At 74.2% G+C, this 57,671-nt stretch carries 46 protein-coding genes, 1 tRNA gene and 2 pseudogenes (1 of these 49 running past the window's edge); 13 read left to right on the top strand and 36 right to left on the bottom strand.

Going from position 1 to position 57,671, the window contains the following annotated elements:
* The 11 genes from polA to ABGB16_RS19610 all read right to left on the bottom strand — a co-directional run.
* Positions 1–1,880: the 5' portion of a DNA polymerase I gene (gene polA / locus ABGB16_RS19660; protein WP_347669541.1), read on the bottom strand. 820 nt of this gene lie to the left of the window's left edge; 1,880 of the gene's 2,700 nt are visible here — the first part of the coding sequence; it begins with the start codon at positions 1,878–1,880; its stop codon lies beyond the left edge, outside the window.
* 80 nt (positions 1,881–1,960) lie between these two features.
* Positions 1,961–2,770, bottom strand: coding sequence for an amino acid ABC transporter ATP-binding protein (locus ABGB16_RS19655; RefSeq protein ID WP_347669540.1), 810 nt, complete (start codon positions 2,768–2,770; stop codon positions 1,961–1,963).
* A complete protein-coding gene (locus ABGB16_RS19650) occupies positions 2,767–3,726 on the bottom strand; it encodes an amino acid ABC transporter permease (RefSeq protein WP_347669539.1) in 960 nt (319 codons plus the stop codon). Before ABGB16_RS19650 ends, ABGB16_RS19655 begins: the two co-directional genes overlap by 4 nt.
* 6 nt (positions 3,727–3,732) lie before the next feature.
* Positions 3,733–4,638 carry an ABC transporter substrate-binding protein gene (locus ABGB16_RS19645; protein ID WP_347669538.1) on the bottom strand — a complete coding sequence of 302 codons (906 nt, stop codon included), beginning with the start codon at positions 4,636–4,638 and terminating at the stop codon, positions 3,733–3,735.
* Between the two features lie 34 nt (positions 4,639–4,672).
* Positions 4,673–5,383 (bottom strand): ABC transporter ATP-binding protein, encoded by a 711-nt coding sequence (locus tag ABGB16_RS19640; RefSeq protein WP_347669537.1) that lies wholly within the window; start codon positions 5,381–5,383, stop codon positions 4,673–4,675.
* Entirely contained in the window at positions 5,373–6,155 is a 783-nt protein-coding gene (locus tag ABGB16_RS19635; protein ID WP_347669552.1) for an ABC transporter ATP-binding protein, read from the bottom strand. Before ABGB16_RS19635 ends, ABGB16_RS19640 begins: the two co-directional genes overlap by 11 nt.
* Before the next feature lie 55 nt (positions 6,156–6,210).
* Positions 6,211–7,320, bottom strand: coding sequence for a branched-chain amino acid ABC transporter permease (locus ABGB16_RS19630; RefSeq protein ID WP_347669536.1), 1,110 nt, complete (start codon positions 7,318–7,320; stop codon positions 6,211–6,213).
* Positions 7,317–8,267: a branched-chain amino acid ABC transporter permease gene (locus ABGB16_RS19625; protein ID WP_347669535.1), complete on the bottom strand. Its 951-nt coding sequence runs from the start codon at positions 8,265–8,267 to the stop codon at positions 7,317–7,319. Before ABGB16_RS19625 ends, ABGB16_RS19630 begins: the two co-directional genes overlap by 4 nt.
* A 105-nt stretch (positions 8,268–8,372) precedes the next feature.
* Entirely contained in the window at positions 8,373–9,530 is a 1,158-nt protein-coding gene (locus ABGB16_RS19620; protein WP_347669534.1) for a branched-chain amino acid ABC transporter substrate-binding protein, read from the bottom strand.
* Between the two features lie 258 nt (positions 9,531–9,788).
* Positions 9,789–11,096 carry a hypothetical protein gene (locus tag ABGB16_RS19615; protein WP_347669533.1) on the bottom strand — a complete coding sequence of 436 codons (1,308 nt, stop codon included), beginning with the start codon at positions 11,094–11,096 and terminating at the stop codon, positions 9,789–9,791.
* A gap of 54 nt (positions 11,097–11,150) precedes the next feature.
* Positions 11,151–11,771 carry a response regulator gene (locus tag ABGB16_RS19610; RefSeq protein WP_347669532.1) on the bottom strand — a complete coding sequence of 207 codons (621 nt, stop codon included), beginning with the start codon at positions 11,769–11,771 and terminating at the stop codon, positions 11,151–11,153.
* Positions 11,772–11,862: 91 nt separating this feature from the next.
* Between ABGB16_RS19610 and ABGB16_RS19605 the strand changes: the two genes are divergently transcribed.
* The 5 genes and pseudogenes from ABGB16_RS19605 to ABGB16_RS19585 all read left to right on the top strand — a co-directional run bounded on the left by ABGB16_RS19605 (position 11,863) and on the right by ABGB16_RS19585 (position 16,117).
* Positions 11,863–11,936: transfer RNA gene (locus ABGB16_RS19605), tRNA-Leu, on the top strand.
* Between the two features lie 33 nt (positions 11,937–11,969).
* The gene (locus ABGB16_RS19600) at positions 11,970–12,719 is read left to right on the top strand and encodes a helix-turn-helix domain-containing protein (protein ID WP_347669531.1); all 750 of its coding nucleotides are present in this window, start codon (positions 11,970–11,972) and stop codon (positions 12,717–12,719) included.
* A 274-nt stretch (positions 12,720–12,993) separates the two neighbouring features.
* Positions 12,994–13,263: pseudogene (locus ABGB16_RS19595) on the top strand (AsnC family transcriptional regulator); the annotation flags it as partial.
* 101 nt (positions 13,264–13,364) lie between these two features.
* Complete coding sequence (locus ABGB16_RS19590) at positions 13,365–14,369, top strand: LLM class flavin-dependent oxidoreductase (RefSeq protein ID WP_347669530.1); 1,005 nt, start codon at positions 13,365–13,367, stop codon at positions 14,367–14,369.
* Between the two features lie 308 nt (positions 14,370–14,677).
* Entirely contained in the window at positions 14,678–16,117 is a 1,440-nt protein-coding gene (locus ABGB16_RS19585) for a pyridoxal-dependent decarboxylase (protein WP_347669529.1), read from the top strand.
* A 177-nt stretch (positions 16,118–16,294) separates the two neighbouring features.
* On the opposite strand, the gene ABGB16_RS19580 is transcribed toward ABGB16_RS19585, so the two are convergent.
* The 7 genes from ABGB16_RS19580 to ABGB16_RS19550 all read right to left on the bottom strand — a co-directional run bounded on the left by ABGB16_RS19580 (position 16,295) and on the right by ABGB16_RS19550 (position 23,409).
* Positions 16,295–17,233, bottom strand: a complete 939-nt coding sequence (locus ABGB16_RS19580) for a sulfite exporter TauE/SafE family protein (protein ID WP_347669528.1) — start codon at positions 17,231–17,233, stop codon at positions 16,295–16,297.
* Between the two features lie 152 nt (positions 17,234–17,385).
* A complete protein-coding gene (locus tag ABGB16_RS19575) occupies positions 17,386–17,856 on the bottom strand; it encodes an Rrf2 family transcriptional regulator (RefSeq protein ID WP_347669527.1) in 471 nt (156 codons plus the stop codon).
* 174 nt (positions 17,857–18,030) lie between these two features.
* Entirely contained in the window at positions 18,031–18,912 is an 882-nt protein-coding gene (locus ABGB16_RS19570; protein WP_347669526.1) for an acyl-CoA thioesterase II, read from the bottom strand.
* The gene (gene pyk / locus ABGB16_RS19565; RefSeq protein WP_347669525.1) at positions 18,909–20,357 is read right to left on the bottom strand and encodes a pyruvate kinase; all 1,449 of its coding nucleotides are present in this window, start codon (positions 20,355–20,357) and stop codon (positions 18,909–18,911) included. Before pyk ends, ABGB16_RS19570 begins: the two co-directional genes overlap by 4 nt.
* A gap of 447 nt (positions 20,358–20,804) precedes the next feature.
* Positions 20,805–21,572 carry an alpha/beta fold hydrolase gene (locus ABGB16_RS19560; protein ID WP_347669524.1) on the bottom strand — a complete coding sequence of 256 codons (768 nt, stop codon included), beginning with the start codon at positions 21,570–21,572 and terminating at the stop codon, positions 20,805–20,807.
* 298 nt (positions 21,573–21,870) lie between these two features.
* A complete protein-coding gene (locus tag ABGB16_RS19555) occupies positions 21,871–22,275 on the bottom strand; it encodes a hypothetical protein (protein WP_347669523.1) in 405 nt (134 codons plus the stop codon).
* Positions 22,276–22,500: 225 nt separating this feature from the next.
* Complete coding sequence (locus tag ABGB16_RS19550) at positions 22,501–23,409, bottom strand: LysR substrate-binding domain-containing protein (RefSeq protein WP_347669522.1); 909 nt, start codon at positions 23,407–23,409, stop codon at positions 22,501–22,503.
* Positions 23,410–23,661: 252 nt separating this feature from the next.
* On the opposite strand from ABGB16_RS19550, the gene ABGB16_RS19545 reads away from it, so the two are divergent.
* A complete protein-coding gene (locus ABGB16_RS19545; RefSeq protein WP_347669521.1) occupies positions 23,662–24,624 on the top strand; it encodes an FAD-dependent oxidoreductase in 963 nt (320 codons plus the stop codon).
* 63 nt (positions 24,625–24,687) lie between these two features.
* On the opposite strand, the gene ABGB16_RS19540 is transcribed toward ABGB16_RS19545, so the two are convergent.
* The 4 genes from ABGB16_RS19540 to ABGB16_RS19525 all read right to left on the bottom strand — a co-directional run bounded on the left by ABGB16_RS19540 (position 24,688) and on the right by ABGB16_RS19525 (position 29,377).
* Entirely contained in the window at positions 24,688–25,623 is a 936-nt protein-coding gene (locus tag ABGB16_RS19540) for a hypothetical protein (protein ID WP_347669520.1), read from the bottom strand.
* A 3-nt stretch (positions 25,624–25,626) separates the two neighbouring features.
* Complete coding sequence (locus tag ABGB16_RS19535) at positions 25,627–25,866, bottom strand: hypothetical protein (protein ID WP_347669519.1); 240 nt, start codon at positions 25,864–25,866, stop codon at positions 25,627–25,629.
* A gap of 16 nt (positions 25,867–25,882) precedes the next feature.
* Positions 25,883–28,147, bottom strand: a complete 2,265-nt coding sequence (locus tag ABGB16_RS19530; protein ID WP_347669518.1) for an FtsK/SpoIIIE domain-containing protein — start codon at positions 28,145–28,147, stop codon at positions 25,883–25,885.
* Positions 28,148–28,366: 219 nt separating this feature from the next.
* Positions 28,367–29,377 (bottom strand): RNA-guided endonuclease TnpB family protein, encoded by a 1,011-nt coding sequence (locus ABGB16_RS19525; protein ID WP_347669551.1) that lies wholly within the window; start codon positions 29,375–29,377, stop codon positions 28,367–28,369.
* A gap of 85 nt (positions 29,378–29,462) precedes the next feature.
* Between ABGB16_RS19525 and ABGB16_RS19520 the strand changes: the two genes are divergently transcribed.
* Positions 29,463–30,875, top strand: a complete 1,413-nt coding sequence (locus tag ABGB16_RS19520) for an alkaline phosphatase PhoX (protein WP_347669517.1) — start codon at positions 29,463–29,465, stop codon at positions 30,873–30,875.
* Between the two features lie 98 nt (positions 30,876–30,973).
* Here ABGB16_RS19520 and ABGB16_RS19515 read toward each other — a convergent pair whose 3' ends face one another.
* The 3 genes from ABGB16_RS19515 to gltB form a co-directional block, all read right to left on the bottom strand.
* Positions 30,974–32,521, bottom strand: a complete 1,548-nt coding sequence (locus tag ABGB16_RS19515) for an MFS transporter (RefSeq protein WP_347669516.1) — start codon at positions 32,519–32,521, stop codon at positions 30,974–30,976.
* A 96-nt stretch (positions 32,522–32,617) separates the two neighbouring features.
* Positions 32,618–34,144 (bottom strand): glutamate synthase subunit beta, encoded by a 1,527-nt coding sequence (locus ABGB16_RS19510; protein ID WP_347669515.1) that lies wholly within the window; start codon positions 34,142–34,144, stop codon positions 32,618–32,620.
* Positions 34,137–38,837: a glutamate synthase large subunit gene (gene gltB / locus ABGB16_RS19505; RefSeq protein WP_347669514.1), complete on the bottom strand. Its 4,701-nt coding sequence runs from the start codon at positions 38,835–38,837 to the stop codon at positions 34,137–34,139. The genes ABGB16_RS19510 and gltB overlap by 8 nt, the downstream gene beginning before the upstream one ends.
* Before the next feature lie 146 nt (positions 38,838–38,983).
* Here gltB and ABGB16_RS19500 point away from each other — a divergent pair, with 146 nt between their 5' ends.
* Positions 38,984–39,838, top strand: coding sequence for a GNAT family N-acetyltransferase (locus ABGB16_RS19500; RefSeq protein WP_347669513.1), 855 nt, complete (start codon positions 38,984–38,986; stop codon positions 39,836–39,838).
* A gap of 295 nt (positions 39,839–40,133) precedes the next feature.
* Here the strand turns inward: ABGB16_RS19500 and ABGB16_RS19495 are convergent, their stop codons facing one another.
* The 5 genes from ABGB16_RS19495 to trpC all read right to left on the bottom strand — a co-directional run bounded on the left by ABGB16_RS19495 (position 40,134) and on the right by trpC (position 45,855).
* A complete protein-coding gene (locus tag ABGB16_RS19495; RefSeq protein WP_347669512.1) occupies positions 40,134–41,321 on the bottom strand; it encodes an FAD-dependent monooxygenase in 1,188 nt (395 codons plus the stop codon).
* 16 nt (positions 41,322–41,337) lie between these two features.
* The gene (gene lgt / locus ABGB16_RS19490) at positions 41,338–42,474 is read right to left on the bottom strand and encodes a prolipoprotein diacylglyceryl transferase (protein ID WP_347669511.1); all 1,137 of its coding nucleotides are present in this window, start codon (positions 42,472–42,474) and stop codon (positions 41,338–41,340) included.
* Positions 42,475–42,968: 494 nt separating this feature from the next.
* Positions 42,969–43,772, bottom strand: coding sequence for a tryptophan synthase subunit alpha (trpA, locus tag ABGB16_RS19485; protein WP_347669510.1), 804 nt, complete (start codon positions 43,770–43,772; stop codon positions 42,969–42,971).
* Positions 43,769–45,010 carry a tryptophan synthase subunit beta gene (gene trpB / locus ABGB16_RS19480; protein WP_347669509.1) on the bottom strand — a complete coding sequence of 414 codons (1,242 nt, stop codon included), beginning with the start codon at positions 45,008–45,010 and terminating at the stop codon, positions 43,769–43,771. The genes trpA and trpB overlap by 4 nt, the downstream gene beginning before the upstream one ends.
* A 41-nt stretch (positions 45,011–45,051) precedes the next feature.
* Entirely contained in the window at positions 45,052–45,855 is an 804-nt protein-coding gene (trpC, locus tag ABGB16_RS19475; protein ID WP_347669550.1) for an indole-3-glycerol phosphate synthase TrpC, read from the bottom strand.
* 480 nt (positions 45,856–46,335) lie between these two features.
* On the opposite strand from trpC, the gene ABGB16_RS19470 reads away from it, so the two are divergent.
* Positions 46,336–46,605: a hypothetical protein gene (locus tag ABGB16_RS19470; RefSeq protein WP_347669508.1), complete on the top strand. Its 270-nt coding sequence runs from the start codon at positions 46,336–46,338 to the stop codon at positions 46,603–46,605.
* A 180-nt stretch (positions 46,606–46,785) separates the two neighbouring features.
* On the opposite strand, the gene ABGB16_RS19465 is transcribed toward ABGB16_RS19470, so the two are convergent.
* The 4 genes and pseudogenes from ABGB16_RS19465 to ABGB16_RS19450 form a co-directional block, all read right to left on the bottom strand.
* Positions 46,786–47,379 carry a Trp biosynthesis-associated membrane protein gene (locus ABGB16_RS19465; protein ID WP_347669507.1) on the bottom strand — a complete coding sequence of 198 codons (594 nt, stop codon included), beginning with the start codon at positions 47,377–47,379 and terminating at the stop codon, positions 46,786–46,788.
* A gap of 235 nt (positions 47,380–47,614) precedes the next feature.
* Complete coding sequence (locus ABGB16_RS19460) at positions 47,615–49,168, bottom strand: anthranilate synthase component I (RefSeq protein ID WP_347669506.1); 1,554 nt, start codon at positions 49,166–49,168, stop codon at positions 47,615–47,617.
* Positions 49,165–49,599: a phosphoribosyl-AMP cyclohydrolase gene (gene hisI, locus ABGB16_RS19455; protein ID WP_347669549.1), complete on the bottom strand. Its 435-nt coding sequence runs from the start codon at positions 49,597–49,599 to the stop codon at positions 49,165–49,167. The genes ABGB16_RS19460 and hisI overlap by 4 nt, the downstream gene beginning before the upstream one ends.
* Before the next feature lie 201 nt (positions 49,600–49,800).
* Positions 49,801–50,124 (bottom strand): annotated as a pseudogene (locus ABGB16_RS19450) (phosphoribosyl-AMP cyclohydrolase); the annotation flags it as partial.
* Positions 50,125–50,739: 615 nt separating this feature from the next.
* Here ABGB16_RS19450 and ABGB16_RS19445 point away from each other — a divergent pair.
* The 3 genes from ABGB16_RS19445 to ABGB16_RS19435 all read left to right on the top strand — a co-directional run bounded on the left by ABGB16_RS19445 (position 50,740) and on the right by ABGB16_RS19435 (position 52,984).
* A complete protein-coding gene (locus ABGB16_RS19445) occupies positions 50,740–51,528 on the top strand; it encodes an ABC transporter ATP-binding protein (protein ID WP_347669505.1) in 789 nt (262 codons plus the stop codon).
* Complete coding sequence (locus ABGB16_RS19440; RefSeq protein ID WP_347669504.1) at positions 51,525–52,280, top strand: ABC transporter permease; 756 nt, start codon at positions 51,525–51,527, stop codon at positions 52,278–52,280. The genes ABGB16_RS19445 and ABGB16_RS19440 overlap by 4 nt, the downstream gene beginning before the upstream one ends.
* A gap of 89 nt (positions 52,281–52,369) precedes the next feature.
* Positions 52,370–52,984: a TetR family transcriptional regulator gene (locus ABGB16_RS19435; protein WP_347669548.1), complete on the top strand. Its 615-nt coding sequence runs from the start codon at positions 52,370–52,372 to the stop codon at positions 52,982–52,984.
* Between the two features lie 90 nt (positions 52,985–53,074).
* Here ABGB16_RS19435 and ABGB16_RS19430 read toward each other — a convergent pair whose 3' ends face one another.
* Together ABGB16_RS19430 and ABGB16_RS19425 are read right to left on the bottom strand one after the other, a co-directional pair.
* A complete protein-coding gene (locus ABGB16_RS19430) occupies positions 53,075–54,856 on the bottom strand; it encodes an ABC transporter ATP-binding protein (RefSeq protein ID WP_347669547.1) in 1,782 nt (593 codons plus the stop codon).
* Between the two features lie 2 nt (positions 54,857–54,858).
* Positions 54,859–56,733 carry an ABC transporter ATP-binding protein gene (locus ABGB16_RS19425; RefSeq protein WP_347669503.1) on the bottom strand — a complete coding sequence of 625 codons (1,875 nt, stop codon included), beginning with the start codon at positions 56,731–56,733 and terminating at the stop codon, positions 54,859–54,861.
* Between the two features lie 182 nt (positions 56,734–56,915).
* Between ABGB16_RS19425 and ABGB16_RS19420 the strand changes: the two genes are divergently transcribed.
* Positions 56,916–57,545 carry a TIGR03085 family metal-binding protein gene (locus tag ABGB16_RS19420; protein ID WP_347669502.1) on the top strand — a complete coding sequence of 210 codons (630 nt, stop codon included), beginning with the start codon at positions 56,916–56,918 and terminating at the stop codon, positions 57,543–57,545.
* The last annotated feature ends 126 nt before the right edge of the window (positions 57,546–57,671 follow it).

Raw genomic sequence — 57,671 nt, 5'->3', positions numbered from 1 at the left:
GTGGTGTGGATGCGCCCGTCCTCGGAGACCGACTTGAGCAGGCCGTCGACGGTCGACTTGAGCTTGGCCACGTCCCGGTGCCGCAGCAGGTGCTCCAGGACCGGGTGCGGGTTCTGCGCGTACAGCCACTGCACCGCGTCCGCGTCGGTGGTGTAGCCGGTCTTGATCTTCTTGGTCTTGGGCAGGCCCAGCTCGCCGAAGAGGATCTCCTGGAGCTGCTTGGGTGATCCCAGGTTGAACTCGCGCCCCACGGCGGCGTACGCGCCCTGCGCGGCGGCCTTCACCTCGGCGGCGAAGTGCGCCTCCAGCTCCGACAGGTACTGCGTGTCGGCGGCGATGCCGATGCCCTCCATGCCGGCGAGGACCCGCATCAGGGGCAGCTCCACCCCGGCCATCAGCCGCGCGGACTGCTCACCGTCGCGGGACAGCTCGGCGTCGATCGCGTCGGCCAGGTCGAGGGTGGCCCGGGCCTGGAGCATCAGGTTCTGCTCGACCTCGCCGTCGTCGCCCAGCCCCTCGAAGGTGAGCTGGCCGGTGTCCGGGGTGTCGACCCGCAACTCCCGGTGCAGGTAGCGCAGCGCGAGGTCGGTCAGGTCGTACGATCGCTGGTCGGGACGGGCCAGGTACGCGGCGATCTGGGTGTCGCGGGCGATCCCGTCCAGCGACCAGCCGTGCGTGGCGAACGCGAGCACGGCGGGCTTGCTGTCGTGCAGCACCTTGGGGCGCCCGGCGTCGGCCAACCAGGCGGCCAGGGCCGACTCGTCGGCCGGGTCGAGGCGGGCCGGGTCGAACCAGACCGCCGCGCCCCCGGCGGTGGCGAGCGCCATGCCGAGCACCGAGGCGGTGTGCCGCCGGTTGGGGCCGGTGTCGAGCTTGACCGCCACCCCGACGGGGGTGCCGGCCGAGGCGTGCGCCGCCAGCCACCCGGCCAGCGCGCCGGGCTCGGTGAGCACCTCGCCCGTCAGGTCGAACCCGGCCTCGGCCTCCGGCTCCACGGCCTCCAGGTACTGGTAGAGGCGGTCGCGCAGGATGCGGAACTCCAGCGTGTCGAAGACCTGGTGCACGGCCTCCCGGTCCCACCCGGCCCAGCGGGCGTCCTCGGGGCGGATCGGCAGCTCCAGGTCGGAGACCAGGCAGTTGATCTCGTAGTTGCGGATCACGTCGGCCAACCGCTCGCGCAGGTTGTCGCCGGCCTTGCCCTTGATCTCGTCGGCGCGGGCCACGACGCCCTCGACCCCGCCGTACATGTTGATCCACTTGGCGGCGGTCTTCGGCCCGACGCCGGGGACGCCGGGCAGGTTGTCGCTGGTCTCGCCGACCAGGGCGGCGAGATCGCGGTAGCGCTGCGGGCCGACGCCGTACTTCGCCTCGACGGCGGCGGCGTCCATCCGGGCCAGGTCGGAGACGCCCTTGCGCGGGTAGAGCACGGTGATCGAGTCGTCGACGAGCTGGAACGCGTCCCGGTCGCCGGTGGTGATGAGCACCGACATGCCCTGGTCACGGGCCTGACAGGCGAGGGTGGCGATGAGGTCGTCGGCCTCGTAGCCCTCCTGCTCCACCACCGGGATGCGCAGCGCGGCCAGGACCTCCTTGACCAGGCTGACCTGGCCCTTGAAGTCCGTCGGGGTCTCGCTGCGGCCCGCCTTGTACTCGGCGTACTTCTCCGTGCGGAAGGAGCGGCGGGACACGTCGAAGGCGACGACGATGTGGGTCGGCTGCTCGTCGCGCAGCACGTTGATCAGCATGGAGGTGAAGCCGTAGACGGCGTTCGTCGGCTGCCCTGTCGTGGTGGAGAAGTTCTCCACCGGCAGGGCGAAGAACGCCCGGTATGCCAGGGAGTGTCCGTCGACGAGGAGCAGGCGCGGCGTCGTAGCTGTCACGCAGCGACTCTAGCCCGCCGCTCTGACACTCCCGTACAGCGGCACGTCCCGGCGCGGGCGTGCCCGCGCCGGGACCCGGCCTACAGCACCTTGGCCAGGAACGCCCTGGTCCGCTCGTGCTTCGGGTCGGCGATCACCTCGCGCGGGTTGCCCGACTCGACCACCACGCCGCCGTCCATGAAGACCAGCGAGTCGCCGACCTCCCGGGCGAAGCCGATCTCGTGGGTCACCACGATCATCGTCATGCCGTCGCGGGCCAGGTCCTTCATCACGTCCAGGACCTCGCCCACCAGCTCCGGGTCGAGCGCGCTGGTCGGCTCGTCGAACAGCATCAGCTTCGGCTGCATCGCCAGCGCCCGGGCGATCGCCACCCGCTGCTGCTGGCCGCCGGAGAGCTGACCCGGGTACGCCCCGAGCTTGTCGCCCAGCCCCACCCGGTCCAGCAGCGCCGCGGCCCGCTCCCGGGCGGCGGCCTTCTTCTCCCGCCCCAGCAGCACCGGCGCCTCGATGACGTTCTGCAGCACCGTCATGTGCGGGAACAGGTTGAACCGCTGGAACACCATGCCGATCGCCCGGCGCTGCGCGGCCACCTCCTTCTCCCGCAGCTCGTGCAGCTTCCCGCCGCGCTGCTGGTAGCCGATCAGCTCGCCGTCCACCCAGATCCGGCCGGCGTTGATCTTCTCCAGGTGGTTGATGCAGCGCAGGAAGGTCGACTTGCCCGACCCGGAGGGGCCCAGCAGGCAGCACACCTCGCCCGCGCGGACCTCCAGGTCGATGCCCTTGAGCACGTCGAGCGGCCCGAACGACTTGTGCACCTGCTCGGCGCGGACCATGACGCCCGACTCGGCGGCCGGGGCGCCCGCCTGCGCGGGAACCTTCAGCTCGGTCATCGGGCCGCACCCCCGCCGAGGGCACGCAGCCGCGCCCGGGCCTGGCCGGTGGCGCCGTAGCCCCGGCCGAAGTGCCGCTCCAGGAAGTACTGCCCGACCAGCAGGACGCTGGTCAGCGCCAGGTACCACAGGCAGGCGGCGACGTACATCGGGAAGATCTGGAAGGTCCGCTTCCCCACCGCGTCGAGCTGGAAGAACAGCTCGACGCTGACCGGCACGTACAGCAGCAGCGAGGTGTCCTTGAGCATGGCGATGGTCTCGTTGCCGGTCGGCGGGATGATCACCCGCATGGCCTGCGGCAGCACCACCCGGCGCAGCAGTTGGCCCCGGCTCATGCCCAGCGCCTGCGCGGCCTCGGTCTGCCCGGGGTCCACCGACTGGATGCCGGCCCGGACGATCTCGGCCATGTACGCGGCCTCGGACAGCGCGAGCCCCAGCAGGCCGGCCATGAACCCGGTGAGGATGTCCCGGGAGGAGAACCCGAACAGCCGCAGCTGGAGGTTGTCGATGCCGAACAGCTGGCCGAGCTGGGTGTCGAACGGCACCCCGAACTCGATCCGGCTCCACAGGATGCCGATGTTGCCGAAGACGGCCAGCAGCACCAGCCGGGGCACGGCGCGGAAGAACCAGGTGTAGAGCCAGGCCACCCCGCGCAGGATCGGGTTGTCGGACAGGCGCATCACCGCGACCACCACGCCGAGCGTGACGCCGATCAGCATCGCGCTGACCGTCATCAGCACGGTGCCGCGCAGCAGGCCCTCGATGATCGGCGGACGGAACATCTTGTCCACCATGAACGACCAGTTGAACGCCTGGTTGGTGACCAGCACGTGGACGAACATCGCGGCCAGCACGCCCAGCACGGCCACCGCGACCCAGCGCCCCGGGTGCCGTACGGGCACGGCCTGGATCGGCTCCGGCCGCGCCCGTACGGTAGTCGCTTCCTCGGACTTCATGTCGGGTTACGGGTTGACCGCGGGGTCCGTGATCGCGCCGTCGGCCACCTTCCACTTGTCCAGCACCGTCTTGTACGACCCGTCGGCGATCAGCGCCTTGGTCGCCTCCCGGACGGCCTCGGCGAACGCCGCCTGGTCCTTGGCCACGACGTAGCCGTACGGCGCGGCCTCGTACTGCTTGTCGAGCAGTTCGAGGGCGTCGTTGGACTGGGTCACCGCGTACACGCCGACCGGGTAGTCGGCGAGCATCGCGTCGTCCTTGCCGGAGACCACCGCGGCGGTCGCGGCGTCCTGGCCCGGGAACTGGTCGATGCTGATCGCGGGCTTGCCGGCGTCGGTGCACGCCTTGGACCGCTTCTGGATGTCCTCGACCTGGACGGTGTCCTTCTGCACGGCGATCTTCTTGCCGCAGGCGTTGTCGAGGGTGACGCCGGCCGGGTTGCCCTTCTTGGTCACCCACTGGGTGCCGACCTGGAAGTAGCTGACCATGTTGGCCTGGCCCTTGCGCTCGTCGTTGATCGTGAACGACGAGACGCCGACCTCGTACTTGCCGGTGTTGACGCCGGTGATGATGTCACCGAACGGCGCCGAGACGAACTCCGCCTTCAGGCCGAGCTTCTGGGCGACCGCGGTGAACAGCTCCACGTCGAAGCCGATCGCCGTCTTGCCGTCGGTGTCGAGGAACTCCGCCGGGGCGTACGTGGTGTCGCTGCCGACGATGATCTTGCCGTCGGCCTTGATCGCGGCCGGCACCTTGTCGGCCAGGGACGTGTCCGCCGACGCGCTGACGGCGGGACCCGCGCCGGGCTGCTCGGTGCCCTCCTCCTCGCCGCAGGCGGCGAGAGAGAGCAGCAGCGCGGCCGCGCCCGCGGCGCCGAGCGCCGCCCGCCGGCCACCGTTGAGCTGGAACATGAGGGGAACTCCTAACTGATGGGGAGATCGCCGGTCAGGCGACGCCGAGGTACGCCTCTTTGACGGAGGGGTCGTGCAGCAGCTCCGCGCCCGTGCCGGACTTCACGATCCGGCCGGTCTCCAGCACGTACGCCCGGTGCGCCCGGGCCAGGGCCTGCTGGGCGTTCTGCTCCACCAGCAGGATCGTGGTGCCCTGCTGGTTGATCTCGGTGATGATGCTGAAGATCTGCTGGATCAGCATCGGCGCCAGCCCCATCGAGGGCTCGTCGAGCAGCAGCAGCTTCGGCCGGCTCATCAGCGCCCGGCCCACCGCCAGCATCTGCTGCTCGCCGCCGGACAGCGTGCCGCCGGGCTGCTTGCGCCGCTCGGCCAGCCGGGGGAACAGCTCCAGCACCCGGTTCAGGTCCTGCGCGATGCCCGCGCGGTCGCGCCGGGTGTAGGCGCCCATGTCCAGGTTCTCCAGCACCGTCATGCCCGGGAAGATGCCCCGGCCCTCCGGCGCCTGGCACAGCCCGCGGCGCACCCGCAGGTCCGCCCGGAGCTTGGAGACGTCCTCACCGGCGAACCGGATGCGGCCCGAGGCGATCGGCCGGATCCCGGAGATGGCCCGCATGGTGGTCGACTTGCCGGCGCCGTTGGCGCCGATCAGCGCCACGATCTCGCCCTCGTCCACCGTCAGGCTGATGCCGTGCAGCGCCTGGATCCGCCCGTACAGCAGGCTCACGTCGTCGATCTCAAGCAGCATCGTCCGGTACCCCCAGGTACGCCGCGATCACCTTCGGGTTGTCCCGCACCTCGGCGGGCAGCCCCTCGGCGATCTTCTTCCCGAACTCCAGCACCACGATCCGGTCGGTCACCCCCATCACCAGGCGCATGTCGTGCTCGATGAGCAGCACGGTCACGCCGGTGTCGCGGATCTGCCGGATGAGCTGGAGCAGCTCCTCCTTCTCCGCCGGGTTGAAGCCGGCCGCCGGCTCGTCCAGGCACAGCAGCACCGGGTCGGTGGCCAGCGCCCGGGCGATCTCCAGCCGCCGCTGCTCGCCGTACGACAGGTTGCGGGCGAACTCGTGCATCCGGTTGCGGATGCCAACGAACTCCAGCAGGCGCTCGGCCTTCTCCCGGCCCTCGCGCTCCTCCCGCCGGTGCCGCGGCAGCCGGAACAGCGCGGAGATGACGCTCGTCCTGTGGTGCGCGTCCGCGCCCACCTGGACGTTCTCCAGCGCCGTCATCTCCGGGAACAGGCGGATGTTCTGGAACGTCCGCGCCATGCCCATCCGGGTGATCTGGTGGCGCCGCTTGCCGCTGATCTTCTCGCCGCGGAACCGGATGTGCCCCTCGGTGGGCTGGTAGATGCCGGTCATCGCGTTGAAGCAGGTGGTCTTGCCGGCGCCGTTGGGGCCGATCAGCCCCAGGATCTCCCCCTTGTACAGGGTGAAGTCCACGTCGTTGAGCGCCACCACGCCACCGAAGCGCAGCGTGACGTGGTCGACCTCCAGCAGCGGCTCCCGCTGCGGCACCGTCTCGACGGCGGGGGCGCCCGCCTGGGCCGGAACGGCCTTGGTCTGCTCGGTGTCACTCACCGACGATCACCTCCTTGCGGCGGTCCTTGAACTCCGCCGCCCGTCGCCGGTTCGGGATCAGGCCCTGCGGGCGGACGATCATCATCACCACGAGGACCAGGCCGAAGAACAGGAACCGGTACTCGTACAGCTCGATGCCGAGCAGCTCGATGCCGCGGAACCGCTCGATCATGTACGCCACCAGGCCGCCGCCGACGATCGCGCCGACGATGTTGCCCGACCCGCCGAAGATCACCGCGGCCAGGATGATGATCGAGTTGAGCAGCTCGAAGTTCTGCGAGTTCACGAAGTTCTGCTTGCCCGCGAACAGCGCGCCCGCCAGACCCGCGACCGCCGCGCCCGCCGCGAACGCCCACAGCTTGAACTTGAACGTCGGCACGCCCATCAGCTGCGCCGCGTCCTCGTCCTCCCGGATGGAGATCCAGGCCCGGCCCACCCGGCTGTGCGTCAGGTTCCGCACCCCGATCACCACCAGGATGATCAGCGTCAGCACCAGCCAGTAGTACGGGCGAGCGTCCAGCACGCCGAAGAACGGCTTGCCGTCGGCGTACTTGCCCGGCGGGTGGGGAATCTGGTTGAAGCCCCGCTGCCCCTTCAGGAACTCCGAGCTGACCGCCGCGATCCGGATCATCTCGGCGAAGCCGAGGGTCACCAGCGCCAGGTAGTCGCCGCGCAGCCGCAGGGTCGGCGTGCCCAGCGCCACTCCAGCGACCATGGTCATGCCGATCGCGATCGGCACCACCACCAGCCAGGGCCACAGCGTCTTGATGTCGCTGCTCGGCGAGGTCAGCACCGCCACCGTGTACGCGCCGACGGCGAAGAAGCCGAAGTAGCCCAGGTCCAGCAGGCCGGCGAAGCCGACCACGATGTTCAGCCCGACCGCCAGCAGCACGTAGATCGAGACGGTGAACAGCACCTGCGTGAAGTTCGCGCCCGGGGTCGGAATCGGCCCCAGGTACTGGTAGAACTCCTTGTTCGGCAGCGCGTAGAAGAACACGATCACCGCCGCCAGCAGCGCCCAGCGCACCCAGCGCGGCGCGCCGTGCCACCGCTGCCCGACGGCCTCGCGGCCGGAGCGCACCTTCTCCAGGACGGTCGTCATGCCCGCGCCCTCCCCAGCGATTCGCCCAGCAGGCCGGTCGGCCGGAACATCAGCAGCACCACCAGCACCGCGAAGGCCGCGAAGTCCTTCCACTGGGTGCCGAAGAGGCCCGAGGCGTAGTTCTCGATCACGCCCAGCAGCAGGCCGCCCAGCAGCGCGCCGCGCAGGTTGCCGATGCCGCCGAGCACCGCGGCGGTGAACGCCTTGAGGCCCAGCAGGAAGCCCACGCTGTACGTCAGGGTCTGGATCCGCACGTCGTAGAGCAGGCCCGCGACGCCCGCCATCGCGCCACCGGCGATGAAGACCATCAGGATGATCCGGTCCTTGTTCACGCCCATCAGCGCCGCGGTGTTGGCGTCCTGGGCCACCGCCCGGATGCCCCGGCCGACGCGGCTGCGGTTGATGAACAGGTCCAGCGCGATCATCATCACCAGCGCGGCGCCGATGGTGAGCAGCTGCACCGCGTCGATCGGCACCCCGAAGATGTGGAACAGCGGCTTGGAGCTGACCAGCGCCGGCGCGCCCTCCGGCAGCCGGCGGGTCCTGATGCCGAACGCCTCGGAGATCGCGATCGAGGCGCCGATCGCGGTGATCAGGAACGCGAGCGGCGGCGCGTTGCGCTTACGCAGTGGCCGGTACGCGACCCGCTCGATCACCGTGGCGGTGCCCGCCGACGCGATCGCCGCCACGATCATCGCCACCAGCAGGTAGAACAGGACCGAGCCGACCCCGCTCACCGTCGAGTCCTGGTCGAGGCCGAATCCGTTCCAGGTCCAGATCGCGGCGAACGCGCCGGCGATGAAGACCTCGGAGTGGGCGAAGTTGATGAGTCTGAGCACGCCGTAGACCAGCGTGTACCCGAGCGCGACCAGGGCGTAGATGGCGCCCTGCGTCAGGCCGGTCGTGGTGAGTTCTCCGAAATTGGAGAACAGTCCGTCGAAGTTCAAGGGAGGGACACTCCGTCAGCTCTGGAGAAAAAGAAGGTGCGGCCGGGAGCGAGCTCCCGGCCGCACCCGCGATCACGACTCAATCGCCTGTGGCAGCGACCGGCGTCAGGACTTGGGGATCTCCTGGTCCGGCACGACCTTGCCGCCCGTGACCTTGAACGCCCAGACCTTGACCTGTGCCGGGTCCAGCTCGCCACCCTCGACGAACTTGTAGCTGGCCGCGACGCCCTCGCCGCTGTAGCCCTTCACGAACTCCAGCAGGCCCGCGCGGTCGGTCTTGCCGGCCTTGATGCCCGCCAGCAGGATGTTCGCCGCGTCGAAGGCGGTGTCGCTGTAGGTGCCCGGGTCGACGCCGTTGAGGGCCTTGTAGTCCGCGGTGAAGGTGCCCCGGGCCTCGGCCGCCGGCTGGCACGGGCAGGTGAGGATCGTGCCCTCGGCCGCCGCCTGACCGGCGGAGGTGATGTACGCCCCGTCGTTGACGCCGTCGCCGGCGACCAGCGGCGCGGTGACGCCGGCAGCGGTGAGCTGCTTACGGATCAGGCCGGCCTCCTGGTAGTAGCCGCCGTAGAAGATGGCCTTGACGTTCGCCGCCTTGACCTTGGTGACCACGGCGGAGAACTCGGTCTGCTTGCCCTCGCCCTGGACCTTGTCCGAGCCGACGACCGCCGCGCCGAGCACCTTCTTGACCTCGTCGGCCAGGCCCGCGCCGTACGCCGACTGGTCGTCGATGACGTAGACCCGGTCGGCCTTCATGACGTTCTTGATGTAGTTGCCGGCGGCCGGGCCCTGGCTGAAGTCGTTGCCGACCGCCCGGAAGAAGGTCTTCCAGCCCTGCTGGGCGAGGCTCGGCCGGGTCGCGGAGGGGGTGATGGTGACGAGGCCGGCCTCGTTGAACAGCGGGCCGGCGGCCTCGGACTCACCCGAGTAGGCCGGGCCCACGATGCCCAGGATCTTGGCGTCGTCGATGGCCTTCTGCGCCAGACCCGGCGCCTGGTCCGGGCTGCCCTGCGAGTCCAGCTCGACGAGCTCGACCTTGCAGTCCGCGTTCTCCTTGTTGTACTTGTCGATCGCGAGCTTGACGCCGTTCTTCTCGTTGATGCCCAGCGCGGCGGAGCTGCCGGTGAGCGCGCCGAAGAACCCGATCTTGCTGCCGCAGGCGTCGCCGCCAGACGCCTCGTCGCTGCTGCTGGAGCAAGCGGTGCCGCCGGCGACGAGCGCCAGCATGGCGACCCCGCCGATCACGCGTGCGAGCTTCTGCCTCAAGGCCCGAACCCTCCTCCATCCCATGGCCCGAACCACCCGCCGCTCATTGGCTCTTGCAGGGCGGACGAACCAGACCGTCGTCGCCGGTCTGGGGCGGGACGTTATCCCACCCGGAAGCGGTGACAAAAGCCCTGCGAAGAGGGGTTGACCGAACCGTTACACGCCGTGGCGGATTGGAAACGATCGCTGTAAGAACGTTCGGTTCCGAGGAAGATTCGCCTTTCATTCGTCGGTAACGAGCACACCCCCGCCCACTCCCTACCGATCGACGCCCGGCAACGCCGCCCACCAGGCACGGGATCCCCGGCCGTCGTCCGCCACCAACACCAGCCGATCCCCCTGGGCCGCCACCGCCACCGCCGTGTCGCCACCCCCCGGCACCACGACCGCGACGTCACCCTCCCCCGCCACGGCCACCGGCGCCGTCACCGGCCGCCACGACCCGCCACCGTCCACCGAACGCCACACCCGCCGCCCGCCGCCGTCACCCGTCACCGTCACCAGGGCCCGCCCCGCGGCCACCAGGCCCGACACCGACAGCACCCCCGGCCCCGCCGCCCCGAACCCGCCGACCCGCCGCCAGCCCTCCACCGGCCCGTCCGGCGCGCCCGACGCCGCCCCCGCCCCCGCTCCCGGCGTCGTACCCGTCACGGCCCGCTCCCCCGGGCCCGCCGAGGTCGACTCCACCGACGCCGCCCGCCACACCGCGAAGCCGTCCCGCACCGGACCCACCGCCACCGGCGCCCCGTCGAACAGGACCACCCGCTCCGCCCGCCCACCGCCGTCCGGCGCCGGCAACACCGCCCGCCGCCACGACCGCCCGTCCGCCGAACGCCACGCCAACGGAGCCAACGCCCCACCGCCGGCCGGCAGCACCGACCCCACCACCAACCACCCCGACCCCACCGCCACCACGCCGTACGCCGCCGTGCGCCCCCGCGCGTCGCCCGCCAACTCCGGGACCCCCTCGCGCAGCGTGAACCCCGACGCGTCCGGCGACGCCCACACCGCCGCCCCGTCGACCCGCGCGCCCGCGATCAACCAGCCGCCCGCCCCCGCCGCCAACCGCGACGCGCTCACCGCCCGCGGCCCCCCGAACAACTCGAACGCCGCCGGCACCTCCCGCAGCGCCCCGTCCGGCCCCTGCGTCCACGTGCCCGTACGCGGATTCCCGTGCACCCCGCCGACCTGCGCGCCCAGCGCCGCCACCCGGCCGTCCCGGCACGCCGCCGCGTACAGCACGTGCTGCCGGCCGTAGAACGTCTCCCCCCGCACCGGCAGCGCCGACCAGGACGCCCCGTCCCCGCTCGACCACGCCGCCGGCCGCGTCCCGCCCGCCGCGTCGGCCACCGCGCCCACCGCGAACCAGCGGCCCCCGCACGCCACCGCGTCGCGCAGCACCAGCCGCCCCGACCCGCCCGGCGGCACCGGCAGGTCCACCGCCCGCCAGCCCGGCCGCACCGGCTCCGCCGAGGGCGCCGAACGCTCCGCCGACCGGCAGCCGGCCAGCAGCACGGCGCACCCGGCCAACACGCCGAGCACCGCCCGCGGCCACCGAGGAAGCACGCATCCGATCGTATCGATCGGATGCGCCGCCGGAGGGCCCGCGCGGCTGCGGCGTCAGGACGCCGGCTGGGCCACCTCGCCGCCGGCGGTCTCGGCGAGGATCCGCTCGGCGACCTCCTTCATGGTCATCCGGTGGTCCATCGCCGTCCGCTGGATCCACTTGAACGCCTGCGGCTCGCTCATCCCGTACGTCGTCATCAGCGCGCCCTTCGCGCGCTCGACCGTCTTGCGGATCTCCAGCCGGTCGGTCAGGCCCGCGACCTCCGCCTCCAGCGCGGAGATCTCCGAGTACCGGGACAGCGCGATCTCCACCGCCGGCACCAGGTCGCTCTTCTGGAACGGCTTCACCAGGTACGCCATCGCGCCGGCCGCCCGCGCCCGCTCCACCAGGTCCCGCTGGCTGAACGCCGTCAGGATGATCACCGGGGCGATCCGGGCGCCGGCGATCCGCTCGGCGGCGGCCAGCCCGTCCATGATCGGCATCTTGATGTCGAGAATCACCAGGTCAGGCTTCAGTTCCTCGGCGAGCCGGACGGCCGTCTCGCCGTCGCCGGCCTCGCCGACCACCTCGTAGCCCTCCTCGACGAGCATCTCTGCGAGGTCCAGCCGGATGAGCGCCTCGTCCTCGGCGATCAACACCCGCCTGCGCTCGGCATCCGTCTGCGTCTCGGCCACGAGCCTCTCCTACCAGTTCAAACTGACACCGCCGTGCCGGGTGTCGCGGCCCCTAGCCTAGTGGGTACTCTGTCAGTGCCGAATCACGGAAGCCCCTGTACTCCAACCGGGAGAGAGACGGAGCTCAAACCTCCGACAGTGTGGGTTCGAATCCCACCGGGGGCACAAACTGTCATACGTGCGTTCAAAACTGGGCACGTGCACCCACCTGAGATTCGCGCCCGAGCAAGACGCCTCTACCTGGCCGGCGCCACCGTCGCGGAGGCCGCCCGCGCCGTCGGAGTCTCCTACCCCACTGTCCGGCACTGGTGCAAAATCCGACCGGAGCCGAAGCCACAGGGCACAGCACTGCGCTGCTTCCGCTGCCGCACCGACGTCGGCAAGCCGACAGACCTCGGGCAGTATGCCTACCTGCTCGGCCTCTACCTCGGTGACGGCTACCTGGTTACCACCGCCCGGGTTCCGGTGCTGCGCATCTCCTGCGCCGATACGTGGCCCGGCCTGATCGACGCCTGTGAGGACGCCATGAAGAGGGTTCTCGCGACGGAGGTGCAGCGCGTCCAGCAACAGGGCTGCATCAGTGTGCAGAGCTACGGCACGCACTGGCCGTGTCTGCTGCCGCAGCACGGACCCGGCAGGAAGCACGAGCGTCCCATCGTCCTCGCCGACTGGCAGCGGGAGATCGTCACCGCCCATCCCGGGGACTTCGTGCGCGGCCTGTTCCACTCCGACGGCTGCCGGGTCGGCAACCGGGTCACGGTTCGCGGCAAGGCGTACGTCTACCCGCGTTACCTGTTCACCAACGAGTCCGCGGACATCATGGGGCTGTGCCAGTGGGCGCTGGGCCTGCTCGGCGTCGCCTGGAAGATGAACCGGCGCAACTCGCTGTCGGTCGCGCGCCAGGACGCGGTGGCCGCCCTGGACCGGCACGTCGGCCCGAAGTCCTGACCCGACGCGTCACGCGCTGCGGCACGGCCAGGCATCCTCGCCGAGTGCGTCGCCTGCGACGCGCCCAGCCTGCACGCCCTGACGAGGCAGGGGCAAGGCACTACTGCCCGACAACATCCACGAGGGGGGTCGCCCACGGCGGGTGGCCCGCCTCGCCGCGCAGCGGCCCTCACGGCAAAGGCGGCGAACGTAAGACTGACGGGCAGCGGACCCACCGCAGAATATTCTGTTTGTGGTCCTTCTACGGCGTGTGAATTCGGAGCAGGATGGGCGCATGCCCGTTTCACTGAACGACGTGCGGCCGTTCGCGGCCCTGGACGATGTCGATCGCGCGATTCTGCGGGAGCTGACGGCGGACGGCCGGCTGCCGAACAACGCCCTGGCGGAGCGGGTGGGGGTGGCGCCGTCGACGTGCCTGACGCGGACGCGGGCGCTGCGGGAGTGCGGGGCGATCCGTGGGTTGCACGCGGAGGTGGACCCGGCGGCGGTGGGGTTGCCGTTGGAGGCGCTGGTGTCGGTGCGGTTGGCGGCGCACGAGCGGGCTACACGCAGACGAGTTTGATTTTCGAGCAGGCGCGCGGAATGGGGTGAGCCACACGTGCCCGGCCGGGAACATTTCGGGCGCGCTGCGGGTTGGGGTGTCGCATGATCGACGTACCGTTGTCTGTTCTTGATCTTGCACCGGTCGCGGCCGGCGCCGGCGCCGGCGAGGCCCTGCGGCACACGACCGAGCTGGCCCGGCGCACCGAGGAGCTGGGCTACCACCGGTTCTGGGTGGCGGAACACCACAACATGCCGGCAATCGCCAGTTCCGCGCCGGCGGTGCTGATCGCGCACCTGGCGGCGGCGACCTCGACGATCCGGCTCGGTTCGGGCGGGGTGATGCTGCCGAACCACGCGCCGCTGGTGGTGGCCGAGCAGTTCGGCACCCTCGAAGCGCTGCACCCCGGCCGGATCGACCTGGGCATCGGCCGGGCGCCGGGGACGGACCAGATGACCGCGCTGGCGCTGCGCCGGACGATGGAGGGGCTGTCGGCGGAGGGCTTCCCCCGGGAGCTGGCGGACCTGATGAACTACTTCACGGGCGAGCGGCCGGGGCCGATCATGGCCACGCCGGGGCGGGGCGAGCAGCCGGCGATCTGGCTGCTGGGGTCGAGCGGGTTCAGCGCGCAGCTGGCCGGGCTGCTCGGGTTGCCGTTCTCGTTCGCGCACCACTTCAGCCCGGCGAACACGCTGCCCGCGTTGACGCTGTACCGGCAGCACTTCCGGCCGTCGCGGTTCCTGGCGGAGCCGTACGCGATGGTGGCGGTCCACGCGGTCTGCGCGGAGACGGACGAGCGGGCGCGGTGGTTGGTGGGGCCGGCGGAGCTGTCGTTCCTGCGGCTGCGCATGGGGCGGCCGGAGGCGCTGGCCACACCGGACGAGGCGGCTGCGTACCCGTACACGGAGTTGGAGCGGGAGTTCGTGGCGCACTGGCGCGAGGGGCAGGCGCTGGGGTCGCCGGAGACGGTGCGCCGGGAGCTGGCGGAGCTGTTGGCGCGGACGGGGGCGGACGAGTTGATGCTGACCGCTCCGGTGTACGACGTGGCGGACCGGGTGCGCTCGTACGAGCTGATCGCGGAGAAGGTGGCGGGCGGCCTGCGCCGCTGAGCCGCGCAGACACCCGGCGGCCCGCGGTCGGACGACGGGTCGGACACCGGCTCGAAACGCCCGAAACACGATCTTCATACCGGCGTCACCCCCGCTTCGCGGAGGCCGCCTAACGTTGTCGCCGGTGGTGGTACGGCATTCCCCGGTCGGGACGGGTCGGGGGGTGCTGCGGTGTGGTGCACCGGGCCGGAGCTGTGCGGATTCCGCGGCTGCGGCCCGGTGCCTGCCACCTGGTCCCGCCGGCCCGACCCTTGCCTCCGGTCAGTTCGGCCCTTGCCTCCGACGGCGCGGTTTGGTCGACTCGGCGAATGGCTGAGCACATGAGCCCCGAGGAGTTCCGCCGGGCCGGGCACGCGGTGATCGACTGGATCGCGGACTACTGGGCGACGCTGGGACAGCGCCCGGTCACCTCGCAGGACCCGCCGGGGGCGGTGGCCGCCGCCCTGCCGGCCGGGCCCAGCGTCGACGGCGAGCCGGTGGAGGCCGTGCTGGCCGACCTGGACGCCCTGGTCGCGCCCCGGCTGACGCACTGGCAGCACCCCGGGTTCTTCGGATACTTCCCCGCCAACACCTCCGGGCCGAGCGTGCTGGGCGACCTGGTCAGCGCGGGGCTCGGCGTGCAGGGCATGCTGTGGGCGACCGGCCCGGCCTGCACGGAGCTGGAGACGGTGATGCTGGACTGGCTGGCCGGCCTGCTCGACCTGCCGGAGCGGTTCCGCTCGACGGGCCGGGGCGGCGGGGTGATCCAGGACTCGGCGTCCTCGGCGACCCTGGTGGCGACCCTCGGCGCGCTGCACCGGGCCGGCGGGGGCCGGTGGCGCGAGGCGGGGATCGACCGCCGGTACCGCGTCTACACCTCCACCCAGGGGCACTCGTCGATCGAGAAGGCGGCCCGGATCGCCGGTCTCGGCGGCGACGCCGTACGGGCGGTCGAGGTGGACCCGGAGACGCTGGCGATGCGCCCGGAGGCGCTGCGGGAGGCGATCCGGGCGGACCTGGCGGCCGGGGACGTCCCGGCGATCGTGGTGGCCACGATCGGCACCACGTCCACCACCGCCGTGGACCCGGTGCCGGAGATCGGCGCGATCTGCGCGGAGTACGGGGTCTGGCTGCACGTCGACGCCGCGTACGCGGGGGCGGCGGCGGTCTGCCCGGAGCTGCGCTGGTCGCACGCCGGGCTGGAGTATGCCGACTCGTACTGCTTCGACCCGCACAAGTGGCTGCTCACCGGATTCGACTGCGACGCGTTCTGGGTGGCGGACCGGGGCGAGCTGATCGAGGCGCTGACGGTGCTGCCGGAGTACCTGCGCAACGCGGCGACGGAGTCGGGGGCGGTGATCGACTACCGGGACTGGCAGGTGCCGCTGGGCCGCCGGTTCCGCGCCCTGAAGCTGTGGTTCGTGCTGCGCTGGTACGGGGTGGAGGGGCTGCGGGCGCACATCCGTTCCGGGGTGGCCCTCGCCGCCCGCTTCGCCGACCGGGTGCGGGCAGACGGGCGGTTCGCCCTCGCCGCGCCGCACCCGTTCTCGCTGGTCTGCTTCCGGCTGGCCGCCGGGGACGAGGCCAGCGCGGAGCTGCTGTCCCGGGTCAACGCCACCGGCCGGGTGTTCCTGACCCACACCCGGGTCAACGGCCGGTACACGCTGCGCCTCACGGTCGGCTCGCCGCTGACCACGCAGGCGCACGTGGACGAGGCGTGGGCGCTGATCAGCGAGGCGGCCGGCAAGGTGTTGTCCGACGCGCGCTGACACCCGGGCCAGCACCCGCTGACGCCCGGGCCGACACCCGCTGACGCCCGGGCCGACACCCGCTGACGCCCGGGTTGCAGGCCGACGCACGGGCCGGCGCGGGCCGGCAGCGGCGCGGCGCGGGGTTCACCGCCCGCCGCGCCTGCCCGAGGCTCGGGAGGCGCGGCGGCCCGCCGTTCAGTTCTCGACGGCGGCGAGCGGGAGGGCCTGCGCCCGGGTCGTGTCCCCGGCGCCGGTCGCCGCGACGGTGGCCCGGGCGCGGCGGGTGCGCAGCAGGGCGCGGAGGGCCAGGGCGAACGCGGCGACCCAGCCCGCGGCGAGCAGCCCGTAGACGAGCCACTGGACGCCGCCGGGCAGTTCGCCGGTGCGGACGAGGGTGCGGGCGTTGGTCAGCACGATCACGCCGCCGACGACGGCGCCGAGCAGCTGGGCGGGGACGATCCGGACCAGCCAGGCGGCGATCGGGGCGGCGATCAGCCCGCCGATCAGCAGGGCGGCGACGGTGGGCAGCAGGAAGCCCTCGCTGCCGAGGCCGATCAGGAAGCCGGCGCTGGCCGCGCCCGCCACCAGGAACTCGGCGGTGTCGACCGAGCCGATCACCTTGCGGGGCTCCATCCGTCCGGAGACCAGCAGCGCCGGGGTGGCGACGGGGCCCCATCCGCCGCCGCCGGTGGCGTCGACGAATCCGGCGAACAGGCCGAGCGGGCTGAGAAAGCGGCCGCGCAGCCGCCCGGCGCCGGGGTTGGCGCGCAGTGGCCGGGCGAAGCGCACCAGCAGGTACGCGCCGAGGGTGAACAGGATGGCGGCCATCCACGGGGCGGCGGCCTTGGTGGAGATCGCGCTGAGGAACGTGGCCCCGGCGAACGCGCCGAACGCCCCTGGGACGGCGATGCGGGCCACCACCCGCCAGTCGACGTTGCCGAACCGCCAGTGGGCCACCCCGGCGGCGAGGGTGGTGCCGATCTCGGCCAGGTGAACGGAGGCGGACGCGGCGGCGGGGGCGACCCCGGCGACCAGCAGCAGGGTGGACGAGGTCAGGCCGTAGGCCATGCCGAGCGCGCCGTCGACCAACTGCGCGAGGAGCCCGACCAGAGCGAGGACCAGCAGCTTGCGCACGGGCGCCCCCTGACTTTTCGGCATGTCCTATCGACTTGGTCGACAATGCGGCACGAGTGCGCTCCGGGTCAAGCCCCTATCGATTGCTGGGACGCGCCGAGGTGCACGCCGTCGCCGGGACAGGAGATCCGGCGGAGGCCGCCGGAGGCTCGTCAGTTCCAGGCGCGCGGGTCGGCGGCCAACTCGTTGACCCGGCCGGGAAGGCTGCCCCTGGCCACATCCGCGACGGTGACCAGTTCGAGGATCTCCCGCTCGCTGGCCCGCAGCGCGATCCACACGTCCTGCAGGGCGCGGGCCGCGCCGTGGTACCCGAGCTGTTCGGGGCGCTGCCCGCGCACGTGCGCCAGCGGCCCGTCGATCACCCGGATCACCTCTGCGAGGGAGATCTCCGCGGCCGGCCGGGCCAGCCAGTAGCCGCCCTCGGGGCCGCGCTGGGCGTGCACGATGCCGCCCCGGCGCAGTTGCAGCAGGATGCTCTCCAGGAACTTCGGCGGAATCTCCTGTGCCCTGGCGATCTGCTCGGCGGTCACCGGACGGGAGCGCCCGACGCCCCCGCGCTCGGCGACCGCCGCGAGTTCGGCGGCCGCACGCAGGGCGTAGTCGACCCGGGCGGAGAGACGCATGCCGGCCAGACTAGTCGCCTGGTCAGCCAGGAGGTCCGCCGCCCCTCGACCGAACGGTCGAGCGACCGGCACGGGCGCCGCCGGGACCGCGGATCGCAGCCGCCAGCCGGCGCCACCCGGGACCGCGGACCGAAGCCGCCAGCCGGCGCCACCCCGGCCGCCGTTGGCGGGCTGTCAGCCGCCGACGCGGCGGAGCAGGCCCTCCTGTACGGCGGTGGCGATGTGCCGGCCGTCGGTGGTGAACATCCGGCCGGTGGCCAGGCCCCGGCCCCCGGAGGCCGACGGGCTCCAGCAGTCGTAGAGAAACCACTCGTCGGCCCGGAAGGGCCGGTGGAACCACAGCGCGTGGTCGAGGCTCGCGCCGATCACGCCGCCGGGCCCCCACACCTCGCCGTGCACCGACAGCACCGAGTCGAGCAGGGTCAGGTCGGAGGCGTACGTGAGGGCGCACGCGTGCAGCAGCGGGTCGTCCGGCAGCTTGCCGTCGATGCGCATCCAGACCCGCTGGTGGGGGTCGGCGGGACGGTCGCCGGGGCGTACCCAGCCGGGTTCGCCGACGTAGCGCACGTCGATGGGGCGCGGGATCTGCCCCCAGATGCCGAGCCGCTCCGGGTAGCGGGAGAGGCGGTCGGTCATGGTGGGGACCTCGTCCGGGGCGGGCACGTCCGGCGGGGTCGGGGCGTGGTGGTCCAGCCCCTCCTCGCGGCGGTGGAACGACGCCGACATGAAGAAGATCGGCCGGTCGTGCTGCAGCGCCACGGAGCGGCGCACCGAGAACGAGTGGCCGTCCCGGACGTTCTCCACCTGGTACTCGATCGGCTCGGTCGGGTCGCCGGGCCGGACGAAGTAGCCGTGCAGGGAGTGCACGAAGCGGTCCGGGTCGACGGTGCGTCCGGCGGCGACGAGGGCCTGGCCGGCGACCTGGCCGCCGTACACCCGCTGCGGGCCGACCGGGGGGCTCATCCCCCGGAAGGTCATCTCGGCGGTGTGCTCGAGGTCGAGGACCTCCAGCAGCTGGTCGACGGCGGCCTGGCCGACTGTGCCGCCGTCGGTCACTGCAGCGCCCGGGCGGACGCGGCGTCGACCAGCGAGCCGAGCTGGTGCACCCGCAGGGTGTTGGTGGAGCCGGGGGTGCCGGGCGGGCTGCCGGCGACGATCACCACGTAGTCGCCGGGGTTGGCCCGGTTGAGGCCGAGCAGCGCCTGGTCGACCTGGCGGAACATGTCGTCGGTGTGCTCGACGAACGGCATCAGGAACGTCTCCACGCCCCAGGAGAGGGCGAGCTGGTTGCGCACCTCGGGCACCGGGGTGAACGCCAGCAGCGGCAGGTCGCAGTGCAGCCGGCTGAGCCGCCGGACGGTGTCGCCGGTCTGCGAGAACGCCACCATGGCCTTGGCGCCGATGGCCCGGGCGATCGACGAGGCGGCGACGGTGAGCGCGCCGCCGTGCGTACGCGGGTCGTGCTGGAGCCGGGGCACGGCGATCGAGCCGGACTCGGTGGTGTGGACGATCTTGGCCATGGTGCTGACGGTGAGCACCGGGTACTTGCCGACGCTGGTCTCGCCGGAGAGCATCACCGCGTCCGCGCCGTCGAGCACCGCGTTGGCCACGTCGGAGGCCTCGGCGCGGGTGGGCCGCGAGTTCTCGATCATGGAGTCGAGCATCTGGGTGGCGACGATGACCGGCTTGGCGTTCTCCCGGCACAGCTGCACGGCGCGCTTCTGCACCAGGGGGACCTGGTCCAGCGGGAGCTCGACGCCGAGGTCCCCGCGGGCGACCATGACGCCGTCGAACGCCAGGACGATCGCCTCCAGGTGGTCGACCGCCTCCGGCTTCTCCACCTTCGCCAGGACCGGCCGGTGCACCCCGACCTCGGACATGATCCCGTGCACCAGCTTGATGTCCTCCGCCGAGCGGACGAACGACAGCGCGATCAGGTCGACGCCGAGGCCGAGGGCGAAGCGCAGGTCCTCGGCGTCCTTGTCGGACAGGGCCGGGACGCTGACCGCCACGTTGGGCAGCGAGACGCCCTTGTTGTTGGAGACCGGGCCGCCCTCGGTGACCAGGCAGCGGATGTCGTTGCCGACCACCTCGCTGACCTCGACGGCCACCCGGCCGTCGTCGATCAGCAGCCGGTCGCCGGCCTTGACCTCGCGCGGCAGCTTCTTGTAGGTGCAGGAGACCCGGTCCCGGGTGCCGATGACGTCGTCGCTGGTGATCACCACGGAGTCGCCGGTGCGCCACTCGTGCGGGCCGTCGGCGAACCGGCCGAGCCGGATCTTCGGACCCTGCAGGTCGGCGAGGACGGCCACCGGGTGGCCGGTCGCGTCGGCGGCCTCCCGGACGAGGCGGTAGACGGCCTCGTGGTCGGCGTGGCTGCCGTGGCTGAAGTTGAGCCTCGCCACGTTCATGCCCGCCTCGACGAGGCCCCGGATCCGCTCCGGGGACGAGGTGGCAGGGCCCAGAGTGCAGACAATCTTCGCGCGGCGTGTCACGCCCATCAGGCTAGTCTCTCCTTCGGGTCGGGCTACGGGCCGACCCCTTTGCGGACTGCGGAACAATTGTCCGACGACGCGCCACGCCCCCGCAGGCGGCGGGCGGAACCGCACCGGAATCGTCGTCCGGAATCGTCGTGTCGGCGGGCATCGGCGACCGCGCGCCCGAAATCGTACCGCTCGTCGTCGCGCGCCGGCGTGCCGCTCCCCTGGCTTTGCGGCCCCGTCTCGGGGGGTTCGTCCCGCCCCGCCGCCGTCCGCGAGCGCCGGGCCGGTCGGGGGATGCACTCGTAGGTGTCGAGCGCGAAGTCGACCTGCGCACATCCCGTCACGGGCGCTCCCTGCGCCGGACCCGACCCCCGGCCGTCCGGGCCCGGCACCCGGCCGCCCGGAGCCGGCCGCCCGGAGCCGGCCGCCGGGCGGACGGGATGCCCCGCCCGCCCGGCCGCGGTTTCAGAGCGCGAAGCAGTCGGGCCGCACCGGGGAGTCGGTGAGCGCACCCCGGATCACCGTGTACGTGGTGCCGTCGAGGACGAGGCCGACGTGCCCGACGACCCGCAGCAGGCACCAGTCCTGGATCAGCACGTTGGTCGCCCCGTCGGCGAGGCTGGCGTTACCGACCGGCTGGACCAGCTCGTCCTGGAGGGTGCGCACGGTCGTCCAGCGCACGTCACCCGGGGTGTCGTCACCGGAGTTGAGCGTGGCGAGGAAGCTGGACCCGATCGTCATCTGCTGGCAGGCGACGATGCCGAGGCAGTTGCCGACGCCGAGGAACGCGGCGATGTTGGCGACGTACGTGCCGTACTGCGGGGAGCCGAGGCTGATGTAGCGGCCGACCTTGGTCGCGCCGCCGAGGTACTTGATGTAGTAGCGGGAGACCAGCCCGCCCTCGGAGTGGCCGACCACGTCGACCCGGGCGGCGCCGGTGGCGGCGCGCACCTGATCGACGTACCCGGCGAACGCGCGGGCCGAGGCGGTGATGTCGCCGAAGCCGAGGCTGGGCAGCTCGTAGATGGACACCCGGTAGCCGTCGGCCCGCAGCCGGGCGGCCAGGGGCTCGTACGCGAGGGCGACGCCGCTGAGCCCGCCGACGACGATGACCGGGTTCGCGGCGGTGGTCGTGGTGAGCGGCGCGGGCGCCGCGGCGGCGGCCGGGGACGGGACGGCCAGCGCGGCGGCGGCCGACACCGTGAGGGCGGCGAGGATCTTTCGGAGCAGCATGGGCTGCACCTCCTGGTGGGATATCCCGGGGTGCCGGGAGGAGGCGAGTGAGCGGGTCCGATCGATCGTGCAGAGAGAATGACCTTCGCGATCCAGGGACGTCAATAACAAGTTACGGATGAGTAACACGTTGTCGCGCAGGACGCATATTCCGGCACATCGGGCCATCACCTCGGGCCCCGGCCGGCGCCCGCTCCGCGGGACCGGGCCGCCGGACACCGCATGTCGGCGACATGGCGGTGCCCGGCGGCCGGGATTGCCGCCACGTCGCCGACATGGCGGCGTCGCCGGGCTTGGCTCAGGCGGGCCGGACCGCCACCGCCACCGCGCGCAGCTCCGCCTCGGGCACCCGCTCCGGGTCGGCCAGCACGTCGATCGCGACGCCGGGCTCGACCAACCAGAACGCCTCGCCCTCGCCGATCAGGCCCCGCGTCCCGCCGACGTCGAGGTCGGCCGGCGCCCAGGTCTCGGCGTCCCGCTCGTGGTATCCGGCGAGGAAGTCGCGCAGCTCGTCGAGCGTGGTCAGTCGCGCGGCGCGCAGGACGTGCACCCGCAGGTCAACCCAGTAGCCCTCCTCGACCTGCCGTTCCCACACCCGGGTGTGGAACCGCACGTCGTCCCACTCGCTGGCGAAGTCCGACACCTCGGTGCCGAGTCCCGCCGGCACGTACCCGACCACGAACCCGTCCAACTCGTCGCTCACCGACGCCCTCCCGTCGCTCGACCCGGTCCGACAACCATCGTCCACATCAGACGATCCGTCCAGGGTGGTCGGCGGCGTGGCGGTATCCGCGCGCCTCCGACACCGCCATGTCGCCGACATCGCGGCCCGGCCTCGGCCCGACATCGCGGCCCGGCCTCAGTCGAGGTCGCGGCCCGGCCTCAGTCGAGGTCGCGGCCCGGCCTCAGTCGAGGTCGCGGCCCGGCCTCAGTCGAGGTCGAGCAGGGCGAGGAGCCTGAGCAGGGCCGGGTTCGTGCTGTCCCGCGGCCACGCGAGGCCGATGTCGACGGTGGGGGTGGGTGCGGTGAACCGGCGCAGCCGTACCCCGGGGAGCCGCAGCGCGCGGGCCCGGCCGGCCGGGACGGCCGCCACCACGTCGCCCTGGGCCACCGCCCGTAGCAGCTGCTCGTCGTCCGGTTCCTGCCGGACGAGGCGGAAACCGCCGCCCGGCCAGACCTGGGCGATCGTCCGGTCGAACATGCCAGGTCCGTTCTCGCGCGGCCACATCACCGCCGGCAGGTCGACCACCTCGGCCCGGCTGATCCGGCGGCGGCCGGTGGCCAGGGGGTGGCCCGCCGGCAGCGCCAGCAGCAGCTCCTCGGTGTCGACGGTCCGGCAGACCAGCGCCGCCTCGTCGACCGGCGGGCGGACGAAGGCGACGTCGAGCCGGCCGGCGAGCAGACCGGCGACGTTCGGTGCCGTCCAGGCGGTCTCCGAGACCACCTCGACGTCCGGGTGGGCGGCCCGGAACCGGGCGACCAGCGCGTCGACCCGCCCGCCGCGCGCCGAGCGGGTGTACGCCAGCCGCAGCCGGCCGCCCCGGCCGCGCACCAGGTCGCGGATGCGGGCCGTCCCCGCGTCCACCTCGGCGAGCAGCCGGCCGGCCTCGTCGGCCACCCGCGCGCCCACCTCGGTCAGGATGCAGCCGCGGCTGGTCCGGTGCACCAGCGGCACCCCGAGCTGGCGTTCCAGCGCCCGGATCTGTTGGCTGAGCGCGGGCTGGGCGATGCGCAGCCGGGCGGCGGCACGGGTGAAGTGCAGCTCCTCGGCGAGCACCGCGAAGTAGCGCAGCCGCCGCAGGTCCCACCAGGCGTCCCGGGTCGGCGAATCGGGCATGGAACCGATCATAAGCGGCGCTTATCGCCGACTGCCCGATCCGTCTTGGACGGCGCCCCGCGCCGGGGGCGACGATCCGAGACCAACGGCACAACCGAGCCGGCGGCCACACGCCGGGCCGACGGCAGACGGAACCGGCGGCCACACGCCGGGCCGACGGCAGACGGAACCGGCGGCCACACGCCGGGCCGACGGCGCGAGGAAGCCGCCGGCCACATGCCGGGCCGACGGCGCGAGCGACGGGAGCGGACGATGGCGCGGACGAGGGACGTGACGGTGGTCGGCGGGGGGATCGTCGGGATGACGGCGGCGGTCGCCCTCCAGGAGCGGGGCGCGCGGGTGACCGTGCTGGCCGCCGACGACCCGGCGGACACGGTGTCCACGGTAGCCGCCGCGGTCTGGTACCCGAGCCACACCGAGCAGGACCTGCGGGTGCTGCGCTGGGCGCGTTGGACGCACGCGGAGCTGAGCCGCCAGGCGGTCGACGGCGTGCCGGGGGTGGTCGCCCGGCCGACCCGGATGCTGCTGCGCCACCGCTACGCCGGCCCGCCGTGGTGGGCCGAGGCGTGCGGGGACCTGGTGGCCGAGCCGGCGCCGCCGCCGTACACGACGGTGCTGCGGTTCACCGCGCCGACGGTGGAGATGACGCCGTACCTGGCCTGGCTGCGGCAGCGGCTGGAGGACGGCGGGGGGCGGGTGCTGCGCCGCCGGGTGGAGCGCCTCGCCGACGCGTTCGACACCGCGCCGACGGTGGTCAACGCGACCGGGCTGGCCGCCGGGCGGCTCGCCGCCGACCCGGCCGTGTATCCCGTACGGGGGCACCTGGTGCTGGTGGCGAACCCGGGCCTGACCACCTCGGTGCGCGACGAGGACGACCCGGCGGGGATCACGTACGTGCATCCGCGCCGGCACGACGTGGTGCTCGGCGGCACGTTCCAGCCGGGGGTGGCGCACACCGGGCCCGACCCGGCGACGGCGGCGGCGATCCGGCGCCGGTGCGTGGCGCTGGTGCCGGAGTTGGCCGACGCCCCCGTGCTCGGCGAGCGGATCGGGCTGCGGCCGGCCCGGCACGGCGGCCCCCGGGTCGAGGTGGGCCCGGACCCGGCGGGCCCGCCCGGGAGCCGGCTGGTGCACGCGTACGGCCACGGCGGCGCGGGGGTCACCCTCTCCTGGGGCTGCGCGGCCGAGGTGGCGGACCTGGTCCTGGGCGGCTGAACGGGGCCGGGAGCCGATCGGCCGGGCCAGCCGGGGCAGCCGGGGCGGGCGGGGCGGGCGGTGTCAGGGCAGCAGGCGGAACGCCAGCAGGTACGCGCAGTAGGCGAGGGGAACCAGCAGCGCGCAGACCACGAAACCGAGCGGGGCGAACCGGGGCGGCGCCTCGCTGCCCAGTACCGGGCGCCCCCACCGGCCGAGCACCAGGTACCCGGCGAGGAAGGACAGCACGGGCAACCCGGCGCACGTCGCGGCGTACAGGGCGCCGAGGCCGACGACCGCCAGGTCGGAGGCGACCACCATGGCCAGCATCAGGACGACCCCGGCCAGCGCGCAGCCGACGTACACGACCAGTGCCCGGGCCGGCGGGGACCAGGTCGGCAGCAGCGGCGGCCGGTGCGCGACGGCCTCGGTGTGCGCCAGGAGCCGGTCGGCCTCCTCGGCGAGCCGCTGCGCCTCGGCCAGCGCCGCGGCCGGGTCGCCGCCGGACGCCGGCCCACCGGTCGGGCCCGGGCCGGAAGGACCGGCCGGCGGGCCGGGCACGGCCGCGCCGACGGGGGCCACCGGGCCGGACACGCCGGTAGCGGGCGGACCGGATGCGGTGACCGCGGACGGACCGCCGGCAGCGGGCAGACCGGACGCGACGGCAGCGGACGGGCCGGGCGCGGCCGCAGCAGGCGAGCCGGACGCGGTGGCAGCAGGCGAGCCGGGCGCGGCCGCAGCAGGCGAGCCGGGCGCGGTGGCAGCAGGCGAGCCGGACACGACGGCAGCAGGCGAGCCGGGCGCGGTCGCAGCGGACGACGCGGCGGGCGGGGGGACGCCGATGGCGCGGCCGAGCTGGTCGAGCCGGTGCCCCTGCGCGGCGAGCCGGTGGCCCAGTTGGTCGAGCGTGGCGTGCAGGGTGCGGCGGCGGGCGGCCTCGCTCGCGGTGTCCCGGTCGTTCTCGCGGCGGTGGGCGGCGAGCCGGCGGGCCAGCGCGGCGTACTCGTCGAAGGTGGACACGCCTCAGCCCTCCTTGTCCCTGGCGAACGGAACGATCAGCCGGGTCCGCTGGTCGTGCCGGTCGACCAGTAGCGCGCGGTCGGCGCGCGGCTGGTACGCCAGGTCGTGCACGCCCAGGTGCAGCCCGAGCTCCGCTCCGGGAACGTTCAACGCGACGAGGCAGGCGACGTCGTCGCGGTGGTGCGACCCGCCGAGGTCCTCGGCGAGCCGGGGCAGCCCCCGCCACCAGCCGAGCAGGTGCACGCCCCGACCGGGGCCGTCACGGAGCAGGGCACGCAGGTCGTCGTGGCCGGAGCGGAACGTGGCCGGGTCCGGGCGGGCGAGGGCCGCGGAGGCGGCGTCGGCCCCGAAGAGCAGCAGGTACGCGCGCTTGCCGGGCGGCCCGGCGGCGGCCAGGTCGGCGATGCGCTCCCGCAGGGCGGCGGCGTCGACCCGCTCGACGGGATGGCCGGCGGCGGCCAGGGCCGCGCCGGTGGACTCCGCCGCCCCGGCGCCCGCGTCGGCCAGCGGGGCGAGCAGGAACCGGGCGTCGCCGGGGCCGTGCTGCCGGGCGAGGCTCAGCGCGGCGGCGCGCAACACGTCGGCGCCGGCCGGGGACGCGCCGACGACGGCCAGGTGCCGGCCCGGGGTGGCGTCCAGGGTGAACGACGCCGCGCTGCCCGCCACGTCGACCGTCCGGCCCACCAGGGCCACCGGGTGCCGCGGGTACGCCGCCGGGGCGCAGCGCGGCGAACGCGGGGTCGTCCTCCAGGTGCGCGGCGGCGTACCCGCGGAACACGGCGGGCGGACGGCTGTCGGCCGGTCGGGCCCGCCACAGCTCGTGGCGCAGCCCGGTCAACTCGTCCCGGGCGGCGTACGCGTCGGGGAAGCGGACGACGGCGCCGGCGCCGAGCGCCCCGGCGGCGGTGTTGAGCACGGCCGCGCCGATCGGCAGGGCCGACGCCGTGTCGTCGCGCGGGTCGAGAACTCCCCCGCCGCCGGGCAGCGCCACCCGCAGCGGGAACTGCCCGAAGATCGCCTCGGCCCGGCCGTACAGGGACTCGATGCCGGTGGTGGCCTGGCTGGCCAGCACGAGATGCATGCCGTACGAGCGGCCCTTGCGGGCCAACTCCTCCAGCAGGTCGACCGCCTCCCGGGCGAGGGCGTCCGCGCCGGCGAGCAGCACCTGGAACTCGTCGACGACCGCCACGGTGCGGGGCATCCGGGCGTCGGCGGGCAGGTCGGCGAGCTTGGTGACGCCGTGCCGCTTGAGGACGCCCGCCCGCCGGTCCAGCTCGCCGCGCAGCTCCCGCAGCACGGCGAGGCCGTACTCCCGGTCGGACTCGATGCCGACGGCGCGGGCGTGCGGCAGCCACGACGGGTCCCGCTCGGTGGGGACGAACTCGGTGAAGCTGACCCCCTCCTTGAAGTCCAGCAGCCACAGCTCCAGCTCCGCCGGGGCGTAGCGGGCGGCGAGTCCGTAGAGGACGTCGAGCAGGAACACCGTCTTCCCGGCGCCGGTGCGCCCGGCGACGAGCCAGTGCGGGGTGGCGTCGTCGAAGGCGACGGTGACCGCCCTCCGGTCGGCCCGACCGACCATGGTGGACAGTCCGGCCGCGCTCGACTCCGTCCAGCGGGTGGCGGGCAGCAGGTCGGCGAAGGCCGGCGGCTCGTCGTGGCGCACGGCGGACCCGAGCCGCGCGGCGAGCGCCGGGGCGGTGTCCGGCGGCAGGTCACCGTCGAGGACGACGGGCGCGGCCAGCCCGGTGCCGTCCGCGCTGAACGGGTACCCGGGCGGGTCGCCGACGCGGGCGTAGCGCTGCAGCAGCCGTACGGCGGTGGCCGCGCCCAACGGCGGCGCGTCGCCCGGGCCGGTGGGCGGGTGGCCGGCGAGCAGGACGCAGACGGCGGCGGACGCGCCGGCGTGGGTGAGCGCGGCGAGCCGGGCGGCCTCCCGGGGCGGGGGCGCGGCCGCGGCGACCAGCACGAGCAGCTCCCGGTCGGCGGGGGCGGCCTGCTGCGCGGCGCGGGCGTGGCGCTCGGCCTCGTCGAGCAGGGCGGCGACCTCGGCGGCGGTCGTGGCGGTCGAACGCAGCACGCGCGCGTCGAGCAGCGGGCGCAGCGGCAGGAACGTGGCCCCGAAGGCCACCGTGTCGATCCCGGCGACCCGGACCGTGCCCGCCGGGGCGGCGGCGAGCAGCCGCAGCACCACCGCGCGCAGCAGCTCGCCGACCCGCGGGTCGCGGGCGTCCGCGTCGACGGTGAGGTGACAGCCGCCGCCCAGCGGGACGAGCACCGGGAAGCCACCGTCCAGGGTGGTCGCCTCGCCGATCCGGACGGCGACGGGCGCGTCGGTCGCCGGGGTCGCGCCGGGGGCGGGGGCGGCCAGCCGTCCGCCGAGCCGGGCCAGCCGGGCGACCAGGTCGGCGGCGCTCGGGGCGGTCGGCCCGAGGGCGGTGAGGAGCCGCCGGGCCAGGTCCAGCCGCTCGCGGGCGCGCCGGTGGGCCGTGACCGCCTGGCCGTACGCCGCCGCGAGCCTGCCCACGCTCTGCCCTCCCTACGCCGCGTGCGGTCCAGCGAACCCTAACGGAACGGGGCAGCGGCGGACACTCGCGCAGGTCAGCGCCAGCACGGCACGCACGGTTGGCCCAGCGTTCGCCGAGCCGTCACCGGTGCCGGTGTCGCCGTTCTGCCGGCCGGGCTTCCATTCTGCGGGTAACACCTGCGACGACAGGAAAGGCAACGACTTGACATCCTCCCCCGCCTAGAGGCAGGGGATTCCCACCCTCACGGGTTGGGGTTCCTGGTTCACCGCAGACCGCACGGAAGGAGATCCCCCGTGTCTGACGTCCGCTCCGCAGGCGTTTTGTGTCTCGGCCAGCCCGGCCGCGACGGCGATGTTCTGTGCGGCGTTGACGTCCCGGTCGTGCCGGGTGCCGCACCTCGGACACCGCCAGTGGCGCGTGCCGAGGGAAAGCGTGGCGAGCAGATGCCCGCACGCAGAGCAGGTCTTCGACGACGGGTACCAGCGGTCCACGACGGCAAGGGTGCGGCCGTCGCAGCGCGCCTTGTAGGTGAGCAGGGTGCGGAACTCGGCCCAGCCGGTGCGGGAGATGGATTTGGCCAGGGACCGGTTGCGGACCATGTTCGCCACCGCCAGGTCCTCCACGGCGATGGCGTCGAACCGGCGTACCAGGGCGGTGGACTGCTGGTGGAGGAAGTCCCGGCGGGCATCGCGTACCCGCGAATGCGCCCGCGCCACTTTTCGTTTGGCTTTGGCGCAGTTGGCGGAGCCCTTCTGCCGGCGAGCCATCATCCGCTGATACCGCTTGAGCCGGCGTTCCCGACGCTCCATGTGCCTCGGATGCGGGACGCGCTCGCCGGTGGACAGCACCGCGAAGTCGGTCAAACCGAGATTGACGCCCACCACATCACCGGTCGGTTCGGGTGCGGTGGGTGTCTCGATGTCGACGGCGAAGGTCACGAACCAGCGGCCGTCCGGATCACGCGACACCGTCACCATCGTCGGGTCCAGCCCTGCCGGGTCCACGTCCGGCCACGACCACACGAACCGCAGCACGCCGGGTGTCTTCCCCAGCGTCAGGTTTCCGCCGCGCAGGCGGAACGCCGACCGGGTGTAGGAGGCGGACTGGCGGCCGTGGCGGGACTTGTACCGCGAGACGACGCGTACACACCCGAACGTGCGGTTCAACACCACCGCCTGCTCCGGCGTCGGATACGCCCGACACCTGTACGCCGTCCGCACAGGACACATCAAACCAGAAAGGACAATCATGACTGACAACGCCCCCGCCATTCCTCCCCGCCCTGAAGGACGGGGGCATCCTGGCGGTGATCCGGTGACCTCCTCTTCCCTCTCCCGCCGTGACGTGCTGCGCGCCGGTGCGGCCGGTGGCCTCGGCATCGCGCTCGCCGGCAGCATCGAGGCGATCGCCGGCCCCGCCGCCGCCCAGGCCGCCTTCCGTCCGGCGGTCGGCTACGGCGAACTGGTGCCGGACCCCGCCGGTCTGCTCTCCCTGCCGCCCGGCTTCTCGTACACGATCGTGGCGCAGGCGGGCGTGAGCCTGCTGGAGTCGGGCCAGCCCACCCCGAGCGACACCGACGGCACCGGCTGCTTCCGGTCGCCCACCGGCTCGGTGCTGGTCAACAACCACGAGATCGGCGGCAGCGAGCCGCACCCGGTGCCGGCGCTGCCCGGCCTCGTCTACGACCCGGGCGCCCGCGGCGGCACCACCACCATCGAGGTGGACGGCGAGGGCCGGCGGCTCGGCGAGTACGTCAGCCTCGCCGGCACGCACAACAACTGCGCCGGCGGCATCACCCCGTGGGGCACCTGGCTCACCTGCGAGGAGACCGAGCAGCGGGCCGGTGGGAAGTACCTGAAGGACCACGGGTACGTCTTCGAGGTGGACCCGCACGACCGGCAGCAGAACCTCGACCCGGTGGCGCTGAAGTTCCTGGGCCGGTACGCCCACGAGGCCGTCGCGGTCGACCCGTACACCCACGCGATCTACCTGACCGAGGACGCGGGCAACCCGAACGGGCTGTACTTCCGGTGGACCCCGCCGCAGGGATTCCGGGGCGGCAAGGGCGCGCTGCGCGCGCTGGCGCAGCGGCCGGACGGCGACACGGCCGGCACGCTCCAGGCGATGCGCTGCCTGCTCGGCAGTCAGTACGTCGCCGACCTGGCCGAGGCCACCCTCCCGGGCACCCGGTACAAGGTGGAGTGGGTGGACGTGCCGGACCGGGACGCCCGGACCGTGTCGGTGCGCAAGCAGTTCGCCGACGGCGAGGTGACCCGCAGCCGCAAGCTGGAGGGCGCCTGGTGGGCCGACGGCGGGGCGTACTTCGTGGCGAGCTTCGCCCGGCACGCCGACGGCAGCGCCAACGAGCACGACGGCCAGGTCTGGTTCTACGACCCGAAGACGGAGACGGTCACGCTGAAGACCATCTTCGGGGTCAACCCGGACGCGTCGGTCGAGGGCAACTTCGACGGGCCGGACAACATCACCGTCTCCCCGTACGGCGGGGTGATCCTGGCCGAGGACGGCGACGGGCTGTCGCACCTGTTCGGGGTGACCGAGCAGGGCAAGGCGTACCCGCTGGCCCGCAACGAGCTCAACGAGAGCGAGTTCGCCGGTCCGACGTTCAGCCTGGACGGCAAGGTGCTGTTCGTCGGCATCCAGTCCCCGGGCTACCTCCTCGCGATCACCGGCCCGTGGGGGCGGCCGAGCAACGGCGACGTGGCCTGACGCCGATCGGCCCGCCGCGGCGGTCGTCGTGGCGGTCGTCGTGGCGGAGATCGCGTTCGGGGTGTGGAAGTAGTGGCCTCCCGGGGCGTGGGAGGCCACTACTTCCCGGATCGAGCGCGATCCTGCGGCGCCGGCGTACGGGGCCGGACGAGGTGTCGGCTGCCGCGCCGACCGGGCGTCGACGCTGGCCGGGTGACGCCGGCCGCGACGCGCGCCGGGCGGACGACGCGGGCAACGGCGGCGACCCGGCGTACCGGGCGGCGCACGGCGGGCGCGGCGAGCACCAGGGCCAGCCGGTGCCGCAGCCGCCGCTGCCGGAGCCGGTCGAGGGCCAACCCGGCCGCGAGGGTGGCGACGGTGGTGAGCGTGCCAGCCAGCACCAGGGCCTGCCGGGGCCCGGTGTGCTCCGCGAGCCAGCCGAGCAGGGGCGCGCCGACGGCCGCGGAGAGCGAGCCGGTGACGCCCAGGGCGGCCAGCACCCGGCCCCGCATGGCGAAGTCGGTGTCGAGCTGGACACGGGCGCCGACCGTGGTGTCGATGACGACGGCCGCCGCCGCCACGGGCAGGATCACCGCGGCGAAGCTCAGCGTGCCGGGGGCCAGTCCGGCGACGATCTGCAGGGCGCTGGCCAGCAGGCCGGCCGCCACCAGCACCCGGTAGCCGAGGTCGCGGCGGCGGGCCGCGACGAGCGCGCCGAGCACCGTCCCGACCGCGAAGACGGTGGACAGGAAGCCGTACCCGGACGCGCCGGCGCGCAACGGCCCGTCGCTCATCGCGGCCATCGTCACCTGGTAGTTGCGGCCCAGGCTGCCGAGCACGAAGGACAGCGCCATCGCCACCAGCACGACGGGCTGGCGCAGCAGGTAACGCAGGCCGGCCCGGATGCCGCCGTCCGCCGGCGCGGCGCCAGCCTCCGACAACTCCAGCTCGGCGCGTCCTGCGCCGCGCCGCGACCTGGAGCCGCCGTCCGACAACTCCAGCTCGGCGCGTCCTGCGCCGCGCCGCGACCTGGAGCCGCCGTCCGACAACTGCAGCTCGGCGCGTCCTGCGCCGCGCCGCGACCTGGAGCCGCCGTCCGACAACTGCAGCTCGGCGCGTCCTGCGCCGCGCCGCGACCTGGAGCCGCCGTCCTGCTCGCCGGTGTGCCGCTCCCCCTCGCGTACGGCGAACAGGGCCGCCACGACCGCGACGAAGCTGGCGGCGTTGACGGCGAAGAGCAGCGCGGGGCCGACGGCGGCGACCACGACGGCGCCGACGCTCATGCCGAGGATGCGGCCGGCGGAGTTGGTGAGCGAGCCGAGGGCGAGGGCGTTGCCGAGGCTCTCCCGGTCCACCAGGGTGGAGCACCAGCGGCCCATGACGGGGCCCTCGATCGCCGACACCGCGCCGGTGCCCAGGGAGATCGCGTAGATGGCCGGCAGGCCCCCGGCGCCGGTGACCGCGACCACCGCCAGCCCGGCGGCGAGCGCCGCGTGGGCGGCCTGGGCGACGATCAGCAGCGGCTTGGCGGGCAGCCGGTCGGCCAGCGCGCCGCCCCAGACGCCGAGCAGCAGGGTGGGCAGCGCCTGCAGCAGGACGGTGAGCCCCATCGAGGTGGCGGATCGGGTCTCCGCGAGGACGTACCAGTTGACGCCCAGGACCTGCATCCAGGTCAGTCTTGATCGACTCGATGTCGGCGACATGGCGGCATCCGAAGCGCTCGGACACCCCCATGTCGCCGACATTGACCTGACCGGGACGGGTCAGCGCGCGGCCAGCGGCTGCCTGGCCGGGTCCACCGGCGCCGGCAGCTCGCCCGCCCCATCGAGGTACGCGTGGATGGCCGCCGCGGCGGCCCGCCCCTCGGCGATCGCCCAGACGATCAGCGAGGCGCCACGGTGCATGTCCCCGGCGACGAACACCCCGTCGGTGGCGGTCTGCCAGTTCGGACGGGCGTCGACGGCGCCTCGGGCGTTGCGGGCGAGCCCGAACTGCTCCAGCAGCGGCTGCCGCTCGGTGCCCTCGAAGCCGATCGCCAGCAGCACCAGGTCCGCCGGCAGTTCCCGCTCCGAGCCGGGCAGCGGGGTGACGATCCGTCGGCCGTCGCGCTTCTCGACGGTCACCTCGGCGATACGGACAGCCCGGACCTGGCCGGTGCCGTCGTCGACGAACTCCTGCACGGCGACGGCGAAGACCCGCTCGCCGCCCTCCTCGTGCGCGGCGTAGTCGCGCAGGATCCACGGCCAGGTCGGCCACGGGTCGCGCGCGTCGTCGCGGGAGCGCGGCGGCTCGGGGTACAGGTCGAGCTGGTACACCCCGGCGGCGCCCTGGCGGTGCGCCACCCCGAGGCAGTCCGCGGCGGTGTCCCCGCCACCGATGATCACGACGTGCCGGCCGGCGGCGTCGATCGGGGTGCCGTCGGGCAGCACGGCCGGGGCCGGGCGGCCCTCCCCCTCCGCCGCGCCGTCGGGCTGGCCGGCGACCGCGCGGTTGGCCGCGACCAGGTGCGTCATCGCCTGGTGCACACCGCGCAGCAAGCGCCCCGGCGTGTCCGGGGTGTCCCGGCCCTCCAGCGCGCCACAGGCGAGCAGCACGGCGTCGTGCTCGGCGCGCAACTGCTCGGCGGTGACGTCGACGCCGACGTTCACCCCCGTGCGGAACCGCACGCCCTCGGCGGAGAGCTGGGCCAGCCGCCGGTCGATGTGCCGCTTCTCCAGCTTGAAGTCGGGGATGCCGTACCGGAGCAGGCCGCCGATCGCGTCGTCGCGCTCGTACACGGTCACGGCGTGGCCCGCGCGGGCGAGCTGCTGCGCGGCGGCCAGGCCGGCGGGCCCGGAGCCGACCACGGCGACGGACCGGCCGGTGGGCGCCGCCGCGGGGCGGGGGTCCAGCCCGCCGCGCGCCACCGCCGCGTCGGCGATCTCCACCTCGACCTGCTTGATCGTCACCGGCTGCTGGCCGCCGAGGCCGAGGACGCAGGCCGCCTCGCACGGCGCCGGGCAGAGCCGGCCGGTGAACTCCGGGAAGTTGTTGGTGGCGTGCAGGGACTCCACCGCCGCGTCCCAGCCGCCGGTACGGACCAGGTCGTTCCAGTCGGGGATGCGGTTACCGAGCGGGCAGCCGTCGTGGCAGAACGGGATGCCGCAGTCCATGCACCGGGTGGCCTGCTCGCGGATCAGCTCCTCGCCGGCCGGCGGGTACACCTCCCGCCAGTCCATGATCCGCACGGGCACCGGGCGGCGCGCGGGCAGCCGCCGGTCGTAGCGCAGGAAACCGTTCGGGTCAGGCACGGGCCACCTCCTGGGCCATCGCCCGCGGGGCGGGCAGCACCGACATGGACGAGTCGGAACGCGCCGGCTGCGGCGCTGAGGCGGCTGGTACCGCCAGGGCGCTCATCACCGCGTCGTCGACGTCGCGGCCGGCGGCTTCGGCGGCCCGCATGATCTCCAGCACCCGGCGGTAGTCCCGGGGCACCACGGCGGTGAACTCCCGCACCGCCTCCGGCCAGCGCTTGAGCAGTTCCTCGGCGACCGGCGAGCCGGTCTCGGCGAAGTGCCGCCGGACGAGGTCGTGCAGCCGGTCCCGCTCCTCCTCCCGCAGCGGGGACAGGTCGACCAGCTCGGGATTGACCCGCCGCCGGTCCAGCTTCCACACGAACGCCGTGCCGCCGGACATGCCGGCGGCGAAGTTGCGCCCGGTCTCGCCGAGCACCACCACGGTGCCGCCGGTCATGTACTCGCAGCCGTGGTCGCCCACGCCCTCGACCACGGCCACCGCGCCGGAGTTGCGGACGGCGAAGCGCTCGCCGACCCGGCCGCGCAGGAAGACCTCGCCGGCGGTGGCCCCGTACAGGATGGTGTTGCCGGCGATGATCTGGTCCTCGGCCCGCTGACCCCCGGTGGCCCCGGCGGCGACGAACGGCGCGGCGGCGTCCGGACGCACGACGATCCGGCCCCCGGACAGCCCCTTGCCGACGTAGTCGTTGGCATCGCCGTGCAGCCGCAGGGTGACCCCCGGCGGCAGGAACGCGCCGAAGGACTGGCCGGCGGTGCCGCGCAGCAGGATCTCGATCGTGTCGGCGGGCAGGCCGGCGCCGCCGAAGCGGCGGGTCACCTCGCCGCCGAGCATCGCGCCGACGCTGCGGTGCTCGTTGCGCACCGCCAGCTCGACCCGCACGGGCGCGCCGTCGGTGAGCGCCGGCCGGGCCAGGGCGATCAGCTCGTTGTCCAGGGCCAGCTCCAGGCCGTGGTCCTGGGCCCGTACGCCGCGCCGGGCGGCGTCGGCCGGCAGCTCCGGCAGGTGCAGCACGCGTCCCAGGTCGAGGCCCTTGGCCTTCCAGTGCTCGACCGCCGGTACGACGTCGAGCAGCTCGGTGTGCCCGATCGCCTCGTCGAGACTGCGGAAGCCCAGCTCGGCCAGGTAGCCGCGGACCTCCTCGGCGAGGAACAGGAAGAAGTTCTCCACGAACTCCGGCCTGCCGGTGAAGCGTTCCCGCAGCACCGGGTTCTGGGTGGCGATGCCGACCGGGCAGGTGTCCAGGTGGCAGACCCGCATCATCACGCAACCCGAGACGATCAGCGGGGCGGTGGCGAAGCCGAACTCCTCCCCGCCGAGCAGCGCCGCGATCAGCACGTCCCGGCCGGTCTTGAGCTGGCCGTCGACCTGCACCGTGACCCGGTCGCGCAGCTTGTTGAGCAGCAGCGTCTGCTGCGCCTCGGCCAGGCCGAGCTCCCACGGGGTGCCGGCGTGCTTGAGCGAGTTCAGCGGGGACGCCCCGGTGCCGCCGTCGTGGCCGGAGATCAGGATGACGTCGGCCTTGAGCTTCGCCACGCCGGCCGCCACGGTGCCGACGCCGACCTCGCTGACGAGCTTGACGTGCACCCGCGCGGACGGGTTGACGCACTTCAGGTCGTGCACGAGCTGGGCGAGGTCCTCGATCGAGTAGATGTCGTGGTGCGGCGGCGGGGAGATCAGGCCCACCCCCGGGGTGGCGTGCCGGGTACGGGCGATCCACGGCCACACCTTGTTGCCGGGCAGCTGGCCGCCCTCGCCGGGCTTGGCGCCCTGGGCCATCTTGATCTGCAGGTCGTCGGCGTTGACCAGGTATTCACTGGTGACGCCGAACCGGCCGCTGGCGATCTGCTTCACCGCGGAACGGCGCTCGGGGTCGTGCAGCCGCTCGACGTCCTCGCCGCCCTCCCCGGTGTTCGACTTTCCGCCGAGGCGGTTCATCGCCACGGCGAGGGTCTCGTGCGCCTCGGCGGAGATCGACCCGTACGACATGGCGCCGGTGGCGAACCGCTTGACGATCTCGGCGGCCGGCTCGACCTCGTCCAGCGGGACGGGCGGGCGGACCCCGGTGCGCAGGGTGAACAGCCCGCGCAGCGAACCCCCCTGCGCGGCCAGCTCGTCCACCTTCGCGGTGTACTGCCGGAACACCTCGTACTGCCGGCTGCGGGTGGCGTGCTGGAGCAGGAAGACCGTCTCCGGGTTGAACAGGTGCAGCTCGCCCTCGCGGCGCCACTGGTACTCGCCGCCGACCTCCAGCCGGTCGGACGCCTGCGCGCCCGGCGCCGGCCAGGCCAGGGCGTGGCGGGCGGCCACCTCGGCGTGGACGCCGTCGAGCCCGATGCCGCCGATGGTGCTGGGCGTGCCCCGGAAGTACCGCTCCACGAGGCGGGCGTCCAGGCCGACGGCCTCGAACACCTGCGCCCCGCAGTACGACGACACGGTGGAGATGCCCATCTTGGACATGATCTTCAGGACGCCCTTGCCGAGGCCCTTGACGTAGTTGCGCACCGCCTTGGCCGGCTCCACGCCGACCAGCGCGCCGGTGGCGATCATGTCCTCGACCGACTCGAACGCGAGGTAGGGGTTGACGGCCGCGGCGCCGTACCCGATGAGCACCGCCGCGTGGTGCACCTCGCGGCAGTCCCCGGACTCTACGACCAGCGCCACCTGGGTGCGGGTCTGCTCCCGCACGAGGTGCTGGTGCACGGCGGCGGTGAGCAGCAGCGACGGGATCGGGGCGAGGTCGGCGTTGGAGTCCCGGTCGGACAGCACCAGGATGCGCACGCCGTCCGCGATCGCCTCGGAGACGTGCCGGCAGATCTCGGTGAGCCGGGCCTTGATGCCGGCGGCACCCTCGCGGATGCGGTAGAGCCCGGACACCCGCACGGCCTTGAAGCCGGGCAGGTCGCCGTCCTCGTCGATGGAGAGGATCTTGGCCAGCTCGTCGTTGTCGATCACCGGGTACGGCAGCACGATCTGCCGGCAGCTCGCCGGGCCCGGGTCCAGCAGGTTGCCCTCCGGGCCGATCGTGGACGCCAGGCTGGTCACCAGCTCCTCGCGGATGGCGTCCAGCGGCGGGTTGGTGACCTGGGCGAACAGCTGGTGGAAGTAGTCGTAGAGCAGCCGCGGCCGGGTGGACAGCGGGGAGATCGGGGTGTCCGTGCCCATCGAGCCGATCGGCTCGGCGCCGGTGCGGGCCATGGGGGCGAGGAGGATCTTGAGCTCCTCCTCCGTGTAGCCGAAGGTCTGCTGGCGGCGGCGTACCGAGTCGTGGGTGTAGACGATGTGCTCGCGGGCCGGCAGGTCGGTCAGCTCGATCAGCCCGGCGTGCAGCCACTCCTCGTACGGCTGCGCGGCGGCCAGCTCGGTCTTGATCTCGTCGTCGGAGACGATCCGGCCGGCGACGGTGTCGACGAGGAACATCCGGCCCGGCTGGAGCCGGCCCTTGGCGACCACGGTGGCCGGGTCGAGGTCGAGCACGCCCGCCTCGCTGCCGAGCACCACGAGCCCGTCGGCGGTGCGCCACCAGCGGCCCGGACGCAGCCCGTTGCGGTCGAGCACCGCGCCGACGACCTCGCCGTCGGTGAAGGCCACGGACGCCGGCCCGTCCCACGGCTCCATCAGGCTGGCGTGGAACCGGTAGAAGGCGCGCTTGTCGGCGCGCATGTCCGGGTCGTTCTCCCACGCCTCGGGGATCATCATCAGCACCGCGTGCGGCAGGCTCCGGCCGGCCAGGTGCAGCAGCTCCAGGACCTCGTCGAAGTTCGCCGAGTCGGAGGCGGCCGGGGTGCAGACCGGGAAGACCCGGCGGATGTTGCCGGGCAGCTCAGGGGAGCGCAGCAGCGCCTCGCGGGCCTGCATCCAGTTCCGGTTGCCGCGGATCGTGTTGATCTCGCCGTTGTGGGCGATGAAACGGTACGGGTGGGCCAGCGGCCAGGACGGGAACGTGTTCGTGGAGAACCGCGAGTGCACCAGCGCGATCGCGCTGACCACCCGCTCGTCGGTGAGGTCCGGGAAGAACGCCGGCAGCTGGTCGGGGGTGAGCATCCCCTTGTAGACCATGGTCCGGCTCGACAGCGACGGGAAGTACGCCGGCACGCCCCGCTCGGCGCTCTCCCGCTCGGCCTGCTTGCGCACGCAGAACGCCACCCGGTCCAGGTCGATCCCGGTCAGCGGCGAGCCGGCCGGGCCGGCCGGGGCGTCGGTGAGCCGGTGCGCGGCGAGGAAGAGCTGCCGGATGCGGGGCAGCGCGGCGAGCGCGGTCTCGCCGAGGTCGCCCGGGTCGGTGGGCACGTCCCGCCAACCGAGGATCTCGGCGCCCTCGACCAGGGCGTACTTCTCCAGCACCCGCCGGGCCCGCGCCTCGTCCGCGTCGTCGTCGGGCAGGAAGACCAGGCCGGTGGCGTACGCGCCGGCGGGCGGCAGCGGGAAGTCGACCACCGCGCGCAGGTACGCGTCCGGCACCTGGATCATGATCCCCGCGCCGTCGCCGGTGTTGTGCTCCGCGCCCCGGGCACCCCGATGGTCCAGCCGGAGCAGTGCGCCGAGGCCGTTGGCGACCACGGCGTGGGAGCGCCGGCCGTACAGGTCCGCCACGAACGCCACCCCGCACGCGTCGTGCTCGTTCGCCGGGTCGTAGAGGCCGGTCGCGGGCGGGGCCGACTGCTGGGTGTGAGGGTACGGAAAGGCCACCGGGCCTCCTGTCGTCACTCAGGTTGGATCATGGTCGGGACGACGTCGGCCCTTGGCGGTTTTATTGAGTCTACGTTAGGGGTTGCCGCGCAAGGCCAGTTCAGATTGATCACACTTCCAGATGCTGGGAACGATAGTCTCGCGGCGTGGATCACGTACGCGTTGAGACGAGTGAGACGTTCGACCGGTTGGAGCGTTTCTACGACGGGTTGCCCCGGGACTGCGCCCGCGCGGAGGAACACGGCCCCCTGGTCCTGTTCGTCCGGGAGGGAGCCGGCTGGCCGTTCTACGCACGGCCCCGGCCGGGCGACGGCCGGACGGCGTCCGTCGCGGACGTGGCCGCCGTCCGGGCCCGGCAGCGGGAGCTGGGCCTGCCGGAGGCGTTCGAGTGGGTGCACGAGCGCAACCCGGAGCTGCTCACGGTGGCCCGCGCGGCGGGGCTGGCCGTGCTGGAGGCGCCGCTGATGGTGCTCGACCCGGACGCGCTGGCCGATCCGGCGGACTTCACCGACGTGCCGGTGCGGCTGCTGAACGCGGCCACGCCCGGCTTCGCCACGGACGTGGCCGTCCGGCGGGCCGTCGCCGCGGTCGGCTTCTCCGCCGCCGGGACCGCGCGGGGCGAGGCCGGCCCGGCGCAGCGGGACGCGGCGATCACCGGACTGGACGTGGCGGCGCTGGCCGAGGAGCGCGACCGGATCGCCGACGGCCGGCGGCTGTCGGTGCTGGCCGAGACGGCCGCCGAGGGGGCGCTGGCCAGCGGGATGGCGATGCGGGTCGGGGACGTCGCGGAGATCGCCGGGGTGGCCACCCTGCCGTCCGCCCGCCGCCGTGGCCTGGGCGCGGCCGTCACCGCCACCCTGGCGCACGCGCTGCGGGCCGCCGGCACCGACCTGGTCTTCCTCTCCGCCGGCAGCGAGGAGATCGCCCGGGTCTACCTACGGGTCGGCTTCCGCCGCGTCGGCACGGCCTGCATCGCCGAGCCGGCCGCCCTCGTCAACTGACCGCTGCCGAGGACGGACGGCTACGGAACACCGCCACGCGATCGGGCACCGCCACGCGATCGGGCCGCGCCACCCGATCGGGCCGCGCCACCCGATCGGGCGCGCTCACGGCCACGATCCTTGACGGCTGGCGTGCACATCTTCCGGCGTGTCGAGTACCTGAACTGCCAACCCTCGCGGGAGAGCCGGCCAGTCCGGAGGGGCTGGCCGGGCCGGGCCGCACGAGGCGCCGGGCCGCACGAGGCGCCGGGCCGCACGAGGCGCCGGGCCGGGCAGCACCCGGTGCCGGGGCCGGTCAGGACGGGGGGCGCCAGGCCGCGGCGGAGGCGGCGGCGGTGGACAGCAGGCGGGGGCTGATCGTGCCGAGGGCCGCGTCGCGGGCCCGCAGGGCGAGCCGGCCACGGGCCTGGAGCACCGCCGACATCCGGCGGGTCTGCCGGACCACGGTGGCCGCCCGGGGCCGGCGCAGGCGGTCGTACGCGACGACGGCGTCCGGGAGCCGGGACTCGCGCAGCAGCGAGGCCAGCGTGGCCGCGTCCTCGAAGGCGAGGCAGGTGCCCTGGCCGAGGTGCGGCGGCATGGCGTGGGCGGCGTCGCCGAGCAGCACCACCCCGCCCGGCCCGGCCGGGAAGCCGTACGACCGGGGCAGCGGGCGCAGCTCGCGGATCTCCTGCTGGACCAGGTCGCCCGGGTCGGTGGCGTCGAGCAGGTCACCGATCGGCGCGGGCCAGTCGGCGTACCAGCGGCGCAGCAGGGCGAGCTGGGTCTCCGGCGGCTCCGGCCGGGGCGCCCCGGCGGCGGTGGCCACCCAGTAGATGCCGCCCCGGCTCGACCCGCCGGACGAGCCCCGCTCGCCCAGCGAGGCGGCCACGAACCGGTACCCGGCGCCCAGCACCTCCCCGCCGACGGACCGGTCGGCCGGCAGTCGGGGCGCCCGGTACCAGGGGATCACGGCCCGCCAGGCGGCGCAGCCGGAGCTGACCACCCGGGACTCGGGAGCCAACCGTCGCCGGATCTCGCTGTCGGTGCCGTCGGCGGCGACCACCAGGTCGGCCGCGAAGCGCTGCCGGCCGTCGGAGACCGAGGGGCGCTCCCCCGGCTCGGCGCTCGCCGTGCGCACCGTCACGCCCGTGCGCAACTCCACCCGGTCGCCGAGGCCGGCGATCAGCGCGTCGTGCAGATCCTCCCGGTGCACCACCACGGGCATCCGGTCGGCGGGGGTCGGGCGGGGCTGGACCAGCCAGTGCCCGTCGGGGCGGCGTACCCCGCCGTCGGGCAGCGGGGTGGCGATCGCGGCGAGCCCGGCGCCGAGGCCGAGGGCGTGCAGCGCGCGTACCCCGTTGGGCCAGAGCACGACCGCCGTCGGGTCCGGCCGGACCCGGTCGGCGCGCTCCAGGAGGGTCACCTGCCAGCCGGACCGGGCCAGCGCACCGGCGACCGCGAGGCCGCCGACCCCGGCGCCGACCACCACCGCCGTACGCATGCCGAAGGCTCCCCGCTCAGCTCTCGCGGTCGCCGGCGCGGGTGCCGGCGGCGCCGGCCTGCTCGTCGGCCGGCGGCTCGCCCCCGGCCGGCGCGTCGTCGGCACCGGGCGCGCCGTCGTCGGCCGCCGACTCCTCCGGCAGGGCGCCGGTCTCCTGGTACGCGCGGAACCGCTCCTCGTCGACCACCCGGTAGCCCTCGGGCGCGGCCTGCTTCGCCCCCGACTCGCGCTGCGAGAGGTCGAGCTGGGAGACGTCGCCGCCGCCGGTGGTGGCCGGGGCGGCGGTGGCCCCGCCGATCGGGACCAGGTACTCCCGGGGGCCGCGGACCCGCAGGAAGTAGACCAGCGCGGCGGCGAAGACCAGGGCCGCGGTCCAGACGTTCAGCCGCAGGCCGAGAATGTGGTTGGCCTCGTCGACGCGCATCAGCTCGATCCAGAACCGGCCGGCGGTGTAGCCCATCACGTAGAGGGCGAAGGCCCGGCCCCGGCCGAGGCGCACCCGCCGGTCGAGGAGGAGAACGAGGACGGCGACGCCGACGTTCCACAGCGCCTCGTAGAGGAACGTCGGGTGGTAGAGCCCGGTCAGCAGCACCGGCTCCCCGTCGACGACCTTGGCGTGGCCGGGGTTGCGCGGGTCCATGTCGTGGACCTCCAGCCCCCACGGCAGGCTCGTCCGGCCGCCGTACAGCTCGTTGTTGAACCAGTTGCCGAGCCGGCCGACCGCCTGCGCCAGCGGCAGCCCGGGGGCGGCCGCGTCGGCCAGCACGGCGAACGGGATGCCGAGCTGCCGGGCGGCGAACCACGCGCCGAGCGCACCCCCGGCCACCGCGCCCCAGATGCCGAGACCGCCCTCCCAGATGGCGAACGCCTTGACCGGCTCGCCACCGGCGCCGAAGTACTTCTCGGGGGAGGTGATCACGTGGTAGAGCCGGGCGCCGACGATGCCGGCCGGCACGGCCCAGACCGCGATGTCGAGCACCGCGCCGGGGGCGACCCCGCGCCGGCGCAGCCGGCGTTCGGTGACCACGCAGGCCACCACGATGCCGACGATGATGCAGAGCGCGTACGCCCGGACCGGCAGCGGCCCGAGCTGCCAGACGGCGGTGGTGGGGCTGGGCAGGGCCGCCTGGGGGATCGACGAGGCGAGGGTCACGGGTGAACACGCTACCGCTGCCGCCCCCCGCCGCGGCAACCCCGGGGGAGGAAGGGCGCCTTCTTGACGTTTTCGGAAGAGAAGGATTCCCCTCTCACCCGCCCCGCTGGCCGCACCCGTGACAGGCGGCGCCGGGCGCGCGACACCGCCCGGCGCGGTCAGCGCCGGGGGTCGCGGGCGGCCTCGGCCCGTTCGGCGATCGGGTCAACGCCGGGAGGGGGTGGCGGCCCCCATTCGGCGATCGGGCCAACGCCCGGAGGGGGTCGCGGCCCCCGTTCGGCGATCGGGCCAACGCCCGGAGGGGGTCGCGGCCCCCGTTCGGCGATCGGGCCAACGCCGGGAGGGGGTCGCGGCCCCCGTTCGGCGATCGGGCCAACGCCGGGAGGGGGTCGCGGCCCCCGTTCGGCGATCGGGCCAACGCCGGGAGGGGGTCGCGGCCCCCGTTCGGCGATCGGGTCAACGCCGGGGGGTCGCCGCCCCGTTCGCGGTAGGGGTCAGCGGCGCGGGTTGCGGACGCCCTCGGCCAGTTCGGCGCTCAGCGCCCGCAGGGCGGCCAGGCCGGCGGCCTGGTCCGGCGCGTCGAGCAGGCAGCGGATCAGCGCGCTGCCGACGATGACCCCGTCGGCGTACCCGGCGACCGTGCCGGCCTGGGCGCCGGTGCCCACGCCGAGCCCGACGCCGACCGGCAGGTCGGTGACCTCGCGCAGCCGGGAGACCAGCACCGGCGCGGCCTCCGAGGTCTGCGCCCGAGCCCCGGTCACGCCCATGATCGCGGTGGCGTAGACGAAGCCCCGGCAGTGCTCCACGGTCATCCGCAGCCGGGCGTCCGTGGAGGACGGGGCGACCAGGAAGGTGCGGTCCAGCCCGTACGCGTCCGAGGCGGCCAGCCACTCGTCGGCCTCGTCAGGGATCAGGTCGGGGGTGATCAGGCCGGTGCCGCCGGCCGCCGCGAGGTCCCGGGCGAACGCGTCGACGCCGTACTGCTCGATCGGGTTCCAGTACGTCATCGTGACCACCGGCGTGCCCGTGGCCGCGACGGCCTCGACGATGCGCAGCGCGTCGGCGGTGCGGACGCCACCGGCCAGCGCGATGTCGCTGGCCTTCTGGATCACTGGACCGTCCATCACCGGGTCGGAGTACGGGATCTCCATCTCGATGACGTCCACGCCCGCCTCGACCATGGCGGTCATCGCGGCGATGCTGCCCTCGACGGTCGGGAAGCCGGCCGGCATGCAGCCGACCAGCAGGGCCCGCCCGTCGGCGCGGGCCTTGTCGAAGGCCACCCCGATGCGGCTCATGCCGTCACCTCCCCGTCCAGGATGCCGAAGTACTCGCCGGCCGTGTGCACGTCCTTGTCGCCCCGGCCGGAGAGGTTGACCACGATGACCGGCTCCCGGCCCAGCTCGGCGGCGAGCTCCGGGGCGATCTTCAGCGCGCCGGCGAGCGCGTGCGAGCTCTCGATGGCGGGGATGATCCCCTCGGTGCGGCAGAGCAGCTCGAACGCGGCCATCGCCTCGGCGTCGGTCACCGGCCGGTAGACCGCGCGGCCGCTGTCGTGCAGCCAGGCGTGCTCCGGGCCGACGCCCGGGTAGTCCAGGCCGGCGGAGATCGAGTGCGACTCGATCGTCTGGCCGTCGGCGTCCTGCAGCACGTACGTGCGGGTGCCGTGCAGCACCCCCGACGAGCCGCCGGTGATGCTGGCCGCGTGCCGGCCCGTCTCCACCCCGTCGCCGCCGGCCTCGAAGCCGTACAGCCGCACGCCCGGGTCGCCGACGAAGGCGTGGAACACGCCCAGCGCGTTGGAGCCGCCGCCGACGCAGGCCGCGACCGCGTCGGGCAGCGCGCCGGTGAGGTCCAGGCACTGCCGGCGGGCCTCGTCGCCGATACCCCGGACGAAGTCGCGGACCATCTCGGGGAACGGGTGCGGGCCGGCGGCGGTGCCGATCAGGTAGTGGGTGTCGTCGACGTTGGCGACCCAGTCGCGCATCGCCTCGTTCATCGCGTCCTTGAGGGTGCGCGAGCCGGTGGTGACCGGGACGACGGTGGCGCCCAGCATCCGCATCCGGGCCACGTTGAGCGCCTGCCGCCGGGTGTCCACCTCGCCCATGTAGACCACGCACTCGAGGTCGAACAGGGCGGCGGCGGTGGCGGTGGCGACGCCGTGCTGGCCGGCGCCGGTCTCGGCGATCACCCGCCGCTTGCCCATCCGCTTCGTCAGCAGCGCCTGGCCGAGCACGTTGCGCACCTTGTGCGCCCCCGTGTGGTTCAGGTCCTCCCGCTTGAGCAGCACCCGGGCGCCGGCCCGGGCCGAGAACCGCCCGGCCTCGTAGAGCAGCGAGGGGGCGCCGGCGTACCCACGCAGCAGCGCGTCGAACTCGGCGAGGAACGCCTCGTCGCCCATCGCCTTGCGGTACGCGGCGTCCAGCTCGTCGAGCGCCGCGACCAGCGCCTCCGGGACGAACCGGCCGCCGAACCGGCCGAAGTGACCGGCGGCGTCGGGCAGCTGCGCGGCCGGGGTCGGGGCGTTGGCGCTCATCGCGGGTGTCCTCTCACTGCTGACTGGCGCCCCGGCGCGGCTCAGCGCGCCGGGCGGGGCGTGGCCGGGTGGTTGCCGGCGTTGACCAGCTCGGCGACCGCCTCGCGGGGGCTCTTCTGGGTCACCAGGCCCTCGCCGACGAGAACCGCGTCGGCGCCGGCCGAGGCGTACCGGATCAGGTCGTGCGGCCCCCGCACGCCGGACTCGGCGATCTTGACGACGCTGCTGGGCAGGCCGGGTGCGATCCGCTCGAAGACCGAGCGGTCGACCTCCAGGGTACGCAGGTTGCGGGCGTTCACCCCGATCACCTGCGCGCCGGCCTCCAGGGCCCGGTCGGCCTCCTCCTCGTCGTGCACCTCGACGAGCGCGGTCATGCCGAGAGACTCGATCCGCTCCAGCAGCCCGACCAGCGCGTTCTGCTCCAGCGCGGCGACGATGAGCAGGACCAGGTCCGCCCCGTGCGCGCGGGCCTCGTGCACCTGGTAGCTGGAGACCACGAAGTCCTTGCGCAGCACGGGAATCTGCACCGCGGCCCGGACGGCGGCCAGGTCGTCCAGCGAGCCGCCGAACCAGCGACCCTCGGTGAGCACGCTGATCGCCCGGGCGCCGCCGGCGGCGTACTGGCCGGCCAGGTCGGCCGGGTCGGCGATCTCGGCCAGCCGCCCCTTGGACGGCGACGAGCGCTTCACCTCGGCGATCACCGCCACACCGGGTCGGCGCAGGGCCGCGTACGCGTCCAGTGGCGGCGGCGCGGCGGCGGCCAGCTCCCGGATCCGCTCCAGCGGAATCTGCTCCTGCCGCCGGGCGACGTCCTCACGCACGCCGGCCAGGATCTCGTCGAGCACGCTGCCGGACGCGGCTCCGTCCCCCTCGGCGTGCGGATGCTGAGCAGTCACCAACGGACTCCCCTCTCCGGGTGTCATGGGCCGATGCTAGGTGGCGCCGCCCGACGCCAGGTGCCGGGGGTATGGCGCTCCTCACGAGATGGGCTGCGGCATAATGGCCGACTTCGGGTGAACAGTGGATCACGCAGAGCCACGCGCCACGCCGATCACGGTGAAGCGGCCACAGCCGCCGCCCCCGTCGACGCAAACCCGTCTCCATGGCGCTCCATGGCGCCGTTGTCGGCCGCACGGAACGCCACACGCACGCCGGTCGATGTTGTGACGAAGCTCAAGAGGGCCGGTTCGGCCAGGTCAGCCGACACCACGGAGCGTTGACGTGCCCGTCATCACGGCGAAACGTGGGCCGGGCATCGTCGTCCTCGGGCAGACTCGATGACGCGCCTGCCTGAGGCGCCGGAACGATATTCGTGCGGGGTGACCATGAGCACTGCCGGGCCCAAGCCGACCATCGGGCTGACCACCATCTCCCGTACCGTCGCGTCGCTCGCCGTCGGGGTGGTGCACACCCTGGAACGGGCTGTGGCCGGCGACGGCCGGGGCCGCACCGCCCGGGGCAACGCCTGGGAGGCGGTCTGCGCCGACCGGGCCCGCGCCGACCAGCGCGCCGAACTGGACCGCCTGGTGGCCGAGCTGGCCGCCACCCGCGCCGCCACCCGAGCCGCCGCGCGCGACCGCCAGCCGGTCGCCTGAGGTCGGGGCCGCAGACAGCCGCCCAGCCCGGCGGCGCCGACCACCACACCCAACCACCTCCGCAGGCCGGGCATTCGGCGCGAACGGGGTGCCGCCCGGCCGGTAGATCCACCCCCGTGTCGCCGACATGGTGGCGTCCAGCGGGCTCGGACACCCCCATGTCGCCGACATCGGGCCGAATCAAGAGCCGGCCGTCGGGTCCTCGCCCCGGTCGAGGGCGTCCCACGCCTCGGTGGTGCGCCGACCGGTCACCGGCCCCGCCGCCGGGCCGGTCGGGGCGTCGACCGCCGGCCGTGCCCGCCGCTCGTACCGGGCCCCCATCGCCGGCCAGCCCCCGCCGCGCAGCGCGGTCAGGGCGCCCCCGGCGGCCGCGAGCAGGCCGCCCACCAGGCAGAGCGCCGGCCAGCGCCGGCTCACCTCGCCGCCGAACGCCGCCACCAGGCCGTAGCCCCCGCCGGCGGCCACGGCCACGCCGAGCGCCAGCAACAGCGCGCCCAGCAGACGGCGTACGACCGCCCGGGTGGCCAGCACCGCGCCGCCGCCGGCCAGCGCGACCACCGCCAGCGCGGGCAGCCAGGGCAGCAGCCCGGCCCCGGTGCGCGCCGCGCGCACCGGCGGCAGCGGCGCCGGCCGGGCGGTCAGCTCGACCGCCCAGGTCCGGGTCGAGGCCCACAGCGCCAGGCCGGCCCCGGCCAGGCAGAGCAGCACGGCGTACGTCAGCTCGCGCCGCCCCCGCGCGACCGACGCCGGCGCGTCAGCGGGAGCCGGCGTCATCGGGCCGGTCTTCCGTTCACGACTGCGGGGCTCCGCTTCGCTGCACTCCTCGCGCTCACCCGTGCCCGCCTTTCGTTCGCGACTGCGGGGCTCCGCTTCGCTGCACTCCTCGCGCTCACCGGTGCCCGCCTTTCGTTCGCGACTGCGGGGCTCCGCTTCGCTGCACTCCTCGCGCTCACCGGTGCCCGCCTTTCGTTCGCGACTGCGGGGCTCCGCTGCGCTGCACTCCTCGCGCTCACCGGGCCGGCCGGAGGGTCTCGGCGGCGGCGATCGCGGCCAGCACCGCGGCGGCCTTGTTTCGGGTCTCCTGGTCCTCGGCGGCCGGGTCGGAGTCGGCCACCACGCCGGCGCCGGCCTGCACGTACGCCCGCCCGTCGCGCATCAGCGCGGTACGGATGGCGATCGCCATGTCCAGGTCCCCGCTGAAGCCGAAGTACCCGACGGTGCCGCCGTACAGGCCCCGGCGCACCGGCTCCAGCTCCTCGATGATCTCCATCGCCCGGACCTTCGGCGCCCCGGACAGGGTGCCGGCCGGGAACGTCGCGGCGAGGGCGTCGAACGCTGTGCACTCCGGACGCAGCTCGCCGACCACCGTCGAGACGATGTGCATGACGTGGCTGTACCGCTCGATGGTGGCGAACTCGGGCACCTCGACGGTGCCCGGCCGGCAGACCCGGCCCAGGTCGTTGCGGCCCAGGTCGACCAGCATCACGTGCTCGGCGCGCTCCTTCGGGTCGGCGAGCAGCTCGGCGGCGAGCCGGGCGTCGGCCTCGGGGGTGGCGCCGCGCGGCCTGGTGCCGGCGATCGGGTGCAGCAGCGCTCGGCGTCGGCCGTCCGTCCCGGTGCTCACCTTCAGGTGGGCCTCGGGAGACGAGCCGACGATGTCGAAGCCGTCGAACCGCAGCAGGTACATGTACGGGCTGGGGTTGGTGGTGCGCAGCACCCGGTAGACGTCCAGCGGGTCGGCGTGGGTGGCCCGCTCGAAGCGCTGAGCCAGCACGATCTGGAAGCACTCGCCGGCCCGGATCGCCTCCTTGGCCGCCTCGACGGCCTTCGGGTAGTCCCCCTCGTCGGTGCGGCTCACCACGTCGCCGGCCGCCGGCCGGTCGACCGTCGAGATCATCGGTGGGATGGGCCGGGACAGCGCGGTCGTCATCGCGTCCAGCCGCCCGACCGCGTGGTGGTACGCGGCGTCGACCAGGGCGGCGCGCTCCGGCGCGTCCGCCGGCGGCAGCACGGCGTTGGCGATCAGGAGCGCCGAGCCGTCGTAGTGGTCGAGAACCACCAGGTCGGTGGCGAGCATCATGCCCAGCTCGGGCACGCCGAGGTCGTCCTCGGTCAGCTCGGGCAGCCGCTCGAAGCGGCGCACCAGGTCGTACCCCAGGTAGCCGACCATGCCCCCGGTCAGCGGCGGCATGCCGCTGGCCGGGTCCCAGGCCGGGCCGGCGAGGGCCGCCACGGTCTCGCGCAGCACCCGGACCGGGTCGCCGCCGGCCGGCAGCCCGGCCGGCGGCTGGCCCGTCCAGTACGCGACGCCGTCGGACTCGGTGAGGGTGGCGCTGCTACGCACCCCGACGAACGAGTACCGCGACCAGGCCGAACAGGCCGATCCGGCGCCCTGCTCGGCGGACTCCAGCAGGAAGGTGCCCGGTCCGCCGGCCAGCTTGCGGTAGACCCCGACCGGGGTCTCGCCGTCGGCGAGCAGCCGGCGGGTGACCGGGACGACCCGCCAGCGGGCCGCCAGCTCGGTGAACGTGCCCTGATCGGGGCTCACGGCGCCGTCGGTCATGCCGACTCCCCCGCGACGGTCACCGGCAGCTCGGTGAAGAAGCAGGTCCGGTGGCCGGTGTGGCAGGCCGGGCCGACCTGGTCGACGCTGACCAGCAGCGCGTCGCCGTCGCAGTCCAGGGCGACGGAGCGGACGTACTGGTGGTGGCCGGACGTGGCGCCCTTGACCCAGTACTCCTGGCGGCTGCGCGACCAGTACGTGGCCCGGCCCGTGGTCAGGGTGCGGTGCAGCGCCTCGTCGTCCATCCAGGCGACCATCAGCACCTCGCCCGTGTCGTGCTGGCGGACCACGGCCGCCACCAGGCCGTCGGGGGTGCGGCGCAGCCGGGCCGCGATGGCCGGGTCGAGCCGGGACGCGCGGGTCGGTCCGCCGGCCGCGGGCGGGGTCTGCTCGGCGTGGGCGCCGGTCACCGGCGCGTCAGGTACGGGCACAGTGACCCATTGTCCCGTACGCGGCCCGGGCACCGGCAACGAGTCCCACCGGGGCGGCCCCGGCACCCGGTTCCGCGCAGGCGGCGACACGACGCCGCCGGCCAACTGGCCGAGGTAGCGGTCCAGCCGGCCGTCGAGCAGCGCGTCGGCCAGGTCCAGCCCGGCCACCGCGGCGATCTCGTCGGCGTACGGGCGGACCAGCGGGACGGTGCCGGTGACCAGGCGCGCCGCCGCCGCCCAGAGCTGCTCGGTGGAGCCGGGGCGCGCGCCGAGGCAGAGCAGCATGTCGTCGCGGTACCCGGGTGGGGCGACGGGCAGTTCGAGGGCGGCGGTGAACGCGGACCGCCTGGACACCACCCGCACCGACGGATTGGCCAGCCGCAGCACGGACGGGCAGAGCCGGGCCAGGTCGGCCGCGGCCAGCCGGACGCCGAGGTGGTCGTCCCGGCTGCGGGCCCCGGCGACCTTACCGAGCGTGGCGATCAGTTCCTCCAGGCGTGGCTCGTCGGCGGGCTGGCAGAGCACGGGCAGGTCGAGCCGGGCCCGCCAGCGCGGGTCGGCCCAGAGCAGCCGGGCGGGCGCGGTGACCGGCAGCCCGAACGCCCAGTCGGCCGGTTCGCCGAGATGGGTCAGCCAGGAGCGTACGTCCCGGACGGACACCGAGACATGGGCCAGCCGTCCGCCGGATTCGGCCAGGTAGGCACGGCGGGCCGCGTACGGGGCGAGGTGGGGCGGGACGCTCGCCGAGCCCGCCGTGGAGTCGGCGTCGACCAGCACGTCGAGGTCGATGTCACTGTGCTCGGTGGCCGCGCTCCGGGCGTGGCTGCCCCGCAGCAGGATGCCGACGACGGGCCGGTCGGCCGACTGCCGCAGCCGGGCCGCCCACTCGTCGAGGAATCCGTCGCCAGGTGACGCAGCGTAACCCACCGCGCCATCGTGCCGTACGCCCGATCCGGGGCGCAATGCCCGTTGGCGGACCCGCTGTCCGGTCCGAAGCCTAGTGCCCGACCGTTCTCATTCCTGCCGGGGGATACCTTTCCGGCGCGCCGCCCGCTCGACGCCACCGGCCCGTTGCGGTCCGCCGTCTATCTCATCTAGCGTTGAGTTCATCGGCTGTTGAATTCCTTCCGGAGGTGGGCGATGGATCCTGCTATCGCGGTCCGCGACCTGGTCGTGGACCGGGGCCGGCGGCGGGTGCTGCACGCCATCAGCTGCGCGGTGCCGCGCGGCGCGGTGACGGGCCTGCTCGGCCCGAGCGGCAGCGGCAAGACCACCCTGATGCGGGCGATCGTCGGGGTGCAGGTGGTCCGGTCCGGCTCGGTGACCGTGCTCGGCCGGCCGGCGGGCACCCCGGAGCTGCGCCGCCGGGTGGGTTACCTCACCCAGGCCCCCAGCGTGTACGCCGACCTCACCGTCCGGGAGAACGCCCGGTACTTCGCCACCCTCCAGGGGCGGGGCCGGGCTGACGCCGACCGGGCCGTGGCCGACGTCGGGCTCGCCGACGCCGCCACCCAGCTCGTCGGCACCCTCTCCGGCGGGCAGCGCAGCCGCGCCTCCCTGGCCTGCGCGCTGGTCGGGCAGCCGGAGCTGGTCGTCCTCGACGAGCCGACGGTCGGGCAGGACCCGGTGCTTCGGGCCGACCTCTGGGCCCGGTTCCACGCCCTCGCCGCCGCCGGCACGACCCTGCTGGTGTCCAGCCACGTCATGGACGAGGCGGCGCGCTGCGACCGGCTGCTGCTGATCCGCCAGGGCCGACTGGTCGCCGACGACACCCCGGACGCGATCCGTGTCGCCGCCGGCGTCGACGACCTCGACGAGGCGTTCCTGCGCCTGATCCGCGCGGGCGAGGCGGCCACGGGCGGCGACGGCGGGACGGCACGGGACGGCGCCACGCGTCCGACCGGCAGCACCGGACGGGAGCAGTCATGAACCTCCGCATCCTGGCCGCCACCACCGGCCGCATCCTGCGCCAGCTCCGGCACGACCGGCGCACCGTCGCCCTGCTGGTGCTGGTGCCGGCGCTGCTGCTGACGCTCGTCTACTACATGTACGCCGACCAGCCCACCCCGCCCGGCCAGCCGAGCATGTTCGACCGGGTGGCGCTGGTGATGCTCGGCGTCTTCCCATTCGTGATCATGTTCCTGGTGACCAGCATCGCCATGCTGCGCGAGCGCACCTCCGGCACCCTGGAACGCCTGCTCACCACCCCGCTGGGCCGGCTCGACCTGCTCTTCGGCTACGGCATCGCGTTCGGGCTGGCCGCCGCCGGGCAGGCCGGCATCGCCGCCGCCGTGGCGTACTGGGTGTTCGGCCTCTCCACCGCGGGCAGCAGCGCCCTCGTGATCATGATCGCGGTGGTCAACGCGGTGCTCGGGGTGGCCCTCGGGCTGCTGTGCAGCGCCTTCGCGCGCACCGAGTTCCAGGCCGTACAGTTCATGCCGGTGGTGGTGCTTCCCCAGCTGCTGCTGTGCGGGCTGTTCGTCGCCCGGGACCGGATGGCCGGCTGGTTGCAGGCGGTCAGCGACGCCCTGCCGCTGTCGTACGCGGTGGAGGCGTTGCAGGAGGTCGGCGTCCACGCCGAGCCCACCGCCACGATGTGGCGCGACCTGGGGGTGGTGGCCGGCTCCGTGGTGCTGGCCCTGGTGCTCGCGGCGGCCACCCTGCGCCGGCGCAGCGGCTGAGGCAACGCCGGCCGGGCTCCGCGACCGCGCCGGCGGGCCGCGACGGGGCGGTCGGGGGACGTACCGCGATGGACGAGCGAAGGGCGGCGATGGCGCGGCGGACGGGGCGGCGGCCCGGCAACCCGGACACCAGGGAGGCGATCCTCGGCGCGGCGCGCACCGCGTTCGCCGAGCGCGGCTTCGACGCGGCGTCGATCCGGTCGATCGCCCAGGCGGCGGAGGTGGACCCCGCGCTGGTCCACCACTACTTCGGCAGCAAGGACCAGCTCTTCCTGGCCGCGATGAACAGCCCGGTCGACCCGGCGGAGCTGCTGCCGGCAGTGTTGGCCGGGGACCCGGCCGGCCTCGGCGAACGGCTGGTCACCACCTTCCTGCGGGTCTGGGACTCCCCGGCCGGCGCGGCCGGGGTGGCCCTGTTGCGCTCCGGGGTGAGCAACGAGTGGACGGCCCGGCTCCTGCGCGAGTTCGTCGTCACCCAGGTGCTGCGCCGGGTGCTCGTCCACCTCGCCGTCGACCCGGCCGAGCTGCCGCTGCGCGGCTCGCTGGTGGCCACCCAGATGATCGGGTTGGCCATGATGCGGTACGTCATCCGGCTCGAGCCGGTCGCCTCCGCCCCGCCGGAGACCCTGGTCGCCGCGCTCGCCCCGACCGTCCAGCGCTACATCTTCGGCGAGCTCACGAAGGTCCCCGGCCACCCCGCGTGAGAGCCCCCCGCGCGTGGCGCGTCGGCCGGCCAGAGGGAGCCTGCCGGCCCTTGCCGCCGGGCTCCGCGGATCTTCCGGCCCTTGCCGGGCTCAGCGGGTCTGCTCCAACCAGGAGGCGTACAGCAGGCCGTAGACCGAGTCCGGTTCGCGGATCAGCTCGTCGTGCGGGCCGCGCTGCACGACGCGGCCCCGGTCCACGACGATCACCTCGTCGGCCGCCTGCGCGGTGGAGAGCCGGTGCGCGATGGCGAGCGTCGTGCGGCCCCGGGTCACCGCGTCCAGGGTGCGCTGCAGGCGTACCTCGGTGGCCGGGTCGACCGCGCTGGTCGCCTCGTCCAGCACCAGCAGGTCCGGGTCGGCCACGTACGCCCGGGCCAGGGCGACGAGCTGCCGCTCGCCCACGCTCAGCGCCTCGCCGCGCTCCCCCACCGGGGTGTCCAGCCCGGACGGCAGCCCGTCCAGCCAGTCGGCCAACCCCAGCTCGGTGAAGGCGGCGGTGAGCTGCGCATCGGTCAGCTCCGGACAGGCGAAACGGACATTGTCCCCCACCGTGGCGTCGAAGAGGAAGCCGTCCTGCGGGACCATCACCACCCGGGAGCGCAGCGAGTCGAACCGGACCTGCCGCAGCGGCACCCCGGACAGCAGCACCTCGCCGGAGGTCGGGTCCATCAGCCGGGTGAGCAGCTTGGCGAACGTCGTCTTGCCGCTGCCGGTCTCCCCGACCACCGCCACCCGGCTCTTCGCCGGGATCTCCAGGGTCACGTCGTGCAGCACCGGCGGGCCGCACGGGTACGCGAAGCACACCCCGGCGAACCGGACGTCCAGCGGCCCGGCCGGCAGCTCCCGCCCCTGCTCCCCCGGGTCGGCCACGTCCGGGGCTACGTCCAGCACGTCGAGCACCCGCCGCCAGCCGGCGATGGCGTTCTGCGCCTCGTTGAGCACCTCGGTGGCGATCTGCACCGGCTGGATGAACAGCGTCACCAGGAACAGGAACGCGGTGAGCTGGCCGATGGACAGGCCGCCGCCCGCCCCGAGGACGACGCCGAGGGCCACCACGCCGGCCAGCGCCAGACCGGCGGCCAGCTCGCCGACCGAGCTGCCCATGATGCTGATCCGGATCGCCCGCTGCTGGGCCAGCCGCTGCCCGTCGATCGCGGCGTCGAGCCGCCGGGCGGTCCGCCCCGCGATCCCGTACGCCCGGATCACCGGCGCGCCGACCACGCTCTCGGCGATGGCGCCGAGCAGGGTGCCCGTCCGCTGCCGGACCACCCCGTACGCCCCGGCGAGGCGGCGTTGCAGCAGCCGGATCACCAGCACCGCCGGCGCGAACGCGGCGAGCACCACCAGCGTCAGCTGCCACGAGTACGCCAGCATGACGGCCGTGGTCACCAGCAGCTGGCCGAGGTTCACGATCAGGATCACCCCGCCCCACTGGAGGAACTGGGTGATCTGGTCGACGTCGCTGGTCACCCGCGACACGAGCGAGCCGCGCCGCTCGGACTGCTGGTGCAGCATCGACAGGTCGTGCACGTGGCGGAACGCCCGGGTGCGCACGTTGGCCAGCGCCGTCTCGCTGACCGTGAACAGCCGGCGCGTCATCAGGTACCCGCAGGCGGTGGTCACCGCCAGGACGGCGGCGGTCACGACGACGACGGACCACACCACACCCAGGTCGAGCCCGCCGACGATGCCGTCGTCGATGCCCTTCTGCACCGCCACCGGGACGGCGACCCGGCCCACCATGTAGACCAGCGCCAGGGCGAGCGTGCCGGCCAGGCCGATGCGCAGCTCCGGGGAGAGCGCCAGCCCCCGCCGCAGCGTCCGCCAGGTCGACCCGGAATCCTCCGCCGGCCGCTCCGCCTCCACCGTCACCGTCACCGGTCCACCTCGACTTCCAGGCCGGAGGTCAGCGGGCTGACCTCGTCGTACGTGCGCTGCTGCGCGCGGTCGGTCTCGGCCTGCTCGTAGGCGGTGACCAGGTCGGCGTAGCCGGGGACGGTGGCGAGCAGCTCCGCGTGGGTGCCCCGGGCCACCACCCGCCCCTGTTCCAGGTAGACGACCTCGTCGGCCAGCGCGATGGTGGCCCGCCGGTACGCCACGACGAGGATCGACGCGGCCGGGCCGCCGGCGGCCGGGGCGCGCAGCCCGGCCAGGATGGCCGCCTCGACCCGGGGGTCGACCGCGCTGGTGGCGTCGTCGAGGACCAGCAGCCGGGGCCGCCCGGCCAGCGCCCGGGCGAGGGTGAGCCGCTGCCGCTGCCCGCCGGAGAGCGACGTGCCCCGTTCGCCGACCGTCGTGTCGAGCCCGTCGGGCAGCGCCGCGACGAAGCCGTCCGCCTCGGCCAGCCGCAGCGCGGCCCAGACGTCGTCGTCGGTGACGCCCGGCCGGTCGAGGGTGATGTTGGCCCGGACGGTGTCGTCGAAGACGAACGGGACCTGGGCGACCAGCGCCACCGTGCCGGCCAGCGACGCGGCGGTCAGCTCACGCACGTCCACCCCGTCGAGGGCGACCGTGCCGGCGAGCGGGTCGACCAGTCGCGCCGCGAGCGCCGCGATCGTGGACTTGCCCGAGCCGGTGGGGCCGACCAGGGCCACGGTCCGGCCGGCGGGGACGTCGAACGAGACCTGGCCGAGCACCTCGGTGCCGGGCAGGTGCGCCTCGGCCGGCTCGTACGCGAAGCTCACGTCGGTGAAGGTGAGGGTGGCCGGTCCGGCCTCGTCCGGGTCGAGCGCGCGGTCGCCGTACGGCATCTCGCCGGTCGCGTCGAGGACCCGGCGGACGCGGTCCCAGCCGGCGACGCTGCGCGGCAGCTCGGCCAGCACCCAGCCGATGGCCCGCACCGGGAAGGCCAGCACGGTGAACAGGAACGCGACGCTGACCAGCTCGGTGACCGTGATCGCGCCCTGCCGGAGCCGGAACGTGCCGACCACCAGCACGGCGAGGGTGCCGAGGCTGGGCAGCGCCTCCAGCATCGGGTCGAACACGCCGCGCAGCCGGCCGACGGAGATCAGCGCGTCGCGCAGCTCGCCGGCCCGGGCGGCGAACCGGGCCGTCTCCTGGGCCTCGCGGCCCATGGTCTTGACGACCAGGGCGCCGTCGAAGCTCTCGTGGGCGATCCCGCTGACCTCGGCGCGCAGCCGCTGCGCCCGGGCCTGGCGGGGGGCCATCCGGCGCGAGTAGACCACGTTGAGGGCGAACAGCGCGGGGAAGACGGCGAGGCCGACCAGGGCGAGCGCCCAGTCGGTGACGAAGAGCGAGGCGACCGCGCCGACCAGCATCACGAGCGTGCCGACGGCGAACGGCAGCGGGGCGATCGGGTACCAGGCCGCCTCGACGTCGGAGTTGGCGTTGGACAGCAGCGTGCCGGTGGCGTTGCGCTGGTGCCAGGACAGCGGCAGGTCCAGGTAGCGGCGGGTGACCCGACGCCGGTACGCGGCCTGGAGCCGGAACTGCATGTAACCGGCGCCGAGCCGGCGGCCGAAGATGCCGACCACCCGCAGCACGCTGATGCCGAGCAGGGTGCCGGCGGCCAGCGCGAGCGCCGCGACGCCGACCGACCCGCGCTCGATCGCGGGCACCACCACGTCGCCGACCACCGCGCCGACCACGTACGCGCTGGCCACGACAAGCAGGCCGAAGAGCACGCTGCCCGCCACCGCGACCGCGAAGATCCGCGGCTGCTCCCGGATGGCCCGGCCGAGCACCCACAGCCCTCTGCGGAGCACGTCCCGACTTGTTCTGTTGGTCACGCTCTCCCCCGCCGTAAGCCGCCATTATCCCCCTCATCCTTACCGCTCCGGTTCCACCGCGCCGCCCCGCGCCGGGTATGTCGCCGATCACGTTCCGCGGGTCCCGGTGGGGCGGCACCGGATGCGCGGCCCGCCGGGTTCGGGGGGCGCGCCGGGCACGGTGCGGGCCTACGATCGGGGCCATGCCGCAGTACGCCCGGTCGGAGCGCGAGGCGCTGGCCGACCTGATGCTGAGCGTGGGTCCGGACGCGCCGACCGTCAACGAGGGCTGGACGGTCCGGGACCTCGCCGCCCACATCCTGGTGCGGGAGCGGCGGCCGGACGCGGCCGGCGGGATCGTGCTGGCGCCGCTGCGCCGGCGCGCCGAGCGGGTGCGGACGCAGTTCGCGGCCCGGCCGTTCGCCGAGCTGGTCGCCCAGCTGCGCCGCCCGCCGGCGTGGAGCCCGGTGAGCAACCCGGTCGCCCACGAGCTGTTCAACACCCTGGAGTTCTTCGTCCACCACGAGGACGTACGCCGGGCGACGGCCGGGTGGCAGCCGCGCGAGTTGCCGGCCGGGCTGCACGCCCGGCTCTGGCGCCAGGCGGCGGTGCTGGGCCGGCTGGGGCTGCGCCGCTTCCCCGCCGACGTGCTGGTGCAGGCGCCCGGGTACGGCGAGCTGTCGGCGGGGCGGGGCGGGCAGCGGGTCCGGCTGGTCGCCGCGCCCGGCGAGCTCGCGCTGTTCCTCACCGGACGGCAGCGGGTGGCCCGGGTGCAGGTGGACGGACCGGCGGCGGTGGCCGAGCGGCTGCGCGCCGCCAGGCTGGGCATCTGAGAGACCGTCGGGTAACCGGGTGACTACGTGGCGAGAAGTCGCTCAACGTTGATGCGTTGGGCGGCTTCGCGCTCGGTGGCGTTGGCCCAGCGGACTGTTTGACCGGCCAGACGTATAGTCATGAGT

This window comes from Micromonospora sp. B11E3 (assembly GCF_039871625.1).
In the GTDB taxonomy this organism is placed as follows: domain Bacteria; phylum Actinomycetota; class Actinomycetes; order Mycobacteriales; family Micromonosporaceae; genus Micromonospora.
The sequence above is the reverse complement of the archived record's forward strand: the minus strand, read 5'-3'. Positions and strand labels throughout refer to the sequence as shown.

Coding starts and splice junctions, on each gene's coding strand:
- ABGB16_RS19655 (WP_347669540.1), bottom strand. CDS start 2,770: ATGACCGAGCTGAAGGTTCCCGCGCAGGCGGGCGCCCCGGCCGCCGAG.
- ABGB16_RS19650 (WP_347669539.1), bottom strand. CDS start 3,726: ATGAAGTCCGAGGAAGCGACTACCGTACGGGCGCGGCCGGAGCCGATC.
- ABGB16_RS19645 (WP_347669538.1), bottom strand. CDS start 4,638: ATGTTCCAGCTCAACGGTGGCCGGCGGGCGGCGCTCGGCGCCGCGGGC.
- ABGB16_RS19640 (WP_347669537.1), bottom strand. CDS start 5,383: ATGCTGCTTGAGATCGACGACGTGAGCCTGCTGTACGGGCGGATCCAG.
- ABGB16_RS19630 (WP_347669536.1), bottom strand. CDS start 7,320: ATGACGACCGTCCTGGAGAAGGTGCGCTCCGGCCGCGAGGCCGTCGGG.
- ABGB16_RS19590 (WP_347669530.1), top strand. CDS start 13,365: ATGATCGACGTACCGTTGTCTGTTCTTGATCTTGCACCGGTCGCGGCC.
- ABGB16_RS19585 (WP_347669529.1), top strand. CDS start 14,678: ATGGCTGAGCACATGAGCCCCGAGGAGTTCCGCCGGGCCGGGCACGCG.
- ABGB16_RS19575 (WP_347669527.1), bottom strand. CDS start 17,856: ATGCGTCTCTCCGCCCGGGTCGACTACGCCCTGCGTGCGGCCGCCGAA.
- pyk (WP_347669525.1), bottom strand. CDS start 20,357: ATGGGCGTGACACGCCGCGCGAAGATTGTCTGCACTCTGGGCCCTGCC.
- ABGB16_RS19560 (WP_347669524.1), bottom strand. CDS start 21,572: ATGCTGCTCCGAAAGATCCTCGCCGCCCTCACGGTGTCGGCCGCCGCC.
- ABGB16_RS19550 (WP_347669522.1), bottom strand. CDS start 23,409: ATGCCCGATTCGCCGACCCGGGACGCCTGGTGGGACCTGCGGCGGCTG.
- ABGB16_RS19545 (WP_347669521.1), top strand. CDS start 23,662: ATGGCGCGGACGAGGGACGTGACGGTGGTCGGCGGGGGGATCGTCGGG.
- ABGB16_RS19525 (WP_347669551.1), bottom strand. CDS start 29,377: ATGTGTCCTGTGCGGACGGCGTACAGGTGTCGGGCGTATCCGACGCCG.
- ABGB16_RS19515 (WP_347669516.1), bottom strand. CDS start 32,521: ATGCAGGTCCTGGGCGTCAACTGGTACGTCCTCGCGGAGACCCGATCC.
- ABGB16_RS19495 (WP_347669512.1), bottom strand. CDS start 41,321: ATGCGTACGGCGGTGGTGGTCGGCGCCGGGGTCGGCGGCCTCGCGGTC.
- trpA (WP_347669510.1), bottom strand. CDS start 43,772: ATGAGCCGCATCGGGGTGGCCTTCGACAAGGCCCGCGCCGACGGGCGG.
- trpB (WP_347669509.1), bottom strand. CDS start 45,010: ATGAGCGCCAACGCCCCGACCCCGGCCGCGCAGCTGCCCGACGCCGCC.
- ABGB16_RS19470 (WP_347669508.1), top strand. CDS start 46,336: ATGAGCACTGCCGGGCCCAAGCCGACCATCGGGCTGACCACCATCTCC.
- ABGB16_RS19465 (WP_347669507.1), bottom strand. CDS start 47,379: ATGACGCCGGCTCCCGCTGACGCGCCGGCGTCGGTCGCGCGGGGGCGG.
- ABGB16_RS19460 (WP_347669506.1), bottom strand. CDS start 49,168: ATGACCGACGGCGCCGTGAGCCCCGATCAGGGCACGTTCACCGAGCTG.
- ABGB16_RS19445 (WP_347669505.1), top strand. CDS start 50,740: ATGGATCCTGCTATCGCGGTCCGCGACCTGGTCGTGGACCGGGGCCGG.
- ABGB16_RS19440 (WP_347669504.1), top strand. CDS start 51,525: ATGAACCTCCGCATCCTGGCCGCCACCACCGGCCGCATCCTGCGCCAG.
- ABGB16_RS19435 (WP_347669548.1), top strand. CDS start 52,370: ATGGCGCGGCGGACGGGGCGGCGGCCCGGCAACCCGGACACCAGGGAG.
- ABGB16_RS19420 (WP_347669502.1), top strand. CDS start 56,916: ATGCCGCAGTACGCCCGGTCGGAGCGCGAGGCGCTGGCCGACCTGATG.